The organism is Vibrio sp. Vb0304 (assembly GCF_033338995.1).
Taxonomy (GTDB): domain Bacteria; phylum Pseudomonadota; class Gammaproteobacteria; order Enterobacterales; family Vibrionaceae; genus Vibrio; species Vibrio alginolyticus.
This window is the reverse complement of record NZ_JAWOTT010000008.1, coordinates 115,343-168,909: the sequence shown is the minus strand read 5'-3', so window position 1 is coordinate 168,909 and position 53,567 is coordinate 115,343. Positions and strand designations below refer to the sequence as shown.

Genomic DNA, 53,567 nt, shown 5'->3' with positions numbered 1-53,567 from the left:
CGTTTCAACCACGCAATCAGCAACTTGGACAACATTAACGAGAACGTGAATGCGTCGAAGAGCCGTATCAAAGATACAGATTTCGCGAAAGAAACGACGGCAATGACCAAATCACAAATTCTATCGCAAGCGTCAAGCTCAATTCTAGCGCAAGCGAAACAAGCGCCTAACTCAGCGCTAAGTCTGCTAGGTTAATCAATTTAACAAAGCAAGAAACCAAAGCCAGGCTCATCCCTGGCTTTTTGCTTATTGGCTATAACGATTCAGATGTGTCCTGACAGTATGTTCGATAAGGCATTCATATCGATTAGATGATCTCTTTAAATTCCAATGTTTCTGCGATGGTGGCGCAGAGACACCTGAGTCAAGCAACTGCGCAAAATGTTGAGTCACAACGCAACCTAACTTCGGGGTTTCGAATCAACTCGGCGAGCGATGATGCGGCAGGTTTACAGATATCGAATACTCTCCATGTACAAACGAGAGGGCTTGATGTCGCCTTAAGAAATGCGCACGACGCTTTTTCTGTTGCTCAAACAGCGGAGGGAGCATTGCACGAAAGCAGTGACATATTGCAACGCTTACGCTCTCTGGGGCTTCAAGCAGCAAACGGCAGTTATGACTCAAGTGATCGGCAAAGTATTCAATATGAGGTCGTAGCGCTGCAAGATGAGCTTGATCGTGTCGCGATCACGACAACATTTGCGGATAAAAACCTGTTTGATGGATCTTACGGTTCACAAAGTTTCCATATTGGCGCGAACGCTAATTCAATCTCTTTGACGTTACGTAACATGCGTAGCCATATCCCAGAGATGGGAGGGCAGCATTATGTTGGTGATGCGGTCGATAAAGATTGGCGAGTCACTAAAGATAACCAAACCCTAAAAGTCGAATACCAAGACAGTAAAGGGCAAACCCAAACGGAATCCATTGGACTCAAATTGGGTGACCGTATAGAACAGGTCGCCACTTACATCAATGCTCAACAATCGATAGTGAATGCTTCAGTAACGGAAAACAACGAACTGCAATTCTTCGCTTCTACGATGAAGGCGCCAGAGGGTGTGGTTCTCGATGGGAGTTTAGCGGATGAGCTTGATGTGAGCGCTGGTCAATTAGTCACAATGGATGACATCGATATGTCGACGGCAGGTAAGGCGCAGCTTTCAATTGGGGTGATTGATGCAGCAATTAAGTATGTTGATTCGCACCGGAGTGAAATTGGCAGCTTTCAGAACCGTGTAAACGGCTCGATGGATAACTTAAATACTGTGAATCGGAGTGTTACAGAATCCAAGAGTCGAATAAGAGATACAGACTTCGCAAGAGAATCTACGGAAATGGTGCGTTCTCAAGTGCTCCAAGATGCGACAACTGCATTACTCGCTCAAGCGAAGCAAAGGCCGAGCTCAGCACTAGGCTTGCTCAGTTGAACGTGTTTCAGCGATGCACATCGCTCAGAAAAAAGTCAGATAATAAAAAACGCTGCCAATGGCAGCGTTTTTTTCGTGTTCGATTAAGTAAAAATTACTTAGTTACACGTAGAACTGGAGTTTCACCAACAGTTACAGAACCAGAAAGCTTGTTTAGCTCTTTGATTTCGTCCATGTTAGAGATAACAACTGGAGTTAGCGTTGACTTCGCTTTCTCTTCTAGAAGAGCTAGATCGAATTCAATTACAGTGTCGCCAGCTTTAACAGTTTGACCTTCTTCAGCGATACGCGTGAAGCCTTCGCCTTTTAGTTCAACTGTGTCGATACCGAAGTGAACGAAAAGCTCAACACCGTCGTCAGACTCGATAGAGAACGCGTGGTTAGTTTCGAAGATCTTACCGATAGTACCGTTTACAGGAGCTACCATTTTGTTGCCTGCTGGCTTGATAGCAATACCGTCACCAACGATTTTCTCAGCGAAAACAACATCTGGCACGTCTTCGATGTTTACAATCTCACCAGAAAGTGGCGCGATGATTTCGATAGCACCAGCGTCAGCGCTGTCATCAGATACAAGCTTCTTAAGTTTGTCAAACAGACCCATTGTGTCATGCTCCTAAGGTTTGGTTTTATTCTGTCGAATTATAGTATACCAATATAGCTCATTAGACGACTTTTTTCGCCGTCTAATGGCCATTAAGTATTGAATTACTTGGTACTACCGATTACTGAGCTTTCTCAGCAATAAACTTTTCTACCACGGCTTCGATTTCTTCTGCTGTCGGTAGAGAAAGGGCTTCTTCAGCCATTGCTTTCACTTCTGCGAAGTTAGAGTTACGAACTACTTTCTTCACTTTAGGGATAGAGATACCGCTCATTGAGAACTCGTCCAGACCCATACCTAGAAGTAGAAGTGTTGCACGCTCGTCACCTGCAAGTTCACCACACATACCAGTCCATTTACCTTCTGCGTGAGAAGCGTCGATAACTTGCTTGATCACAGTAAGTACAGCAGGTGATAGTGGGTTGTATAGGTGAGAAATCATCTCGTTACCACGGTCAACCGCTAGCGTGTACTGAGTTAGGTCGTTTGTACCGATAGAGAAGAAAGACACTTCCTTCGCTAAGTGGTGTGCGATCGCAGCAGCAGCAGGAGTTTCAACCATAACACCGATTTCGATGTTTTCGTCGAACGCGTGGCCTTCAGCGCGTAGCTCTTCTTTGTACTCTTCGATCGCTTTCTTAAGCTCACGGATTTCTTCGACAGAGATGATCATTGGGAACATGATACGCAGTTTGCCGTGTGCAGAAGCACGTAGGATGCCACGTAGCTGATCACGAAGGATTTCACGACGATCTAGACTGATACGTACAGCGCGCCAGCCTAGGAATGGGTTCATCTCTTTTGGAAGATCCATGTATGGGAGATCTTTATCGCCGCCGATATCCATAGTACGGATGATCACAGCTTGACCGTTCATTGCTTCCGCAACTTCTTTGTACGCTTGGTACTGTTCTTCTTCAGTTGGTAGCGCAGTACGGTCCATAAATAGGAATTCAGTACGGTACAGACCAACACCTTCACCGCCGTTACGAAGGATACCGTCACAGTCTTTCACTGTACCGATGTTACCGCAAACTTCTACACGGTGACCGTCAGTCGTTTCTGCGTGTAGGTCTTTCAGTTTCGCTAGCTCTTCTTTTTCAGCTAGGAATGCTGCTTTAACCGCTTTCGCTTCTTCTAGCTCAGCTTCTGATGGGTTAACAACAATCTTGTTGTTCATTGCGTCAAGAATCAGCATGTCGCCATTCTTAACTTTCTTCGTGATGTCGTTAGTACCAACGATAGCTGGAAGCTCAAGTGAGCGAGCCATGATTGAAGTGTGAGATGTACGACCGCCGATATCACAAGCAAAACCAAGCACGTAGTCTAGGTTGATTTGTGCAGTTTCAGATGGCGTTAGGTCGTAAGCAACAAGAATTACTTCTTCGTTGATATCGCTAAGCGAAACAATGTTGATGCCTAGTGCGTTCTTAACAAAACGAGAACCGATATCGCGGATGTCAGTTGCACGCTCTTTTAAGTATTCGTCGTCTAGAGACTCAAGAGCACATGCTTGCTCTTCGATCACTGAGTGGATAGCGTGATCAGCAGTCATCTTGTCGTTTTTGATAAGTGCTAGGATTTCCTCTTCTAGCTCTTCGTCTTCAAGAAGCATGATGTGACCTTCAAAGATCGCTTCTTTTTCTTCGCCAAACGTTTCAAGCGCTTTTTGCTTGATAGTTTCTAGCTGAGCTGCAGATTTGTTACGAGCGTCAAAGAAACGCTGAACTTCAGCTTCTACTTGATCGTCAGAAATAGTGTTTGTGTTTAGGACAATTTCATCTTCTTGAAGTAGTAGTGCTTTACCGATTGCAATACCAGGAGATGCTAGGATGCCTGAAATCATAGCCTTACCTTAAGTTTGGTCAACTTTATAAAACGGGAGAATAATGGGTGCGCTAACGAATAGTTTTAGCTTAGTTTTGAGCCTATTTCCAACGAAGCCATTTTGCTTTCACAAAATGGCTTCTGGAGTAGGAGACCGGATTAGTGTAGTTGGTCCATTAGAGCAACTAGGTGGTCAACTGCTTGCTGAGCTTGTGGGCCTTCAGCAGAAATAGTAACTTGAGTACCTTTTACTAGGCCTAGTGTTTGTAGTTTGAACAGGCTCTTAGCGCTAGCGCTTTTACCGTTAGAAGTCACAGTGATGTCTGCGTCGAATGCTTTCGCTTCTTTAACAAACTGTGCAGCTGGACGAGTGTGAAGGCCGTTTTCTGCTGTGATTTCTACTTGCTTCTCGTACATGTGATATACCCCAATAAATGTATTTTTTTGTTAGTTTGTGACCAGATTTTAGCTTAACTGCTTTACATCTTGTGCGCTAGCACGGGAAGAGTTCAAAGCGCGTCAGTTCTGATACTAGTCAAAAGTTTGGTAACTACGCAACTGTTTGCGTGCGTAATCACTTTGAAACCTTTTTGTGTTCTGCTTCTTTATTTTGAAGCTAGAAATAAAACACCCTGATATTACCAAAGGTAGGGCAGGGATCAACAAAAAAGCCCCTAAACGGGGCTTTTTTAAACTAAAAATTGATTTGAACACATATTATTGTTGGTTCTCTTTTTCGGTAAAGATACCTGCAAAGAGTGCTGTACTTAGGTAACGCTCACCGGAACTTGGCAAGACAGTTACAATTGTTTTTCCTTCAAATTCAGGTAGTTCCGCAAGTCGGTTCGCTGCAACAACCGCTGCGCCAGATGAGATACCAGCTAGGATACCTTCCTCTTCCATTAGGCGACGAGCCATCTCAATCGCTTCTTCTGAGGTAACTTGCTCAACACGGTCAATAATGTCTAAATCGAGGTTACCAGGGATGAAACCAGCACCGATACCTTGAATTTTGTGTGGGGCAGGTTGGATTTCTTCGCCAGCAAGTGCTTGTGCAATAACCGGAGACTCTGCTGGCTCAACTGCAACAGAAGTGATGGCTTTGCCTTTTTCACCTTTGATGTAACGGCTTGTACCTGTGATAGTACCGCCCGTACCAACACCAGCAACGAATACGTCGATTTCACCGTCTGTCGCTTCCCAAATCTCAGGGCCCGTAGTCTTTTCGTGGATTTCTGGGTTCGCTGGGTTGTCAAATTGTTGAAGAAGTAGGTACTTCTCAGGGTTGCTTGCTACGATTTCTTCTGCTTTAGCAATCGCCCCTTTCATGCCTTTCGCCGCTTCAGTCAGCTCAAGGTTCGCGCCTAGTGCTTTTAGTAGCTTACGGCGTTCTAGGCTCATTGATTCAGGCATGGTCAATGTTAGCTTGTAACCGCGAGCAGCCGCTACGAATGCTAGAGCAACACCTGTGTTACCACTGGTAGGTTCTACAAGCTCTACACCTGGCTTAAGAAGGCCCGCTTTCTCTGCTTCCCAAATCATGTTTGCACCGATACGGCACTTAACACTGAAGCTAGGGTTACGCGCTTCAATTTTCGCGAGAACTTTGCCTTTACTTACTTTGTTTAGACGAACGAGAGGTGTATTACCAATAGTAAGAGAGTTATCTTCGTAGATTTTGCTCATAGTGATGTTCCTTCATTACACGTTGTGTGAATATGGATAGAAGAATATGCGGTATGAAAAAAAGGGAAAAGGATTAAAAAGTTATATCTTATTAGGTTGGCCCAGAACTTGATAAAAGAAAAGGGAAAAGCTGGCGCTGATCCCTTTCCTTAATCTCTAATCGACTATCGTTGGTGCTTAAACTCCGCGACCCACATAGCGGTTGCACCACATATTGCTACAGGCATGACAATGAGGTTCAAAATTGGGATCGTCGTAAATACAGACACCAATACCCCAAAGCCATAGGCCTTACCTTGCTTTTGTTTCAATTTGTAACGCATGTCGTTAAATGGGATTTTGTGGTTATCAAACGGGTAGTCACAATATTGAATCGCGAGCATCCAGGCGGTAAAGATAAACCATAAAAATGGGCCTACTGTTTGTCCAAGGGCAGGGATGAGCAATAACAGGAATAGGCCTATTGCTTTAGGTAAAATGTAAAGGAGCTTTCTCCACTCACGAGCTAAAACGCGAGGAACATCTTTCAGGACGGCAGTGAAACCATCATCATTTACTTTTTGTCCCGTTAAGTACTCTTCCACTTTTTCAGCCAAGAGGCCATTGAATGGCGCGGCGATAAAGTTCGCGAGCGTGCTGAAAAAATAGGAGAAGGTAGCGAGTATCGTTAGAGCGAGTAAAGGCCAAAGAATGTAAGTTAACCAGGATAAAAACTCAGGCAGCTGCCCAATCCAGCCTTCTATCCATATATTAAGGTTTGAAAATAGATAGAAGATGGCACCACCTACAAGCAAGATATTTGCAAGTAGAGGTAAGATGACAAAGCGCCTGATTTTAGGGGCTAGTGCCAATTGTATCCCGTATAGAAAATAACCGAACCCGGTTCTCTGCTGATTGTTTTTCTTCATGTCTATTTTGGCTTCGTGTAAATGAAAACTCATTGTACCTGTGAGGACTTTTCTTTCAAAGCCCTGACAAATGACGTCTTGTTAAGTGGAATCGTGGCAAGAATCACAACAAAAAACGGAACTTCTTGCATTAAGTTGTTCTAAATCTACATATAGTTTTGGTAAAGTAAACGTATCATTCAGATTTATTGCACTTGGGTTGCTGCTCAAGGAACTGCGAGTAGTAAAAACAAGTATATTGAGAGTAAATAATGCAGGAATTGCGATTCGTACTCATTGTTGTTGGCGCATTAGCCATCGCGGCATTACTGTTTCATGGTTTATGGAGCAGTAAAAAAGAAGGCAAAGCAAAGTTTGGTAACAAGCCACTTGGTAAGCTGGATGTTGACCAAGAAGACAAAAATGATCTTGTTGAGAAAGAACGAGACTTCGCTCCCGCTCCTGAAGATGACTTTGAGATCATTCGCAAAGATCGCAAAGAACCAGATTTTGGGATGGCGAGTTCTTTCGACAACAAGTTTGAATCTGACCCGTTATTCGGTGGTCCATCTGAAGTCAAACAGACGCAGCAGGAGCCGGATGACATCCCTTCATTTGTTGCAGAAAAAGATAAAGAAGAGGACGTTGAGCCTGTTGTTCAAGCAACAGTAGCTGAAGAGCCATTCCAGCCTGCTGTGGAAGAAGAAGTTATTCCCGCCGCGTTTGATATTACGGAGAAAGAACAGCAAGTCGAAACGGTTAGTGAGCCTGTCGTTGCAGAGCCTAAGGAAGAGCCAAAGCCAGAACCTGAAATGCAAGTGATTGTATTGAATGTGCACTGTGCTGGTGAAGAGCCATTTGTTGGTACTGCTTTATTTGAAAGTATGCAACAAAACGGTCTAATTTATGGCGAGATGGATATTTTCCATCGTCATGTCGACTTGTCCGGTAACGGCAAAGTGCTGTTTAGCGTCGCTAATATGATGCACCCTGGTACGTTTGAACATGCTGATCCTGCTGAGTTTACAACGAAGGGTATTTCATTCTTCATGACATTGCCTTGTTATGGCGAGGCTGAACAGAACTTCAACTTAATGCTCCGAACTGCGCAGCAAATTGCTGATGACTTAGGTGGTAACGTACTTGATGACCAGCGCAACTTAATGACGCCAGATCGTTTAGCATCTTATCGACGTCAAATAGTTGAGTTTAATGCCGCTAACGCATAATCTTAACAGCAAATAATAATAGGGCTCCGGATGGAGCCCTTTTTCTTGGATTTCCCAACCTCACCGATTGAAAATACACGGGGCTTTACTATGTCTGAATCAGTACTTCAGCGACTAGAAGAACTAAAAGAGTCGTTGCATTACCACGCTGTGCGTTACTACGTGGAAGATAACCCAGAGATCCCTGATGCCGAGTACGACCGTTTAATGCGAGAGTTACTGGATATTGAAGCTGAGAACCCTGACTTAATAACCGTAGACTCGCCAAGCCAACGTGTCGGTGGGCAACCTCTCTCTGCGTTTAGCCAAGTGACACATGAAGTACCGATGCTTTCGCTTGATAACGCGTTTGATGATAGTGAACTCGATAGTTTCCACAAGCGCGCACAAGAGCGCGTGGGCAGCCAGAGTGTGAAAGAATACTGTTGTGAGCCTAAATTGGATGGACTCGCCGTAAGTTTGTTATATGAGAATGGCGTTTTAGTTCAGGCGGCCACTCGAGGCGATGGTACTACGGGTGAAAACATCACAGAGAATGTGCGTACGATTAAAGCTATTCCTTTAAAACTCAGAGGTAATGACTGGCCAAATCGTCTTGAAGTTCGTGGTGAAGTCTTTATGCCGAAAGCTGGGTTTGAAAAGCTCAATGAATTAGCAAGGAAGAAAGGCGAGAAAATCTTTGTTAATCCACGTAACGCTGCGGCAGGTAGCTTACGACAATTGGATTCACGTATTACGGCTTCTCGTCCGCTTAGCTTCTATGCATACAGTGTAGGCGTGGTGCAAGGTGCAGAATTGGCAGCAAGTCATTACGAACGCTTTTTGCAAATCAAATCTTGGGGACTGCCAATGTGTCCGGAAACTAAGCGAGTTGAAAGCTTGGCGGATGTAAAAGCTTACTACCAAGATATATTGCAGCGTCGTGATGCCCTCCCTTATGAGATCGATGGTGTCGTTATTAAAATTGACGATATTGCCGTGCAAGAGCGTCTGGGTTTTGTTGCTCGCGCTCCACGTTGGGCGATTGCCTACAAATTTCCAGCTCAGGAAGAAATGACGACACTGAATGAAGTGGAGTTCCAAGTCGGTCGCACTGGTGCGATTACACCTGTTGCTAAACTAGAGCCTGTATTTGTTGGTGGGGTAACGGTAAGTAATGCGACGCTTCATAACGCAGATGAGATAGAACGTCTGCAAGTCAAGATTGGTGATCACGTTGTGATCCGCCGTGCTGGCGATGTTATTCCGCAAGTCGTTTCTGTCATCAAAGAGCGCCGACCAGAAACAGCTCGAGATATTGTTTTCCCAACTCAGTGTCCTGTTTGTGGTTCGCATGTTGAGCGGATCGAAGGAGAAGCGGTAACACGTTGTATGGGGGGCTTAGTTTGCCAAGCCCAACGCAAACAAGCGCTAAAACACTTTGTTTCTCGTAAAGCGTTAGACGTTGACGGTTTAGGCGATAAAGTGATCGAGCAGCTTGTTGATCGTGAGATGGTGAAAACTCCTGCTGACTTATTTAAGTTATCAGCGGGGATTTTAACCGTACTAGATCGCATGGGGCCAAAGTCTGCGCAGAATATTGTGAATGCGTTAGAAAAATCCAAAGAAACAACTTTACCTCGGTTTTTGTATTCACTGGGGATCCGTGAAGTTGGCGAGGCAACCGCAGCAAACTTAGCAATGCACTTTAAAACGTTGGGAGCGATCCAAAATGCTACCGAAGAGCAGTTGATTGAAGTGCAAGACATCGGTGCTGTGGTTGCTCAACATATTACGACTTTCTTTAGTGAAGAACAGAACCAAGCGGTGGTTAAAGATTTGCTTGAACAAGGAATTCATTGGCCAGAGATTAATACTACTGAGCAGGTGGGGGAATTACCATTAGAAGGTAAAACAGTAGTATTAACGGGAACACTTTCTCAACTGGGGCGTACAGAAGCCAAAGAAGCCCTCCAAGCACTGGGGGCTAAAGTGACGGGTAGTGTTTCTAAGAAAACCGATATTTTGTTTGCTGGTGAAAATGCAGGTTCGAAGCTCGCAAAGGCACAAGAACTGGGTATCGAAATTAAAACAGAACAAGACTTACTCGAATTGATGAATTAAGTCTTCTCAAAAAAGCTAAAAAATAACTAAAAGCCCCGTATGGTAAGCATGCGGGGCTTTTTCTTGTCCATAATTAAGTGTTTTTTTATTGAGTAATTGATGCCTTTGTTCTTTTCAGTGATCAAGATCGAACCTTGGGTTATTGGTTTTTTTGGCTTTTTTAGTCTGCGAGTGACTTCAAGTTGATACTTTCAGGCTAAATTTAAATGTTTGATTTTAAATGATATTTTGTTGATTTGTGTTGGTGTTGTTAAAAATAAGATCTGGATCAATAAGTTATATGGAACTTTGGAGTGGCTCATATTTTTTTAGAAAAAAAATAAGTTCCATTTGGATGTTTTTAGCTGCGAAGTTAGTCTTAATCACGTGGATACACGGTGTGTATGCAGGAACTAAAAAAAGCCAAATTAGAAATAATGAGGTTTGATCAGGAATTTACTTCTCTCCTTCGGCGGCCAACTAAAGGTGAGATAGAAAAATACAGCTATATCCATTTTTAGGAGTTTTTCCATGGACAAATTTTTTAAGGTTTCAGCGTTAACCGCAGCAATGTTTGGTGTTGTTGCTGTCGCTCCAGCTACAGCGTCTACTGAAAGTGCAGCAGGTGGCGAGTACGTAGAGAAAGTGAACGAATTTATGCAAGACTCAAGTCTGAATGCATTATTCATAGTTGATACTCGTTCACGAACTCGTACAACAGGTAAGCCCGGCGGTGAAAATGGTGACCGTTGGAGTCGTCTAAACTACTCTTCTTACAACGCAATTTTAGACTTCACTTCTGGCTACCACGATGGTTGGGTGGGCGCAGATGTTGCGGCTTACTACTCTGGCGATCTTTACAACGATAGTCTTTACAATTCAAACGAAGGCTACCTATGTAACGAAATCTCAACTTGTAACAACCTAGACTGGGGTGCAGGTGATGGTCAGCAGCTTAAAGTTTACAAAGCAGCGCTGAAATTCAAAGCAAACGAAAACTTTAATGCTCGTTTCGGTATGTTACAGGCTGGTGGTAACGGTACAATCGGTAACGTTTGGAGCTTTGTACCTGGTACTTACCGTGGTTTCGAACTAAACGCTAAACTTGGTGATTTCAACCTAAGCTACTTTGGCGCAGACCAATTTACAGCACCTTGGCTGCTTCACGAAGATGATTACGCACCAGCGCTTTGGTCTGACACTTCATGGAGCTACCTACACTCTCTGGGCCTAAACGGTAACCTAACTGACAGCTTGTTTATGCAACTTGGTTTGGGTCAAGCTACTGGCGTTCAATATGCAAATGGTGTTGACTGGGGTGCAGGTCAAGTAACTAGCTACCACAACGAAACTGACAACACTTCTTACAAGGCTTACTTGAAGTACACTGTTAGTGACCGTACAACTCTAGCATTTGATTTCTACGGTGTTGACGATGATGTGAAATACGATGGTCTAGGTTTCCACACTGGTCTATCTTTGAATCAATCTTTCGGCAAGCTAGCTTGGATGTCTGAGTTGCGCTACACAGACACAGATAACCGTGCGGACTTCGTTCCTCGTACTATTCATACATATGGTATGAACAATGGTACTTGGTCTCAGTGGTGGGACGCGCTGTCTGACTGGAACAAAGCGGGTGAGCTAGCATGGTACAACCGTCTATCTTACAACCAAGGTAACGGCTGGAACTACTACCTAGGCTTTGGTTACGGTACTGGCGCTGACTCTGCAGCAAGCGGAGCATCAGGTGACTGGGATTACGAAAGCGAATACGCAGTTAACGCAACAGTATCTTACTCACTACAAAGTGGCGCGCTTAAAGGTTCTACCATTCGTTTACACGGTACAATCCTAGAACGTGATGAGTACGCAGGTGCTGGCGATGCGGATGAAACAGACTTACGTCTACAAGTTCTTATCCCTTACAGCTTCCACTAATACTTAATTAGATAATAAAAGGAGCCGCTAGGCTCCTTTTCTATTTCACTTCTCGGCCGTCGTATATTTTGCAATATAACGGTGGCAACATATGTACATTACCGTTTGGCAACTCACACTTTATCTCTGGGCCTAACGTACGACCACCGGATGCACCATTAGCATGAGTGGTTAACGGAATTATGGCAAAAGATATTACTAATAGACCAGATAAAAATCTCATAATAATCACCTTAATATAAACTTTAAATATCTACGTGCTTGTATAAACCGTGACTACGCAGAAAGGCAAGGTTGAATAGGGCTATTATATCAAACTAAGCTCTTACTTCTTTACTATTCCCATTCCCCACCTCTAAATCGACACATTTCACTTGGAATATTCGTAACGTCGCCACTTGGCATCTTACATTCGACTATAGGTCCCAAATTAGTTGTACCGCCGTTTCCGTTGTTGTAGGCAAAGGAAGAAAAAGAAAAAATACCGCACAACATTAGAAAGAGAAGCTTATTCATAGTACATCCTCTTACTTACCAAATAAAAAGCACTCAACTTAAATGCTTATGCGTTAAGTATGTATCCGAGGATAAAAAGATCAAAAAATAATTCAATAAAGTTTTATTTTTTAAAATAAATTTAGATCGATAATTTACCTAGATATATTTCTATCTTATTGATTGTCGTGTGTTGAATAATTAAATAATAGGAAATGGTAGGTAGGGTATTAATAATATTACTAATACTTATTTTTTTCTCGATTTTAATTAAGGTAATGAAATGAAAGCAGTTGTTTAGATTAAAGTAATGGAGCATGATTTGCCCCATTACTTTGGCATAAATTAATTAGAATCAGGCTCAATGATTAAAATAATACCTTCAACATCGGTGATTCTTACGCGGGTACCGGCTGGAAGTGCTTGATCCGATTGTGCGGACCATGTGGTATCGGCTACCTTGATGCGATTGAGCCCGACGGAAAAGTCTTCTTCAAGGATAAGAGTACGCCCAATTAACTGCTTGTACTTTTGGTTCAGATCTCTTTCTTGGTCTTCTTGCTTGTCTTTAGACCATTGTCGTCGCCACCAAAGCCAGGTGGTGATTAAGCTGAAGCTTGCAAAGCAAAGCCATTGCAATTGCCAGCTCATTGGCAAAACGGTCATGAGTGCTCCAACGATAAGTGCAGACATCCCGAGCCAGAGAAAATACCCTGCGGTACCAAGTAGCTCAACTGCTAAAAGAGCAAAGCCAAACGCTAGCCAATGCCAGAAAGAGATACCTTCCAACAAACTAAAAAAGTCCATAAATTATTCTTTATCTTGCTGTTTAAACATTTCTGCTATCCCTGCAACCGAGCCCATTAGTCCGGTTGCTTCTAATGGAAGCATAATGATTTTACCATTTTCGGCTTGACCAATGCTCTTGATCGCTTCGGTATAACCCTGTGCAATGAAGTAATTGACGGCTTGCATGTCACCTTTTGCAATGGCTTCGGAAACCATGTAAGTCGCTTTTGCTTCTGCTTGCGCGGCACGCTCACGTGCTTCTGCATGGAGAATAGCAGACTGCTTTTCGCCTTCAGCTTTTAATATCTCTGATTGTTTATGACCTTCGGCCTTTAATATCTCAGCTTGGCGAACCCCTTCTGCTTCAAGAATTTCCGCACGCTTATTACGCTCGGCTTTCATTTGCGCATTCATTGCAGCGGTCAGATCGGCTGGTGGCTGGACATCTTTAATCTCAATTCGTGTGACTTTTACGCCCCAAGGGTTTGTTGCTTGGTCAACAATCGCCAACAGCTTAGAGTTGATCATGTCGCGTTGGCTCAGCATTTCGTCCAGTTCCATTGAACCTAAAACGGTACGAATGTTCGTAAGGGTCAAGTTTCTAATAGCGTGTTCTAAGTCGTTGACTTCATAAGCCGCTTTTGCAGCATCGATCACTTGAACAAATCCGACAGCGTCAATAACCACGTTAGCGTTATCTTTTGAAATGACCTCTTGCGCAGGAATATCGAGAACGCGCTCCATCATGTTTACTTTTTGACCAACTTTATCAACGAATGGAATGATCAAGTTTAAACCCGGCTTTAATGTGTGGGTGTAGCGTCCGAAGCGTTCAACTGTCCAGTTGTTTCCTTGCGGAACCGTTTTAATGGCTGAAGATAAGATAACGACAGCAAGAACGACGAAAATACCGATGGTGATCAGTGAATCAATTGGCATGAGTTATTCCCTTAAGTGCATAATATTCGATCCATTTTTACCTATTTATAGACAATAGACAATTGAAGTTCTGAGACCTTTGAGAGGTTATTGGTTTTTTATATGACAAAGGCCGGAAACACCGGCCTTTGTCATTGCATGGTTTTACTCTCGCTATTTTGCGGGGTATTCAATCCAACTTGAACCATCAAGAGAAACATAATATTTCCCTTGTACTTCAATCACAGTAGAGCCTGAGTTCTGCGCGACAACTCGTGTTTCTGGTAGGTTCTCTGTCAATATTGAAGGGCTAAACGTCTTACTTTGATAAATGTTTTTATCCAGGATATTCGAAACGAGCTGCGACAATGCCAGATAGCTAGATGGCTCGCTTACGTGTTCGGTGTCGCCCTGACGCTGAATTCCTTCTCCGAAGATTTTAATTCCTACCGGTGTATGAATGATTGTCGGTGCAGGAATTTCTCGCATACCCGAAATTTGCATGCGGTCTCCTCGCATTCCACCACCATGTTCTGGTACCAAAGCGACAACGATGTTGCGTTTTGAGGACTCTAAGGTTTTAAAGAACGCGTGGAGATCATCAAGCAAATTCTTAAGGCGCATTTTGTAGCTAGCAATAGATGTGCTTGAATTCGCATTGATGATCCTGTTGCCATCATGTAGTGAAATTGAGTTGTAGAGTGCCACGACTTTGTCGTCACTACTGTTAAGTCTTTGCTGCCACCAGTTATCCAATACTTGCTTATCGCGGAAGATCGAAGAGCCATCAAAAGATTTTTGGTAAGGAGTTAAGTCTTCTTGAGACATAAGAGCCGCTTGTAAGTCGCCGTCTTTTTTGATCAATTCAAGGAAGCTATCAAAGACACCATTGTGGTTCATCAGTAAATTTTCTGTGAAGCCTAGCTCTTTCAAACTTTCGAACAAGTAGCACTGCTTTGATGGTGCTGGCTGGAACAGTTGACTGTGTTCCTGTTGACCACAATTGGCTCGTAACAGACGAATGACCGCAGGCCCGCTGTATGACGTTGCAGAGCTAAAGTTGTCGAACATGATGTCAAATTCTTTGAATAGAGGATGATCGGCCAGTCCTGCAATTTCGATGTCATCCCACGCTACCGAGCAAATACTCAAGAACAACAAATCGAAAGGAGCATCCATTGCGCTGTTGGTATCGAATGCCACACGTCGAGAAGCTTCTTTAGAAAAGAAATCTGCAGTTAACGTGTTGAAACTGGCATCATTAATTTCCGTTATTTGAGGTTGTTTGCTAGCAGTAACCTCGGTTGTCGGCTGTTGTTGAGCTACTTCTGCAGCCACTGTTGTCTGAGGTTCAGTCGTCATAGGAATACTTATATAGACCATCGCAATAACCACAAAGACTGAAACTCTAACGAACTTGCTCAAAATAAAGTACGCACCACACAAAGCGAGCAATCCGAGTATTGCTTGGAATGATAAAAATCGTCCCAAAAGCTCGACCAGATAACTCAATTCAAACTGCATTAACTGTCCCGCTTGAGCCCAAAGACGGTCTAGAGGAGGTAGGTAAGAATCGTAATGCAAGAGCCACGCTGCGGCGACAAATACAACGATATGACGTACCGCATTTAGGCTTTTCATCGAGATAGGAAGCAGGATGAAGATCAACAGCGCAAAGTTTTCTATTGGATGGAAATCGATGATTCCTTGAAAATAGAGCGCTGTTTTTGCGATAAAGTAAATATTCCACCAGCCCAATCCTATAGTAGAGGGGGTAGAGTCATGAGAATGCGATATCATTACTTAAGCTTCTTAGTATTAGTGGCTGATGTATCTAGCTCAAAATAGCGCGAGCGTTTTAAGTGCTTGTGGTAAAAGCGTCGGGTAGCGTTTACTAGGTCACGGATAAAGTATCCTAGGAGTAGGCCAATACCTGAGCTGATAATCACGGTCAGTAAAAAATCGTTAATATTCATGAACGCTCCTTGAGCTCGATGGTTTTTTTCACAGCAAACAAAGGAGGAACATCAGTAATGGAGTTAGTGGCGGTATGGAATATTTTCCTCTCTGTCGCCAGAGCTGAAACGTCGTCGGATATGACGGCTTCATCTTGAACGATGAATTTTAACTCTGTTTCGATATCTAATTGAGTATCAAACGTGTGAGTTGAATGAAATAAGTCTCTCACTGGGAACTCAAATATATTGTTGAGTGCAATATCAATATCGCTATGTCGAATAGCACTGAACAAGACATATAGAGCTTTGTTGCAGGCTGTCACAACGTCGCCATCTCTTCGAATATGGCAAAGACGTAAACATTCCTCTGCCGTCATACCTGGTAATAAGTTCAGCTTGATAAGCGCAAAGTTCACATTTGAGTGTGTTGAGTGGGAAATGACGTCAATACAGTATTGGCTAAAGTCCTGGTTTTGTAAGTAGCCTTTGCTACCAAACTTAAGGTCATACTTTAAGAGCGCCTCTAAACTGTCAGGAATTGGGCGTGTAAGCATCTGGCCTTGAATTGCTTCAACCTGAGTCATAAAGCGCATTGGGGGGATTTGCGCGTGAGAAATGAAGTTTGCCCCCGAGCGAAGTAAGAACTTTTCATCTGCATATCTCAGACATTGTTGGGTCTCCCTGACAATAATCTTTAGCTGACGGCCATACGCGGACCTTAAACGGTAGCAATCTAACGCGATCTGTTGAACTTCGCTTTGGTTATCACAGCTGAAAACAATAGTTGAAGAGCGAGGGTTGTCTAGCATCGCTATGAGTCCTTGATTGCTCTCTGCCACACGCATCCCTTTTGGGGCTTTCACGCTTTCTCTGAAAGCTCTTCTGCTGACATAGATTCTATCGCTATCCGATTTGTCTTCTGGCATGACATGAGATTGATGCGTTTCGTAAGACGTTGCTTTTAGTGTTTTATCTTTAGTTTTAGTGAGAATGTATTCGTGTTGGGTAATTACACCGTGTTTATTGGACCAAAAATCCACAAGATAGCAGTAGCGAGCGTCATCTAATGATGTCATGGTCGCCAAACCTGCAATGTGTCTATTATGAGAAATAAGAATGGGCTTTAATAGTGAAGTCGTCAGATGCCCATATATACAAACACTAATAGTGATTTTTTTATTATTTGCCAGCTCATTTAAGCTTTGTAGAAAGACACTTATAAAATCATCATTAGTTGATGATAGTAGCGAGTCTGGAACAACTAATAGACATGTAGAAAACTTCTTTATGTTCGTTTGGTGAATGTCTTTAGCAAGATTTATAGCTTTGGGTGTTTTTTTTGTGAATTTATGACTAAGAAAAAAACACTGTTCAAGGTGGGTTTTAGATAAGTCATTGAATTTCATTAAGGCTTCATCATTCAATGTGGACAAAAAAGTTTCTTTGTCTGTAAAGCTTGTAAGTGAAGTGTTGTCATTTTCCGGTAGTGTACTGAACAAATAATCAATAAGCATCTGTTTATGAGTAAATAAGTTTACATAAACAGAGTTTATCTCTCGTTCGTTTTTAATAGCAGATGATTCAGAGAGTGATGACATAAAGAGCCTTAAATCAATAACTTAATGTGTTTTGTGAAGCTCACAATCCGTTGTATGCTAATCGTTACAATTTTGATTTTCTTAGTGACAAGAAAATGACGCTAAGATATTAAACGAAATTGATCAGAAATTAAAATAGTTATAGCATGTGCTTCACATGATGTTTATGAGTTTAAAATCAATAGTCTCTAAGTCTATGATTCTCATTTAAAATATTTAAATTTCTTATGTGTATTAAATGGATGGTAACAATTCATTATTGTAATCCTTTTTTCTGAAGTTAAATATTATTTAGGCCTTTGTTATTTATATGGGCTATAAATAAACTTATTCACATTCATCATCGTTCTATAAATATGAGACGCATAGGTCGATGCGTCAATTTTTTAACAATGGAATTTATACTGAAAATGATAGTGGCGGGATTGCTGTTATCTCAGTTTAAGCTCCGTTACATTGTGAAAAATTCTATGACTGAGTCTGCAAAAGATATTAATTCGATCTACTCTTCTTATAACTTAACTCAATACACGTATATTGAAACAACAGAAAACGAGTCTTACGTACAAGTTAAAAATAAGTGGCAAGTCTTCAAAGCCAACGGTGCTCGTAATGTTCTATCTTTGGTACGTAATACGCAGAAAAATTCAGAAACGGAAGCGATATGAAGCGCCTTCTATTTGTTAGTTTAAAAGGCGGCTGTGGCTCAACGACCGTCGCTGCGAATTTGGCACAAGCGTTAGTTAAGATAAATAAACAGGTACTGGCCATTGAGGTGGTGCCTAATAGTTTACTGCAAGCTCATCTTGGCTTGCCGAGGGAAGAGCAAGGAGGCTGGGCGAAACAACTTCTTTTAGATAAGCCTTGGACCCAGGCTGGTTATGAAAGCCCACAAGGTGCACTTTTTTTACCGTTTGGCCATCTGAATTCTGAGCAGTTAAAAGCGTTTTTTAATGAGCGTTCTCACTATCTATCAATGCTAGGTGAAATGACGTTGCAAGTGAGCGAAAACCGTGGTGAGCAGTGGCTGCTTTTTCACGCCGACTTAGCAGAGCTTACTGATCCTGAAGTGCGATCTTTTGTCGACTCAATGGATATGATTGTGGTGGTGGTAACGGCAGACGCCCTGAGTTATCTCACTCTTCAATCTTGGCTACAACATGAAGAGCTATCGAGATTGCTTCGCTCTGATAAATTACGTTTTTTGGTGAATAAATATCAGCCAGAAACCGAAATTGGTCGTGATTTCATGTTGGTGCTGAAAAAGGAACTTAGCGAATCCTTGATTCCCGTTTCGATTCATCGAGATACGGCATTGCTTGAATGTGTGGCAAACCTGACGACCGTTCAACACTATTCGCCATCGAGCCAAGCCGCAAAAGATTTTCAGTCTTTTGCTTTTTGGTGTGTATCAGCGTTATCAAGCGCTCAGGACCAAAGCTAATTTATGCGAAGTCTTAATCTGATTTTCCAACGTTGGGTAGTGGACCAATTCAGACTGCAGAAGAACGCTTACGAGCAAGCCTGGAATTGTAAAACAAACTGGGTTGGTGAGTGTGCTTTGTCTTTTTGGTTTTCATTGAGTTTTGTATTTTTAAAGCCGGTTATTTCGGGTGTTCCCTCATGGAAACTGCCTTTGGTTTACTATCCAAACGTTAATTTTGCTGCGCCAAGATGGTTTGATCCTGTACGTTTTATTATCCAAAGCGTGTGGTTGCTTTGCTTCAGGCAAAACGTAAATGTAAATACAGCATGGTCCAAAAAAACCAGCAGCTTAGCGATGACTTTAGCCGAGCAAATTCGCAATGCGTTCTACTTGCCATTTGAATTGGTTGCAAAAGGCGTCCGCTGGTTAGAACAGACAGCGAACAACATCAAAGATCCACAAGTTCGAGAGCGTATTAAAGCAAGTAAGTCAGCGATGGCGTTGAACTACACCTTGTTGTTTTTCGTGGTGTTAATCGCTTTGCTTTGTTTTACGGTGCCATTTGGTTATCAGGCTCAGACTGTCTTTGTGCTGTTACTCTGGGCATTAGCGATGATGGTCCGTCGCATGCCGGGTCGTTTTCCTACCATGCTTTTGATCATCTTGTCGGTTACGGCCTCATGTCGATACTTGTGGTGGCGTTATTCGTCTACCCTGAACTGGGACGATCCTGTTGCTTTGTTTCTAGGGGGCGTTTTACTTCTAGCTGAGACGTATTCTTGGATTGTGCTGATGCTTGGCTATTTCCAAAATATCTGGCCATTGAATCGCAAACCAGTATCGATGCCACCGGATCAGTCAACTTGGCCAACCATTGACTTGATGATCCCTACTTACAACGAAGATCTCGATGTTGTGAAAGCGACGGTTTATGCCTCGTTAGGTGTCGATTGGCCGAAAGACAAACTTAACATCCACATTCTGGATGACGGCAAGCGTGATAGCTTCCGAGATTTCGCCAAAAGTGTAGGGGTGAACTACATCCGCCGCCCAACGAATGAACATGCGAAAGCCGGTAACATTAACTATGCGTTGAAGCAGACCAGCGGTGAGTTTGTTGCGATTTTTGACTGTGACCATATTCCTACACGAGCATTTTTTCAGCTCACAATGGGGATGTTCCTGAAAGATCCAAAGTTGGCGCTTATTCAGACGCCGCACCATTTTTTCTCACCGGATCCTTTTGAGCGTAACTTATCGAACTTTCGTAACGTGCCAAACGAAGGCAACTTGTTTTACGGCCTGATTCAAGATGGTAACGACTTATGGGATGCGACTTTCTTCTGTGGCTCGTGCGCTATTTTACGTCGAGAGCCTTTAGAGGAAGTCGGTGGTATTGCAGTCGAAACCGTGACGGAAGATGCGCACACGTCTCTGCGCATGCACCGTTTAGGCTATCGTTCTGCATATCTTAAGCAGCCGATTTCTGCTGGTTTGGCGACAGAAACATTGTCTGCACACGTTGGGCAACGCATTCGTTGGGCTCGCGGGATGGCGCAGATATTTAGGGTCGATAATCCATTGACTGGAAAGGGGCTTAAGCTCTCTCAACGGCTTTGTTACGTCAATGCCATGCTGCACTTTCTATCTGGTATCCCGAGGATTGTATTCCTGATCGCACCCTTGGCTTATTTGTTGCTGCATTCCTACGTGATTTATGCGCCAGCGCTGGCGATCATTTTGTACGTATTACCCCACATGATTCACGCCAGCATGACCAACTCTCGTATGCAGGGTGACTACCGTTATTCGTTTTGGGGTGAGGTATACGAAACCGTGCTTGCTTGGTATATCGCAAGGCCAACAACGGTGGCTTTGTTTGCGCCCCATAAAGGGACATTCAACGTAACGGCAAAAGGCGGTTTGGTTGAAAAGTCTCACTACGATTGGGTGATCTCTCGACCATATTTGGTTTTGGTTGCACTCAACATTTTGGGCTTCGCTGTAGGGATTTACCGAATGGGGTGGGGGCCTCAAAATGAAATCGGTACAGTTATCGTGAATCTCGTATGGACGATGTACAACCTGTTGATTTTAGGTGCTGCCGTTGCGGTTGCAGTAGAAGCTAAACAAGTGCGAAAAGATCACCGAGTAGAGGTGGCGATTCCTGTCGCGGTTAGGCTTAATTCTGGGCATTTAATACAAGCGCAGATGAAGGATTTCTCTTTGGGGGGCGTGCGCATAGAAATTGACGGGGTCGATGAACCAACCTGTGCTTACTTACTCGGTCAAACCTTAGAAGTGATCCTCAATCGAGGTGGCCAAGAATTCGTGTTCCCTATGACGGTTGCCTATGCTCATAAGGGGATATTTGGTTTACAACTCAACGAATTGTCTCATCAACAACAAATCCAATACGTCCAATGTACATTTGCACGTGCAGATACATGGGCGAAATGGCAACAAGGTTATCAATCAGATAAACCTCTATCGAGTATGCAGGCTGTACTGCAAGTCGGCTTTAATGGATACAAACGCTTGCTGCAACATTGTCCTAAGTTTGTTCAGGTCAGTGTGGATGCACTTTTATTTTGTATCGAATTTATTTGGTCACTAAGACCTCGTTATGTCCCAATCAGGACCTCAAGTCATGCTAAATAATAAAAAACTAACAGCGTTGACAACGGCTATCACTCTCATGTGTATGTCGTGCAGTCTCGCGGCACAAGAAGTAAGTCAGCAACAAGCAACGCCTTTGGCACAGCAAGATGCTGAAGATTCGACCGTGTTTAAGCGCGTCATCCCATTTAGTCAATTAGGTTACAGTGGTTCAATTGCTATCCAAGGTAGTGAGGCCAGTGCTTATATTGGTTTCGGTTCGCGACTCGATGAGGTGGTATCTAAAGCAACGTTGCACTTTGATATCACACCTTCGCCAGCGTTGCTCTCTTTGGTTTCTCACGTCAAAGTGTATTTGAACAACGAACTTATGGGAGTAGCGTCAATCGTCGATGGCCAGCAAGGCAAAAAGTTGAGCTTATCTATGCCGCTGGACACTCGTTACTTTAGTAATTACAACCAAATTCGCTTTGAGTTAATAGGGAATACTCAGAAAGACTGTGCTAACCCCAATGACTCGAGCATTTGGGCTGAGATTAGCCAAAGTAGTCGAATTGAGATGCTTGCTCAAAAGACAGTGCTGGAAAGTGACTTGAGTTTGTTACCGGCTCCTTTTTTTGATGTCCGTGATTTCAGCCAGTTAAATCTGCCTGTCGTGATGGGTAGCAAATACGATTTAGATGATGTCAAGGCTGCCGGTGTCTTGAGCTCTTACTTTGGTGCTCTTGCGGGTTGGCGTGGTGCTCAATTCCCTTTTAGTGTCGACACGTTACCTAAGCGCAACGCCATTGTCTTTGTTACCAATGACAACAAACCTGAGTTTCTGAGAGATTTTCCAGACACGGATGGCCCTCGTCTTCAAGTCATCACTCATCCAACAGACCCGTACGTGAAGCTTCTTCTAGTGATAGGCCGTGACAGTAAGGATCTTAACATTGCGGTGCAAGGTTTGGCGTTGGGAAACCAACTTCTTACTGGACCAATCGCGAAGATTAATGAAGTCAAACAAATCAAACCACGAGTCCCGTACGATGCGCCAAACTGGGTGAGTACGGCTCGTCCTGTTGCATTGTCTGAGTTAGTCGAACAAAAAAGCATGCTGCAAGTGGAAGGCCGAACGCCTCCACCAATCAACGTAAGTTTGCGTTTACCACCCGATCTCTTTACTTGGCAAAGCCGTGGTATACCGATGGATCTTAACTATCGTTATTCACCGCCTGCTGCGGATCATTCCGGCTCTCGTCTGACTTTGAGTATTAATGACCAATTCATTGAGGCGTTCAACCTAACCACAAAAGGTCAAGGTGGAGAATCTAACCGTATACGTGTTCCTTTGTTAGATGATGGCATTCTAAGTGGTGATACGTTTGTTCGCATTCCGGCTTTTAAGGTGGGTAGTCAAAACCGAATCGAGTTTGAGTTTGGTTTTGCGTCGGTGACTGATGGGCAATGTCAGGTGACGCAGCCAAGTAAGCAATACGCGGTCATTGATGGTGACTCTACGGTTGATTTTAGTGGTTTCCCTCACTACATCGAAATGCCAAATATGCGCGCTTTTGCTACTTCTGGCTTCCCTTACACACGCATGGCCGATTTGTCAGAAACTGCGATTGTTGTTCCAGAGAGAGCTCCAAAAGAAGTGTTGCAGACCTTCTTAAACGTCATGGGCTCGTTAGGAAGTGATTCTGGGTACCCAGGTATTCAGGTGCTTTTGACAGATAAATGGAATGCTGAGCAACTAAAAAATAAAGACATCCTGACGATTGGTGTTGTGGATGCACTAGAACAAGCCGCTAATAACCCTGACCAAGTTAACTTAGTGGTTAAAGAAGGTCAGAGACAAATTCGCCTGCCAAGCAAAAATGAAAAGCAGCTCGGAATGAACTGGATGAGTCCAAGTGATGCTCGTCAAGTGGCCGCGGATTATGTTTCTGTTGAGGCAGAAGGCTCTTTTGCTGCTATTTATGGTGCAGAATCGCCATTTACGAAAAAACGCAGCGTCATTTCTATTATGGCGGCTCACCCGTCAGATTTTGCGTCGGTTGATCGCGCGTTGGCTGACTCCGGTAAAGTGGAGCGCATGTTTGGCTCGGTAGTGACGTTGAGAAATAACGAAGTAGCAAGCTACAACGTGGGTTCGCACTACTATGTCGGTAAGCTTCCTGTGTGGCAGCTCGTTTGGTATCACTTCTCTAATCACCCAGTCATCGTTGCGTGCTTTGCCGCCTTGCTAGTGGTGATCGTAACCATTGTGCTTTGGCGCGTATTACGTCAAGTGGCGTCTAGACGTTTAGAAAAAACTGAGGAAGAGGAATAATGAAAAAACTCATCTCGTTCCTTATGTTGTTCGTGTCTCCTTACTTGTGGGCTAACACCTGCGAGTGGCCACAATGGGAAACATTTAAGTCGGTATACATGGAGCAAGGCCGAGTCGTTGATGGCAGTGACGAGCGTATGATTACAACCTCGGAAGGCCAATCTTACGCATTGTTTTTTGCCTTGGTTGCCAATGACCCTAAAACCTTCGATCAGGTTTTAAAATGGACTCAATCACATTTAGCTGATGGGGACTTGACGGCAAGGCTTCCCGCTTGGTTGTGGGGAAGAAAAGAAAATGGTCAGTTCGGAGTGTTGGATTCTAACCCAGCGTCAGATTCTGATTTGTGGATAGCTTACTCCCTTGTTGAGGCGGGGAGATTATGGAATAACTACTACTATCAGACCCTTGGACATCTGATCGCGAGTCGTATTTTACGTGAAGAAACCGTCAACATAGCGGGAGTTGGAACGGTATTGTTGCCAGCTCCAACGGGCTTTGATGCCGACGGCCAGTACCGTGTGAATCCGAGTTATGTTCCGTTACAACTGATTGCTCGTATGCAGTCGCTGTACCCGCAATACAACTGGGACTCAATGTATAAGGCAAGTGTTCACATGCTAGAGAAAACGATGCCAGCTGGCTTTAGCCCAGACTGGGCAGTATTGAGAAATGGTCGTTATAGCTCAGATGTGGTTACAGGGCCGATGGGCAGTTACAACGCCATCCGCACTTATCTTTGGGCGGGTATGCTAAATGACCAAGTTTCAGAAAAAGCAGTATTAGTACAAAAAATGCAGCCGTTTGTCGCGGCAACCAAAGCCCTTGGTGCGCCAGCGAGAGAAGTAAATACTGAAACGGGTAAATATACCCAAGCAGGAAGCGCAGGTTTTTCTGCTGCGGCTCTTCCGTTACTCGCGGCTTCTGGTGAATCTACGCTGTTGGAGACGCAGTTTCGTCGTGCTCAAAATGAACTTGTGGTGGACAAAAACGATCATTATTACGACAACGTATTAAGTCTATTTGGGCTTGGTTGGCATGAAGAACGTTACCGTTTTGGTGTGCAAGGTGAATTGCTTCCTGTATGGAGCGAGAGATGTCAGTAACAGGACGCGTGTTATGGTGGATTCCACTGGTTGCTTTGGCGGCTGGTGGCGTCGGCACTGTGCATGCAGAAAGCTTTAGCTCAACACCTCTGACAAAGTCGCAGCTCGCACAGGTCTACAAGCCTATCGAGCTGGTTCAATTTTCCACATCATTAGCACGAGTTGACTCGGTTGAGTGGTTGGTTGAGCAGCTAAAACTGACGGATGCGATTGGCCGAGATGATATTGTCGAGAGTACTCTGGAGAGGCTGTTCGCGATTGAAGAAAGCAATCCAACGGGGCTTTTCTATCAAGCGAATATGTATCTGAAACGTAAGCAGCCAGAATTAGCAAAACCGGTATTTGAGCGCTTAATCAGACAGGCGCCTCATTCGACTCAAGCGAAAAACTTGTCATCGATTATGGCTATTCAGGGAGAGAAAAGAGCGGATTATCAGCGCGCTCAGTTGCTTGCAAAATCTGGTCGTTACGATGAAGCGATTCAAGCTTACAAAGCCCTTTTCCCAAATGGAATGCCATCACCAGCGTTACAACTTGAATTCCTACAGTTGCAAAGTAATTTGCCTGGCAGTTGGAGCTCGGTAAAACAGGGACTGGAACGTTTAAATGCAAATTATCCTAGTGTTCCGTCTTTTCAACTCGCGTTAGCCAACCACATTCGCAAAGAGAATCCTGCTGATCCATGGATTCTCGATACCTATAAAAAGTTAGCGCTTGCTCCTTCGGTTGGAACAAATGCGGCAACGTCGTGGTTGCGTGCATTGGATCAATTGCCTATTTCAGATCAAGTTGTTCAGCAATATGCCATCTTAGCTAGCTACTACCCGTCTGACATGGAGATTCAAAGAGCGAATCAAAGCGCGAAAGATCGCTGGAAAAAGGAAAAGGAACTACGCAAAGACCCCACTTATCTCGCCAAGCTCAAAGGGTTAGCGTTGCTCGAGGAAGATAAAACCGACCAAGCAGAAGCTCAGCTGCGTTATGCGTTGACGACTCGTCCGCAAGATCCTGAATTGCTTGGTGCTATGGGTAAGGTTTATCTACGTAGAGGGCAGCAACAAAAAGCGCTCGGATACTTTAAACAGGCTCAGCACTTAGATCATAATCCTGACTCGGCCTCAAAATGGGCAGCGCTAATCGAGACTTCTCAATATTGGGCGTATCTTGATCAAGGTGATGCCTTGGTCGAAAAAGGCCAGTTTAAGCAAGCAGAAAGCGCTTATCAAAAAGCGATTCAAGTAGATAAATCCCAACCTTATGCTTATTCATCATTAGGCTCTTTGTATCTGGTACAAGAAAATTATGCCGCGGCAGAGAAGGTTTTCAAACAAGCTTTGCAACTGGATAGCAGCAATAGCTCCGCATTGCGTGGTCGCTTAGATGTTCGTATTCAGCAGCAAGATTGGTCTGGCGCGGAAGCACTCGCGCGCAGTTACTCAGCCCCACAGCAGAAAGTGGTCGCTGAAAAAATAGCGAGCATCAAGTCGGAAGTTATTTTGACTCGTCTGCGGATCGCAATCGCTCAAAATGATCAGGCAACGATGAAAGCGTCCGTAGAGGAATTGATTGCGCTACAGCCAACCTCCCCATGGTTAAGGCTTGATATTGCTGACGTGGTTCATTCAATGGGCGACAAAGTACGCGCGGATACGCTGATGTCCGATTGGGCTACATCTAGTAATGACTCTGAAATGAAATTTGCTTACGCGCTTTATCTCGCGCAGGACTTCAACGTGAATGAGGCCATCGCTGAGCTAGAGAATATCGCACAACATGACATGACAGACGCAATGCTGCGCAATTTAACCCGCTTGAAGCTTGATGCTCAGTTGAGAGACATTCAAACGCGTTACTTAGCTTCTCCCGAATCAGTAATGGCGACATTACGTGCGCTAGAGTCGGATTATCAAGGTCAAATTCAACCGCTCGCTCGTCTAGTGAGTGCGTGGTTAGACATTGATGAAGTTAAGGAAGCTGAGAGGATTTTCCAAAACATTTCGCTTTCAGAAGATTGGTCAACCGATGACAAACTGGCTTACGGCAGCATGATGGTAAGCTTGAATCACTTTGAAGATTTTGATCGTTGGTACGCGGACTTAGCATTAAATTCCGCAACACAAGATTTAAGTGCTTCGGAAGCATTACAGCTTGATGAACTCAAAACCCGTCGACTGTTGAGTCAAGCGGATCTGATGCTGGTTAATCAACAGCCTAAGCTTGCGTTGGATTTGTATGAACAAGTTTCTTTAAAGCCTGAGCCATTTAAAACTCAAGCAGAAATTGGCATGTTGCAAGCTAGTGCTTTGACTGGATATGAAGCGACGTATCACGACATGCACCTCATTTTGAATAAAAAGCGCGATAGCTTAACTGCGGCACAGTTGATGACAGTGGCCGCGGTGTTTAATCAACAAGGCTATCGAAATGACGCTAATGCGCTAAATCAGTTGTTGGATGCGATGCCTGATGCTGACGCATTAGCATTTCGCAATAGCATGTCTATAGCAATGGAAAATCAACAGTGGGCGTTAGCTGAAACACGCGCCTATCAAGCCTTAAATCGTGACCGAATGGATAAAAATCGTGAACCTGAAGAGGCGAAAAAAGAACCCCTAAGCTTACGTGAGCTATATGATACTGCTGACGACTACTGGTTGACTCGTAACGTCAAATCGGACATCGATAAACTGCATGATCGGAGTGATGGGCATGTCATGATTGGCTGGGATTACAGTGCACGAGATGGCCGTAATACTTCGAATCAAGTGCCCATAGAAGCCCGAATCCCGATAGAGAGCTGGGATGGGCACCTGTTGCTAAAAGCCGATTATGTTTCTATCGATTCAGGTCAGTTGGACTATTATGAAAAAACCACCGATTCTGACAGCACTTCGTTCCAAAATGACGCATCAGGTATGGCATTTGGAGTGGGCTGGCAGGCTGAAGATTGGTTGGTCGATATCGGCACGACACCAATTGGTTTCGACCATACCACATGGGTTGGTGGTGTGCGCATCAATGGGGACCTGGGTGAGTTCGGTTGGACGGCAGAAGCTTCGCGTCGCCCAGAGACCAGTAGCGCGCTTTCTTATGCTGGAATGTCTGTCCCTAGCGGCACGACTGACCCTCAAGGGACTAAATGGGGCGGAGTTGCTCGTACTGGTGTGAAGTTGAGCTCAAGTTGGGACATTGGTGGCCCTTACGGTTTTTGGAGTAGCTTGCAGTATCATGTTTTGACTGGTGAAAAGGTTGAGGACAACACTCGTTTAGGCGTGCTAGGTGGAGCGTACTACAAGTTAATTGCAACGGATGACCAGCGTTTAAGTATAGGTACGAACTTAATGTACCTTGATTACGACAAAAATCTGGGTGAGTACACGCTAGGTCACGGTGGCTACTACAGCCCGCAAAGTTACTTCTCGGTGTCTTTACCTATCAACTTTTATGGCCGATACAACAGTTCTTGGTCATATCAATTGAGTGCATCCGTCTCTAACTCTTGGACTAAGGAAGACGCGCCATACTTATCGACAGTAGCGGAGTCAGACAAAGGTGGTGGTTTTGGTACGTCGTTGCAAGCGGCGGTGGAAAAGCGAGTCAGCAAACGTTGGTATCTTGGTGCGTTAGTCGATGTACAACGTTCTGAGTTTTATACACCAAACCATTTCATGCTTTATGCCAAGTACACCTTTAATGATCGTTGGCAACCAATAGAGTATCCGCCAGCAGCACCAACGTTGTATAGCGACTTCTAACAAAAAACAAAGGCCGGAAATCCCGGCCTTTGTTGTCTTATTCCTAGAAGAATGCGGCGCTTAGTACAAAATTGAGTAAAGCTGGCGACGATATTTGCTTGCTAATGCGTTACCTTGACCTAGCGCACTGAGAATATCCATAAAAGTCTTCTTCACGTCACCGTCTTGGGCGCCCAAGTCTTTTTTAAGAATATTCCACAGCAGTTCCAACGCTTCTTCATCCCGACCAACTTGGTTGTATTGTACCGCCAATTCACAAGCGAGTTCGAAGTTTGCCATGTCTGCTGCGTATGCTTGTTCTAGTCGCTGTAACTCAGGGCTATCTGCAGCCTGCAAATGTAGCTCGAGCTTGGCTATTAGGCTCTTGTAGTAGTTATCTTGATACTCGAGAGGGATAGCGTTCAGTAGTTCTTGGGCAATATCAAATTGTTTGGTTTCTAGCAAACAATCAGCCATCGCGAGTTTCACATCACCACGCTCTTGCAGCTCTGGCGGCAAAGTGTGGATGATGCTCAAAGCCTGAGCATGCTCACCTTGCTGAAGAAGTTCACTGACTTGTTTTAATAGTTGTTCATCTGGGCTTGGCAAATGCTTTTGTAGCATGGTAGCAATGGCATCAATTGGCTGGGGGCCTCCCAGACCATCGACGGCTTGACCATTTATAAACAGCGCGATAGTTGGCAATACTTGCACGCCAAATTGAGACGCTAAAGCGGGCTGATCTTCACAATTTAGTAGAGCAAGCGTAAATGCACCGTTGTACTGTTGAGCAAGAGATTGCAACTCAGGGAGTATCTGTGCGCTTTCTGGCTGAGCGTTGGCCCAAAAGTGGATCAAAACGGGCGTGTTCATTGATCCTTCAAGCGTTTCGCGAAAGTTCTGTTCTGTTATCTCAACGATAAATGGGGATTGCATCAGAGTATCCTTGCCTTGTGTCTTGTCGTTGATATTAGATATGGAGTTGATTTAGGTGAAATTCAAGCGACATTCACCATCAATAATGAATCATTCTATTTTGAGAAAACGTGAGGTAATAGAGTGAGGTTATTGCTGCTCAGGTGTTAGATAAAAAGAAAACGCTGCCGAAGCAGCGCAATTCTAATGCTATTTGTTAGTGCGGTATCAAAATAGGATGAACATGGTCAACACTACACCCACACTAAGCCAGTTAAGCTGATTTAATGTCATTGTTGCCTCGCAGTAGTATAAACATTGCTACAAAACGTAATGGGTGGCGATACCAAATCTAAGCAACTCAATCACTTTGGGCGAAAGAATCCCCGCTGAATTGCGTAGAAATTGATTCGTTTAGTTGAGGTTTTTTTAACCTACATGTTCATAATGACATCACATTGTTACGGTGAAATTACATTTCGACAAAACTTTTTTATGCAGCCTGTCGCAAAATTTTATCAAGTACACGGGTTGGTAATAGTCTTTTCAGGACTGCGAATAATTTAGTCGGTGTAGTAATTCGATAACGAATTTTCGGTGAAACGCTAGTTAATGCATGAAGAACTGGTGCGATGCAAGACTCTGCAGGCAAAACAAATCGATTATTAGACTTGTCGTTGTTGAGTCGCTCTCTTTGTCCTTCATAAGCATGACGATGGGGGCTAGATTCAATATCAACCCACTTCTCAAAGGCTCGTAATGCATTGTTTCTAAATTGAGTTTCGATCGGTCCTGGTTCTATCAATGCCACTTTGATATTCGTATCCGCAAGCTCTAGCCTGAGCGTATCTGTCCAGCCTTCTAAGGCAAATTTTGATGCATTATAGGCACCACGGTATTTCATTGCGGCAAAACCAAGAACAGAGCTGTTTTGTATGATGCGTCCTTCGCCTTGCTGGCGCATATGGGGAAGCACTTCTCTGACCAACTGGTGCCAACCAAAAAAGTTGGTCTGAAATTGATCTTGAAGAGCCTCGGTGGGTAAGTCTTCCAGTGCTCCGGGCTGACCATAGGCACCATTATTGAACACTGCGTAAAGCTTACCTTCTGCTAACTCTAGCGCTTGCTTCACGCCCGAAGAAATGCTTTCTGGGCTATTTAGGTCTAGATTGATGCAGGTTAGCCCTTCATTAATTAGGCGCTGGACATCTTGTTCTTTCCTACAAGATGCAATGACATTAAATCCCTTGTTTTGTAGGGCGTGAGCGCACACGTAACCGATGCCGGTTGAACAACCCGTAATAAGAATCGACTTTTTCATAATTTAATTTAAGACTCAGAAACCTTGATTAGAGCCATCATTCATCAGCTCCGGTCATGAAGCAAGTGCTTGAGTGCTGGCTCTATTCTGGAGTAGCTAAATTTAAAGCCCAGTTCGGTGAGTTTTTTGGGTTTGGCTCTCATGCTATCAAACAATAAGCAGGAAGATTCTCCCATTAGGAGTTCCATCGCCCATTTAGGCGTGAACAAGATATGCGGACGTTTTAGCGTTTTAGCTAGTGTGCCGCTGAATATACGATTAGTCACAGGATGGGGGGCGCACATATTGAATGCACCGTGGGCATGTGGTGTTTCAAGCAAGTACATGATGGCGCGGACCATATCTAGGATGTGAATCCAAGGCATGTACTGATTACCGTTCCCAAGTGGGCCGCCTACGCCAAGCTTGTAAGGTAATAGCATTTTTGCCAACGCACCACCATTAAGGCCGAGTACCACGCCAGTTCTCAGTAGACAAACCCGTGTTTGTTCCGACTCTGCGCGCTTGGCTATTTGCTCCCACTTTGCACAAACCTCGTGAGGAAAGTCATCGCTATTAACATGTAAGCACTCATCAAACGGATGGTCTTGTTGATCACCATAGTAGCCAACTGCCGAGCCACTAATAAAAACAGAGGGAGGTTCGGTACTTGCGTGGATCAGCTCAACAATTTGCTCGGTAATTTTCCAACGACTTTTGCAGATTTTTTCTTTTTGCTCGCTGGTCCACCTTTTATCCGCAATAGGCTCACCTGCAAGATTAATGACGGCATCAACGTGATTGAGATCGGCGAACGACTCGAGCGAGTCAAGGTATTCGATATTACCCAGATCAGCATGCTGTAGGCGTTGTTTTGCTCGCTCTGGAGAGCGTGTAAGTAGCATAACCTGGTGAGTTGATAGCAGCTTGAGCAACTCCGAGCCAATAAACCCAGTGCCACCTGTGAGTAATATCTTCATGTTATCTCTTTGAATGTACACGTATTAGAACATTATAGTCGTTTTGTGCTTAGCTTGATCATCTCAACACCATTATTTCTGGGATAGTGACAAGCTGGCAGAGATACTATTAACTTCACATATTATAAAATATGTAACTAAATGTTATAGATGGCGCTGGTGCATTCACGGTAGAAGAGTGAAATCTATGCCAGACTAGAAGTTATCGCTCATTGGAACGAGCGTAATCAGTTTGCACAATCAAGGAGGATAGGCATGGAAGCATTCGTTGCGCTTTTTCGAGCGCTCCTCAATAGTGCTCGTGACTTATTACCCATCATCATTGTTATCACTTTTTTCCAATTAGTCGTTTTGCAAGAGCCGCTGCCCAACCTGGTCTCCATTCTTTTTGGCTTGTTGCTTGTCGTTTTAGGATTAACCTTTTTTATCTTTGGCCTAGAACTTGGTCTTTTTCCTATCGGAGAGAGTATGGCTCAAGCCTTTGCAAAAAAAGGCAGCGTGTTTTGGTTATTAGTCTTTGCGTTTTGTTTGGGGTTTGGCACCACGATAGCTGAACCTGCATTGACCGCGGTAGCGGAAGAAGCCTCAGAAGTTGCGGCAGAGGGCGGAATGATCGCTAACTCAGAGCAGTCCATGCAGGATTACGGAGAAGGACTTCGAGTAACAGTAGCTCTCTCAGTGGGGATAGCCATCGTTATCGGCGTTTTGCGTATCTTAAAAGGGTGGCCGATTCATTACATGATCATTGGTGGCTATGTAGGCGTTGTAATACTGACGTGGTTTGCACCTGAAGCCATTATTGGTGTTGCTTACGATTCCGGAGGTGTAACCACGTCCACCATAACAGTACCTCTGGTCACTGCACTGGGCGTCGGTTTAGCGTCTTCTATTAAAGGGCGTAACCCTATGGTGGATGGCTTTGGTTTAATCGCTTTTGCCTCGCTGTTACCGATGATGTTTGTGATGGTTTACGGAATGGTCGTAACATGATTTCAATTGATCATTTCCTAGACACTTTATTATCGACCGTTCGAGACGTCGTTCCCATCGCCAGCATTATTTTTGGTTTTCAGTTAGCGGTGTTAAGGCGTCCTGTTAGCAACCTTAAGAAAGTTTTGCTTGGGTTCGTTTATGTGATTTTCGGGCTAGCTCTTTTTTTACTTGGATTAGAAATGGCGTTGTTTCCACTTGGGGAGACGATGGCTGTGCAATTAACGGCGCCGGAGTTTTTACAAGAGTTCAAAGTATCTGTAGGGAAAGCCTTAATGTGGGTCGACTATTATTGGGTTTACACCTTCGCCTTTTTTATAGGCTTTAGTACCACGATTGCAGAGCCTTCTTTAATCGCTGTAGCGATAAAAGCAAACCAAGTCTCTGGAGGCAGTATCAGTATTAACGGCTTGCGCGTAGCCGTTGCGTTTGGGGTGGCAATTGGTATTGCATTAGGGAGTTACCGGATTGTCGTGGGCGATCCCATTCATTATTACATCATCGCGGGTTACATCGTCGTTGTGATTCAAACGTTTTACGCTCCCAAGCTTATTGTTCCACTCGCCTACGATTCTGGAGGCGTAACAACTTCTACTGTCACTGTCCCACTTGTAACTGCATTAGGGTTAGGGCTTGCTTCGACCGTCCCTGGAAGAAACCCAATGATTGATGGCTTTGGCTTGATCGCGTTTGCCAGTCTATTCCCTATGATCTCTGTGATGGGCTATGCGCAAATAACCCAGTGGCTGAATAAAAACGTCTCGGAGGAAGAAGAAAATGCGCTTTAAATTGATACTTGCGTTTGTTGAAGACAGCAAAACAGACAAGGTGTTGGACGCTGCACGCGATGCTGGTGCGACCGGTGCAACAGTGATTAACAATGCTCGCGGGCAAGGTTTAAATCAAAAGCGAACGTTTTTTGGTTTAACGCTAGAAGTGCAAAAAGATGTGCTGCTGTTTGTGGTCGAGGAACATCTCTCTCGACACATATTAGAAACCATTAATGAGGTTGGTGAATTTGACAGAGAGTCGGGACAGGGGATTGCTATTCAGATCGATATTGAAGATGCAGTCGGTGTCGCGCATCAAGTCGAGACATTGACCAAAGTAGTCGAGGATGAATTATGAGTGATCAAACGATAATTAGAGTTCGAGATGTTATGGCGGCAACGTATGTAATGGTTGATGGACTGATGACCGTATACGAAGGCATAACGCTAGCGAAAAAATACCAAGTCAAAGCGCTGGTGGTGAAAAAGCGAGATGATAATGATGAATATGGCATCGTGTTGATGAATGATATCGCCAAAAAGGTGCTGGCGAATAATCGTTCTCCTCAGCGCACAAATATTTATGAAATCATGACCAAGCCCGCTTTGTGTGTCGAACCAGATATGAACGTAAAATATTGTGCACGTTTGTTTGAGCGATTTGGCATAAGTAGAGCGCCGGTCATTGAAAGTGGCGAGGTCATTGGGATGGTGAGTTATAACAATATTGTCATCAACGGTATGGTGCGAGAAGAAGTGTAATAGGTTGATATAAATGAAAAATCAACGAATTTTTTCTCAAGTCAGCGACTGTTACAAAGAACTAAAATATTTAATATATGTTAGGTTGCATATGTGTTAATTCACCATTATTCTTTGCGCCCTAAGCCTAATGTCGAGGAATCTGTATCATGCCTTTAGTCTCTTGCCCCGTGTGTGAGAAACAAATCTCAAAACGCGCTCATGCATGTCCAGGATGCGGAGAGCCCGATCCGCTGCACCATCTAGCCAAATCAAAATTTATGTCGATGGTGTTTTGGATACTGGTGTTGGTTGGAACAGCGTATGCAGCATGGTTCTATGTTTTGCCTATGGTCATTGAATCATTGCGCTATCAGTAGTATTCAAACCGTCGTAGGTTGAGCTGCTAAAAAAATGCCGTAGAATGACCTCATACTTTTTGAGGAGACAATGTCGTGAAACTATTTTTTGCCTCAGACCTGCATGGCTCTTTGCCGGCAACTAAAGAAACCATTGAGCTATTTCTGGCCTCTGGTGCGCACCACCTGATTTTGCTAGGAGATACGCTAAACCATGGGCCGCGAAACCCTATTCCGGAAGGCTACAACCCTCCACAGGTAGCAGACTTATTGAACCAATACAGTGATCAAATTATTTCTGTACGTGGCAACTGTGATAGTGAAGTGGACCAAATGCTATTGAAGTTTCCAATGATGATGGATTACTCATGGGTGCTACTTGAATCTGGCAAGAGAATCTTTTTGACTCATGGTCACTTGTACAACTCTGAAAAACGGCCGCCACTGCGCGAAGGTGATATCATCGCCCACGGTCATACACATGTTCCCGTCGCAGAGATGCAAGACGGAGCCATTATATTCAACCCAGGCTCGATGACATTCCCACGTAATGGCTTACCGAGAAGCTTTGGTACTCTAGAAGACAATAAGCTAACGGTAAAAACGCCAGAAGGCGAAGTATTAGCACAAACCATGATTTAACGGTTTTACTAAGTAAAAAAATAGGGAGCGAATTGCTCCCTATTTTGTGTCTGAATGTCCTAAATCGCGTTCTGGGTCGATAATGTCTCTAACGCGCTGTTTTAGCACCTTGGCTTCAGGAAAGCCGCTGTCTTTTTTCCGTTCCCAAATTTGTTGGCCATTACAGAAAATTTCGAAGCGACCACCTGTGTCTGGGTGTAAGCTGATTGTTTCTATTTCTTCGCTAAAAGTATGCAGTAATTCTTGCGATAGCCAAGTTGAACGCAACATCCAGTTGCACTGGCGGCAGTAATAAATATCAATGATTGCTTTATCCATGAAACTTTCCTTTTAATCTTTTTAAACCAGCAACTTGATGCCCACGGCAAACGTGAGAATTTCGAATGCAACTTTAATCACTCTGTTACTGTATCGAGTCGCGGCCCATGCGCCTAAACTGCCGCCTAGAAATGAGCTTAACAATAAAACAGGCAGCCAAGCCCAGTGAATAGGGGCCCCTGCCTTTACGACGGCAATGCCTCCAATGCCATTCCAAAACAGGCCGACACAAATCATGGTGTAAGCAACGGCTTGTTTGTAGTCGTAACCAAACCAGCGCACCAAAAATAGTGTCACGAGCAAACCAGAACCTGCGGTAAGAGATCCGTTGATAATGCCGATAAACAGTAAGCCAATTCCACCAATAACCCAACCAATAGGATGACGGTTGCGTATTACTTCAGCTTGGCCTAGCGATGTCTTAAATCGCGAGTAGATACCTAGCGCTAGGATCATCGTACCGAGCATCTTTTCCGCGATACCATCAGGGATCTGTACAATTAAGTTAGCCCCTAAAATCACGCCAATACTACCGGACAAGATAAGGTAGAGCGCGATTTTCCATTTAATAGTGCCTGATCTTAAATGCGTGCTTGCTGCGCCTAAGCCTAAAGCGACCGAAGCCACTTTATGTGTGCCTAGCGCAACGGAGAACGGCAAGCCGAGAAAGATGAGTAAAGGGAATTGAAGCAAGCCTGCTCCGCCACCAGAAAGTGAAGCCAGCGTGTTGGCGATTAGTGAACCGAAAAAGAGAGTAGTGGTATCTAGCCAATCCATAAGTAAAACAAAGGGGGCGTCTTGCCCCCTTATCATCCAATCAAAATTAGTTTTTAAACAGTACCGAAGAACCGTGGTTCAAGCTAGTGAGCAATAGTGTTTTTTCGTTCACGACGTCAATACGACGACTTTGCTCCGCATCTAGCTTAAAAATTTGAGTAATCAAACGTAGCTGTGCTTCGGAAAAGTCTTTTGATTGAGAAGATGAAATATCTTTAAACTCCGAAGGCGAGACCAACAAATAGTTGTCACTTACTTCCCAGCGGCCTTTTTCCGAGATATTTATCGTTGATTCTGCGGTTGAACCTTGAGCGAATAGTTTTATATTTGCTACGCGAATATAGTCACCATTAGGGAGATATTTCACGTTTGATTCAACATTAACTCGGCGTAGTGGGCCGACAGTATCGTCAGGCAAGCTGTCTGTAATGACTGTCACCATGGTCGACTGCCATTCGTTTGCTGTGAGGAGCTGCTCCACTTTTAGGTCACTTCCCCAATACAACCAACTACTGAAAAGAACGGATACGGCCAAAACCGCAGATGCTAATTTAATCTTCATATTGGCCTCCTTTATTTGCAGATGTCTGTTGGATCGTTTTGACCTGCGAAAATACGCAGTGTTACGTTCTCGTAAGAGTGGTTACTGTCATGAATGTAGTTCAGAATCAGCTGGTTATTTTGTCCACCAGTGGCAATCACTTCAACTGGCAACGAGTCTTCTGCATGGTGCTTCACGTAGCGCTCAATGCATTGCTCTATTGAAGGCAACCAGTTGTTGATTTGAGGGTGATTTACAGGTGTCATCACTGGTACATTTTGATACTCACCAATCTGACGGAATTGGGATTCCGCAGGGTTCGTGAATAACAATACGCAAACAGGAAGCAGCAGAGACAAAAAGATAATGACACGCGGTAGCCAGTTAATCGTGTTAGATGCTGGCTTCGGCTGAGTTTTAGTCGGCTCTACTTGAGGCTCAAGATCAGCAGTAGTATCGGTCACTATCTCTGTTGGTGGTGTATCGCTCGCTTCTAACTCCACTGCTGGCGCTTCGTGTTCAGAAGCGGTTTCTTCAACGTCAGTGTTAGAGTCAGTAGAAAATGGGCTCAAGCGTTCCACTGAACAAATGAGTTGGTAGCCACGTTTAGGTACCGTTTTAACAAACTCTGGAGATTTTGTTGAATCCTTCAACATCTTACGCAGAGTAGAAATCGCTTGAGTCAGGCTTGAGTCATCCACCTCAAAACCTTGCTCACGCCAAACAAACTCGTGAAGCTCGTTACGGGTTAAAACTTCGTTTGGTCTCTCTGCCAACATCAGAAGTATACGGCTTTCGTTGCTTCCTAATCGTACAACGTCGTTGCCGTTTTGTTGGTCAGCGAGCGAATTACTATTTGGATCAAAGGTGAACCTTTGAGCAAGTAGAAATTTGGTGCCAATGTTAGTCATTTAGTTCTTCTTAGATGGATGATGTTGTAATTATGGTGATTTATGTCACAAAATTACCGGGGCGCTTGGAGTGCGCACGACATTTTAGATGCTTTTAGACGGGTAGGATAATTAAAATTTTCTAAAAAAACACCGTTTTTAGCAATATTGACCTTGAATTTACATTTGTCAGCCACATGTTAAATGACATCTCGGTAAGGTGATTTCAAGGGGAAAGTCACAAACTTGTCCCTATGAAAAAGCCAATTAGTTTAGATGTTATGGAGCACACATGAGCGAAACCGTATCTCAAAATAAAGAAACTCGTGGTTTTCAATCAGAAGTAAAACAACTACTGCATTTAATGATCCATTCTCTTTATTCAAATAAAGAGATCTTTTTGCGCGAGCTGATCTCTAACGCATCAGATGCATCAGACAAACTGCGCTTTCAGGCGTTATCTAACCCAGATCTATACGAAGGTAATGCAGATCTTTGCGTGAAACTGTCGTTTGATGAAAGCGCAAATACCTTAACCATTTCTGATAACGGTATCGGTATGAGCCGTGATGATGTGATTGAGCACTTAGGAACAATCGCAAAATCTGGAACAGCCGAGTTTTTCTCAAAGCTATCTGAAGAGCAGAGCAAAGACTCTCAGCTTATTGGTCAGTTTGGTGTTGGTTTCTACTCGGCATTTATCGTTGCTGACGCCGTTACCGTGCGCACTCGCGCTGCGGGTCTAGCCGCTGATGAAGCGGTACAATGGCACTCAGCGGGTGAAGGTGAGTACACCATCGAAAACATTACCAAAGAGTCACGTGGTACCGACATCATTCTTCATATGCGTGAAGAGGGTAAAGAGTTTTTGAATGAGTGGCGTCTACGTGACGTTATCAGTAAGTACTCTGATCACATCGGCATTCCTGTTTCAATCCAAACTGTCGTTCGTGATGACGAAGGCAAGGAAACAGATGAGAAAAAGTGGGAGCAAATCAACAAAGCCCAGGCACTGTGGACGCGTAACAAATCTGATATTTCAGAAGAAGAGTATCAAGAGTTCTACAAGCACGTATCACATGACTTTGCCGATCCCTTGGTCTGGAGTCATAACCGTGTAGAAGGTAAAAACGACTACACGAGCTTACTATACATCCCATCGAAAGCACCTTGGGATATGATGAACCGCGACCACAAATCAGGCTTGAAACTGTACGTACAGCGCGTATTCATTATGGACGATGCAGAGCAATTTATGCCGTCATACTTACGCTTCGTACGTGGTTTAATAGACTCAAACGATTTACCGCTAAACGTATCGCGTGAGATCTTACAAGACAATAAAGTGACTCAGTCTCTACGTAATGCTTGTACTAAGCGCGTGCTAACGATGCTTGAACGTATGGCCAAGAATGACGAAGAGAAATACCAATCATTCTGGAAAGAGTTTGGTCTTGTGATGAAAGAGGGCCCTGCGGAGGACTTTGCAAACAAAGAGAAAGTTGCAGGTTTATTGCGCTTTGCCTCAACTGAAGTGGACTCTTCTGAGCAAACTGTGGGCTTGGCGTCTTACGTTGAGCGCATGAAAGAAGGTCAAGATAAGATCTACTACTTGACGGCAGACAGCTATGCAGCTGCGAAAAACAGCCCTCACTTAGAACAGTTCAAAGCGAAAGGCATTGAAGTTATCTTGATGTACGACCGCATTGATGAGTGGCTGATGAACTACTTAACTGAGTTTGATGGTAAACAGTTCCAGTCAATCACTAAAGCTGGGCTTGATCTAAGTCAGTTTGAAGATGAAGCAGAAAAAGAGAAGCAAAAAGAAACCGAAGAAGAGTTTAAGTCGGTTGTAGAGCGCACGAAGTCTTACCTAGGCGATCGTGTGAAAGAAGTTCGTACCACCTTCAAACTCGCATCTACGCCTGCTGTTGTGGTAACGGACGATTACGAAATGGGTACTCAAATGGCGAAGCTTCTTGCGGCAGCTGGTCAAGCTGTGCCGGAAGTGAAATACATCTTTGAGCTAAACCCTGAGCACAAATTGGTTAAGCGTATGGCTGACGAAGCCGATGAAGAAGCGTTTGGTCGCTGGGTTGAAGTTCTGCTTGGTCAGGCAATGCTAGCGGAGCGAGGCTCTATTGAGGATCCAACAGAGTTCTTAGGAGCCGTTAATCAACTTTTGACTAAGGTGTAATAACCTCTGCAAATCAAAAAGCTCGCATTTCGCGAGCTTTTTGTTTGTTGTCGCAAAATTTTGCATCTCAAGTGCTGAGTTAATAATCAATAGGGCGTGAAAGAGGGTACTGTTAACATTCTTTAGTCTTAATACACTCTTTGCTCAGAGAACCTGTGATAGAATCTGCGACTTGAATGTGAGTAATAAGGCGTGTATTTTTGCTCGCCTATATACGTTATACCGAAACTTATCGTTGCAGGTGCTTCTCAGGTTTGATGTCTAAGAGGTCAGCTATTGTGAGCTTCGGTATAAATCTTAAATATTAAAGAGGATAAATCATGCGCATCATTCTTCTAGGTGCTCCAGGTGCAGGTAAAGGCACACAAGCAAACTTCATCATGGAAAAATACGGTATTCCACAAATCTCTACTGGTGATATGCTTCGTGCTGCTATCAAAGCAGGTACAGAGCTTGGTAAACAAGCTAAAGCTGTTATTGACGCTGGTCAGCTAGTTTCTGATGAAATCATCCTTGGTCTTATCAAAGAGCGCATCGCTCAAGAAGACTGTGCAAACGGTTTCCTACTAGATGGTTTCCCACGTACTATCCCTCAAGCTGACGGCCTAAAAGAAATGGGCGTAGACGTAGACTACGTTATCGAATTTGACGTTGCAGACGATGTAATTGTTGAGCGTATGGCTGGTCGTCGTGCTCACCTTCCTTCTGGTCGTACTTACCACGTGGTTTACAACCCGCCTAAAGTGGAAGGTAAAGATGATGTAACTGGTGAAGATCTTGTTGTTCGTGATGACGACAAAGAAGAAACAGTACGTGCTCGTCTAGGTGTTTACCACGAGCAAACTGCGCCGCTAATCAACTACTACGGCAAAGAAGCTGAAGCAGGCAAGACTAAGTACCTTAAGTTTGATGGTACTAAGCAAGTAGCTGAAGTTAGTGCGGATATCGAGAAAGCACTATCTTAATTTGCTGAAGTCAAAAATTTAATATTTTGATATATTGAAAGCGGCCCAAGTGGTCGCTTTTTTTAGTTTACTCGTAAACATATATCTAATTAACTTCAGCTCGGCTATTCGTTACTTCGAGGTTACTTAAATATATGAACCAAGCCGTTTACCATGAATAGGATGTTATGAAAGAGAATAATAAACAGGGTGTACTCCTAGTTAACCTGGGAACTCCTGACGCACCAACCGCTCCTGCCGTAAAGCGCTTTTTAAGTCAGTTTCTTCATGATCACCGAGTGGTAGACATGACTCGATGGCTTTGGTGTCCACTATTGCACGGCGTTATCCTTCCTATCCGAGCTCCTAAAGTTGCCAAACTCTATCAATCAGTATGGATGGAAGAGGGCTCGCCGTTGATGGTGTACTCTAAACGCCAAACGGAAAAGTTGGCACAAAAGCTTGATATACCTGTAGAGCTTGGTATGACGTATGGTAACCCAAGTTTGCAATCAGGCTTTGAAGCCCTATTGGCGCAAGGCGTTGATGAAGTCATTGTTTTACCGTTGTATCCGCAATACTCGGGCACAACAACGGCAGCGGTTTCTGACGGAATCACTAAAGCATTTAAGAACCTGCCTGTGATGCCAGGCTTTAGCTTTATTCGTGATTATTACAATCACCCGAAATATATTGAAGCGTTAGCGCATTCAGTTCGTGAACATTGGCAAAAGAATGGTCAGGGAGATTACCTGCTGTGTTCTTATCATGGTATTCCAAAACGTTATGCTGACAATGGTGATGTTTACCCACAGCATTGTGAAGAGACGACTCGCTTGCTTGGGAAAGCGTTAGGTTTAAGCGAACAACAAATTGGCATGACGTATCAGTCCCGATTTGGGAGAGAAGAGTGGCTTCAACCTTATACCGATAAGACCCTAGAGGCACTTCCTGCAAAGGGTGTGAAAAATATTAATGTTGTGACCCCTGCATTTTCTTCAGATTGTTTAGAGACGTTGGAAGAGATCTCGGAAGAGTGTAAAGAGATTTTCCTTGAAGCAGGTGGTGAAAACTTTACCTACATCCCTTGTTTGAACGATAGTGAACTTCATATCGAGATGATGGTTGAGTTAGTTCAATCTAAACTTTAGATACAAAAAAGGGTCGCAATAGCGACCCTTTCTACGTTTAGTTGAGCGATCAAGCAACTTGTACTTGCTGCTCTTCTACTTGCTCTGCCGTGCTGTGCGTATTTTCAGCGCCATGCATCCAGCGAACGAGTGTATAAGAGAATAGGAGCAAAATTACGCCACTTACGGTTGCGCTGACCGCAATACCACTAAAGATAGCCATAGCGCCTAACTCGCCTACGTGAGAACCCACATAGCCCGCAACATAGTTAGCAATCGCATTACAGCCAAACCATGCACCCATCATAAGTGAAGCTAAGCGAAGCGGTGCTAATTTAGTCACCAATGAAAGACCAATTGGAGATAAACACAGCTCGCCTAATGTGTGGAAGAAGAAAGCGCCGACCAACCATAACATCGATGTTTTTACTGTTGTATCTCCACCTTGTTCTAGCACTGCGCCAACCATACAAAGGAAACCAATCGCTAAGAAAAATAGTGCCATTGCAAATTTCACTGGCGAAGTGGGTTCACGTTTACCCAATTTTACCCAAAGGACAGCCAGAACTGGCGCTAGAGTAATAATGAAAAATGGGTTTAGTGATTGGAACCACGCAGCAGGAACTTCAAAACCACCAATCATGCGATCAGTATATTGTTGAGTGTAGATGTTCATCAGGCCACCTGCTTGTTCAAAGCCTGCCCAGAAGACAATAGTGAATAAGCTCATGACCAGAATTACTTTTAGTCGATTCACTTCTTCTTTGGTGAGTGGCTGCTTCGTGGTGGCGTTTTTGTTATTTAGATCTCGTTTCGCCGCTGGTTCGCGGCCAATATCACCAAGCCATGATTGAGCCAGTACCATTTGCATCACTAGGCTAACCAGCATACCCACACCAGCGGCAACAAAGCCAGCTTTCCAACCGTAAGAGGTTGTCACAGAGCCAGAAACGACGCCGGCAAGTAATGCACCTAAGTTGATACCCATATAAAAGATAGTGAATGCGCCGTCACGACGGTTGTCACCTTCTTGATAAAGGTCGCCAACCATGGTTGAGATATTTGGCTTAAAGAGACCGTTACCAGTGATAAGTAGGCCAAGACCTAAATAGAAACTGTGTAGCGAACCAATACCTAAAGCATCAGCAGGAAGTGCAAGAGTAAACTGGCCGATGGCCATTAACGCGCCACCAAGCAAAATTGAGCGACGTTGACCTAAATAGTTATCTGCTAGGTAACCACCGATAAGAGGCGTGATATACACAAGCCCTGTGTATATGCCGTATAGGTCTAATGCGTCTTTGGTTGACCAGCCAAGGCCGCCATTCATTGTTGTATCAGTAAGGTAAAGCACGAGAATGGCACGCATTGCGTAGTAAGAAAAGCGTTCCCACAGTTCTGTACCGAACAATAAGAACAGGCCACGTGGATGACCAAAATATTGATGTTGGTTTGACATAAGCTCTTCTAATAATAGTTATTACATTTTTTAACGACTTCTACGTATACAATGCAATTCAACGAGTGACAAATAATAAAATTTTGCCATTCAACTATTTTTGTTTGTTAAGTGGCTGTTTTTGATTAGATTTGCAGATTATATGATGGTGTATTGGTTGTGTCACAAACTTAATTTCCATTTTTGCCTATGGACTTCTTTATCGTAAGTTGCTGAAAAATGTCGTTAATGCGAGCGATGTATAATCATACTTTTATAGATAAACTGAATATCAATGACTCAACTTTGGCTTAATGCTAGGATAAAAACAAAATAGAATTGGCTAGTAAAAAGATGAAACGTTGGTATCTACTTTATTGTAAACGTGGGGAGCAGGTTAGGGCGAAACAACACCTTGAAAACCAAGGTGTAGAATGCTTTTATCCAACTGTAGAAGTTGAGAAGATTTTGCGCGGTAAAAGACAAAAAGTCGAGGAACCGCTGTTTCCTTGTTACGTATTCGCTTACTTTGATTATGAGCAAGGGCCAAACTTCACCTCAGTCCGCTCTACTCGAGGTGTTGTTGACTTTGTGCGTTTTGGTGCTCAACCGAAAGAAGTTCAAGGTGACTTGGTCTTCGAATTGATGCAGCTAGAAAAGTGTTGTAATGACAATACCGTTTCTGAATGCATGCCAAAACCAGGCGATCAAATTAGAGTTAAAAGCGGTCAATTTGCGGGCATAGATGCCATCTTCCAAGAACAAGATGGTGAGAAACGCTCAATTATGCTAGTTCAGATGATCACCAAGCGTGTGCCTGTCAGCATAGACAATAGTGATTTAGATTTAAAATAGCCTAATTCCATCAAACATAAAAAGAGGTGCAAAAGCACCTCTTTTTGATCGTATCTAATTTTTTGTCTGTTTTAAAAGGGTTGGACGAACCAACCCTTATCTTTATCGTAGAGAATTAGTATGAGTCGTTGTGAACGGTCTGTACTGCACGACCTGATGGGTCAACACAGTTTTGGAACGATTCATCCCATTCAATCGCCTTCGCTGAAGAACACGCTACTGAAGGGCCTCCTGGTACACACTCTGCTGCTGATGGAAGTGGGAATAACTCTTCAAAGATTTCACGGTACACGTAGCCTTCTTTTGTCGTTGGCGTGTTGTATGGGAATCGATATTGAGCTGTTTCCATCTGCTGGTCTGTCACTTTCTGTTCTGCTACTTCTTTCAGCGTATCGATCCAGCTGTAGCCAACGCCATCAGAGAACTGCTCTTTTTGACGCCATGCGATCGATTCTGGCAGGTAGTGCTCGAAGCACTCACGAAGGATGTGTTTCTCCATTTTACCGTTGCCACACATCTTGTCTGCTGGGTTCAAGCGCATTGCTACATCAATGAACTCTTTATCTAGGAAAGGTACGCGTCCTTCAACTCCCCATGCTGCCAGCGACTTGTTAGCACGAGCACAGTCGAACATGTTCAGAGCAAGCAGTTTACGCACAGTCTCCTCGTGGAACTCTTTCGCGTTTGGCGCTTTGTGGAAGTAAAGGTAGCCACCAAAGATTTCGTCAGCGCCCTCACCAGACAATACCATCTTGATACCCATCGCTTTGATCTTACGACCCATTAAGAACATAGGTGTTGATGCGCGGATAGTCGTCACGTCATACGTTTCAATGTGGTAAATCACGTCACGAATCGCGTCCAAACCTTCTTGAATCGTGTACGTCATTTCGTGGTGAACGGTACCAATTTGGTCGGCAACTTCGCGAGCTGCTTTCAGGTCAGGCGCGCCTTCTAGGCCAACAGCAAAAGAGTGCAGTTGAGGCCACCAAGCTTCAGACTTTTCATCATCTTCAATACGCATCGCTGCAAAGCGTTTTGCTACCGCAGATGTAATAGAAGAATCTAGACCACCTGAAAGAAGCACACCGTAAGGCACGTCAGTCATTAGTTGGCGTTTAACAGCCGCTTCTAGCGCTTCCGTCAATTCTTCTTTGCTAGTGCTGTTACCTTGTACTGCTGCGTACTCGTTCCAGTCACGAACATAGTAACGTGTTGGCTGAGTATCTTTAGAGCTGTAGTAGCTACCAGGAGGGAATTCACTTACTGTTTTACATACTGGAACAAGAGCCTTCATCTCTGATGCCACATAGTAGTTACCATGTTCATCGTGACCTTGATAAAGAGGGATAATACCAATATGGTCACGGCCGACTAAATACTCATCTTTTTCTTCGTCGTAGAGCACAAAAGCGAAAATACCGTTTAGTTCTTCAAGGAGATCTGCACCCATATCTTGGTAAAGTGCAAGAATGACTTCACAGTCTGAATCGGTTTGAAATTCGTACTTTCCTTCGTAACGAGCACGAATTTCTTTATGGTTGTAGATTTCACCATTGACGGCAAGGATGAGCTTCTTATCAGGGCTGTATAGCGGCTGTGCACCACTATTTAGACCAACAATCGCCAAGCGCTCGTGCGCTAAAATAGCACGCTCTGAAGAGTAAATCCCAGACCAGTCTGGGCCACGGTGACGAAGTTTTTTCGACATCTCTAATGCGATAGGGCGCAATGCGGCTGCATCGCTTTTAATGTCTAAAATGCCAAATACTGAACACATACTACATCCTTACTAAACTAAACAATTTCTAATCGGTATGGTTTAAATTTGCCATTACTAATAAAAAAAGCAACGTTTTGTGATTAAAAAAATGATAAAAGGCCTTGTTGTATGGAAAATATTTAACTCAACCGTTGTTTTGGTGAATGAGATCAAGGTTTGGTATAAAAACTATACAAAAAAGGCTTTCTATCAATAGAAAGCCTTTCAAAAAATATCAGTGCTGTTGCTTATTTAATTGGTGTGAATTTAGGCTGAAGTTGTTTACAGACGTGTCGAGCAAAACCGCTACCAGCTTCACTATATATATTGAATGCTGCGTCAACGCCATTTTCAAGTAAGCCTTGCAATTGATCTGGGTATTCGGCGATAGCGGCAATTTGCCCCTTATATTTTCTGCGTTTAAGCTGCTCAAGTGCTGTTTGGTTACCTTGATGATGTGGCATTGCAAGCAGAACCAGTTTTACATGACCTGTATCTAAAATTCGCTCCCAGAAATCCGGGTCGGTGGCATCACCAGAAATCACATTTCTTCCTTCTGAACGATGATGATGTGCAGCGTCTTCACGAATTTCTATACCCAATGAAATTTTGCCATAGCGTGAGCGTAGCTCATCATAAGCGCCCGTTCCAATACGCCCCATACCTAAGATCAATACTTGGGCATGACCTGGGTTGATGAGTTGGTCGCGTTGATTGAGCTTTTCTACCGCTGTCTCTTGCAGCCACTTACCTGAATGTTGATAAATTTTATGGCTAAGGCGGTTAAGTGGCGCGGAAATTACAAAGGATACCGACACCGCAACCGCAATCGCAGCAAGCATATCACTTGGCATCCAGCCCATTTTATAGGCCAACCCTGCAACAATAAGACCAAACTCACTGTAGTTAAATAGTGATAAAGAGGCGAGCAAAGAGGTACGTACTCGAAACTTAAAATGATTAATAGTGACGAAGTACAAGAGTCCTTTGATTGGTAGCAGTAAGATAAATAGCAGGGCGAGAACGACGCCATTCACGCTCAATGAGGCGGATAAACCAATGTTTAAAAAGAAGCAGACTAAAAAGAGCTCCTTCATATTGAATAATGACTTGGATAGTTCTGAGGCTTTTGGGTGACCTGCGAGTAGCATGCCTAAAATTAGCGCGCCCAAGTCTGGTTTCATCCCGACCAACTCGAATAGCCCAGCACCGACAACAAGCGCGAAGAAAATACCGAATAGCACCAGCATTTCGCCGTGGCCAACTTTATCGAGCAGCTTATAGAATAGGGGACGAAGGAAAGGCAGTGCGAACAAACCGATGGCATACCATTCTGGGACTTTTCCGGTTGAAGCAGTCAGGAATACTACGGCAAAAATATCTTGCATAACCAAGATACCGATCGCGAGTGTGCCGTAGGTCGCGTTCATTTCGCCTTTTTCTTGCAATGCTTTTACGGCAAAAACGGTACTAGAGAACGATAGTGCAAAAGCTAAAAGCAGGATTTGGCTGCCGTCCATACTGGCTAGCGAAGTCAAGCCCAGTAGTTTTAAGCCGGATAACGCTAGGGCAAAAAAAGCGGTAGAGAGTATGTTGTGGGCGGTTGCCCCTCCCCATATTTCTTTGGACAGCAGGGTTTTTACATCGAGTTTGAGTCCAATAGTAAACAGAAGAAGAGTAACACCAAGATCTGCGAGAGTGACAATAACGTCATTGCTTTGGTAACCAAATGCATGCAAGCCAAATCCAGCTAGTAGAAAACCAACGAGGGGAGGGAGGCTGCATTTAAGCGCAATAAAACCAGCTAAAAAAGCGGCTGTAATTAGAATAATTTCCATACTGTTGAGCTGTATTCCTGATATACAAAAACGGGCTGTGAAAACACAGCCCGAGATTGTAACTCAATTGGTTGTATAAACTTAGTCTTCCAGTAACTTTTGTAACAAAACTCCGTTTAGCATAGCGCGTTTAATCATCGCAAATGCGCCCATCGTTGGCTGCTTATCAATGTGAGAAGCCACGATAGGGAGGTCGTTATGGAAAGTTTTAAGAGATTGATTCTCTACGTTGCGTTGAATTGCAGGGAAAACAATATCTTGTGCTGCAGTAATATCGCCAGCAATTACAATTTTCTGTGGATTAAATAAGTTAACCGTAATCGCAATCGCTTTACCTAGCTGGTTGCCCACTCGCACTAAACTCTGTTTCGCAAGTTCATCACCATTCATTGCGTGCTGACATACCGCTTCAATTGTGATGTTTTCAAGGTCGGTTAAGCTTGATTCGTATCCTTGAGTAATCAGTTGCTTCACTCGTTGAATAATCGCTGGGTTTGCAGCTACGGTTTCTAAACAGCCAAAGTTTCCACATTGGCATTGCTCACCAAGCGGGTCAATTTGGATATGACCAATTTCACCGACGTTGCGGTTAAAACCAAGAAAAACCTGGCCGTTAACGATAATACCTGCGCCAGTACCGCGGTGGACGCTAACCAAAATAGAATCCTGGCAGTCTTGGCTTGCTCCAAAGTAGTGCTCAGCCAACGCCATGCCACGTACGTCGTTGCCAACAAAGCATGCTGTATTAAACTTCTCTCCAACAATTTCACCGAGAGCAAGATTATCGATATCGGTATTAGGCATGTATTCGACCACGCCAGTTGTTGGGTTAACAAGGCCCGGTAAAGTGATGCCGATAGCGATGAGTTGATCAATTTTGTCTTCGCAACGGTTTACGAAATCTTTTAATAAATCGATAAGTCCTGCGATTAAGTCTGCTTGGTTAGTGTAGTGCAGTTCATGCTGATCTTCTGCCAGCGCGGTACCACCTAAATCGTATAAACTGAACTGTACGTAATCTCGACCTAAGCGAACGGCAATCGAATGAAAAGGTTTGACTTCAGTAGTCAAAGAGATCGCACGACGACCACCAGTTGAAGCTTGTTGGGCGACCTCCTTAATAAGGCCGCGCTCTAAAAGTTGGCGGGTTATTTTGGTAACACTAGCAGGCGCGAGCTGACTCACGTCCGCGACTTGAATACGGGAGATAGGACCTTGCTGATCAATCAGCCTATATACCGCAGCGCTGTTAAGCTGTTTTACTAAATCTACATTACCAATCTGTCCGCCATTCATGCTTAATTTTGCTCGTATTGTCCGTTAACAACCGTCGCTTTTACTTTAAAGTCACGATCGAAAATAGTCAGGTTTGCAACCATCCCTTTTCGAACTCGGCCAAGGCGATCCTCAACACCAATTGCTGTTGCTGGGTATAACGTGGCCATTCGTAGAGCTTCGTCTAAAGCGATCCCCGCGTGCTCAACTGAATTCTGAACTGCTTCAATCATTGTCAAAGCTGAGCCGCCTAGCGTGCCATTTTCATCAACACACTTACCATCTCGGTAATATACTTTCTTACCGACAAAAATAAAGTGATCAATGTTAGCACCTGCTGGAGCTGTGGCATCCGTCACCAAAACAAGCTTTTCACCTTTGATTTTATGAGCAATTCGGATGTTTGCGTAGTCGACGTGAAAACCATCAGCAATAATGCCAGCATATACGTCAGGAGTATCGTAAATTGCACCAACAACTCCTGGTTCACGACCAACCATTGGTGTCATTGCATTAAAGAGGTGTGTAGCAAAAGTAATGCCTGCTTCAAAGCTTTTACGTGCTTCGGCGTAGGTTGCATTTGTGTGGCCAATTGAAACTACGATGCCAGCAGCCTTTAATCGCGCAATATGCTCTGGGTCGTTATGCTCAGGTGCTAGTGTTACTTTCGCTACGATATCGGCGTTTGTGCAGATAAGGTCGATCATGCTTTCGTCTGATGGGCGAATAAAATCTACGTTATGGATGCCTTTTTTCGCGACGTTAAGGTAAGGACCTTCGAGGTGTAAACCAAGCGATTGATTTTGATACTTGTTGTGGTACTCACGAGCTGCGGCAATTGCAGTTCGCATATCTTCATCAGATGACGTAATGAGTGTTGGCAGGAAGCTAGTACAGCCAGATTTGAGGTTTGCCTGGTGCATGATTTGCATGGTTTCAGGGGTAATTGCATCGTTTAGCATTACACCGCCACAACCGTTCAACTGCAGATCGATAAAGCCTGGACTTAGATTAGCGCCTGCAAGGTCTTTTAGTTCGATGCTTTGAGGTAGCTCAGAAACCGGCACAATAGATTGAATAAGATCGTTTTCGATGATGACCGCATGATCGGTAAGAACATCACTACCGGTATAAATTTTACAGTTACTTAGCGCGTACATAGTCAGCTAGTCCTTATAGATGAGAATTCAATTTCTATATCGTTATCTAAGTAGAGACTGCTTCAGTCATATGGGTACTTAGTTTGTATCACTGAATTAGATAACGAGTCACATACAGCAAGTCGCGTTTTATCGATGTTATTGTCATAGTAACTAACTGAAAAGTAATAATTGTATGGTTTTTTATGATTCTTTTTCAGAGCAAAGTTACAGTGATTTACCCGCCTAGATACCAAAATAACACTGATTCTGCCTTGCATAAAGTGCGAGAATATTATCTTTAAAACGCCATTTTTTCGTATAATAAAATAAGTTTTATGATCTCGCTAGCAAAAACCTTCCGAAAGGGCAAATTGTGGTGATTATGATCACAAACGGTGAGCTTTTAATTTGCGGAGCAAAATTAATATCATAAACTTAGGATGACTAAATTGGACGGCTGAAATAAGTCATTCAACATAACATCTAATCCTATAGGGGGAACTTAAGGTGAACATTCTCGGATACTTCCAGAAGGTGGGTAAGGCGCTTATGGTGCCGGTTGCCACACTTCCTGCAGCAGCAATACTCATGGGTATTGGCTACTGGATCGACCCAAATGGCTGGGGCGCAAACAGTGCACTTGCTGCATTTCTTATTAAAGCTGGTGCAGCGATCATTGACAACATGTCAGTATTGTTCGCTGTTGGTGTTGCTTACGGAATGTCTAAAGACAAAGATGGCGCCGCTGCACTTTCAGGCTTCGTGGGCTTCTTAGTTGTCACAACGCTTTTGGCCCCTGGTGCAGTATCACAAATTCAAGGCATTGACCCAAGTGAAGTACCTGCTGCATTTGGTAAAATCAATAACCAGTTCGTAGGTATCTTGGTTGGTATTGTTTCTGCTGAGTTGTACAACCGTTTTTCTCACGTAGAGCTGCACAAAGCACTGGCGTTTTTCTCTGGTAAGCGTCTTGTACCTATCCTAACGTCTTTTGCTGGTATCGTTATTGCGTTCATCCTGATGTACGTTTGGCCATCAGTTTACGGCGGTCTGGTCAGTTTTGGAGAAAGCATTCAAGGTATGGGTGAAGCAGGTGCAGGTGTTTATGCATTCTTCAACCGTCTTCTAATTCCTGTTGGTCTGCACCATGCACTAAACTCAGTGTTCTGGTTTGATGTTGCTGGTATTAATGACATTCCAAACTTCCTTGGCGGTGCGAAATCATTAGCTGAAGGCACGGCAACGGTAGGTGTTACAGGGATGTACCAAGCGGGCTTCTTCCCAATCATGATGTTTGGTTTACCAGGCGCTGCTCTAGCGATGTACCATACTGCGAAATCAAAGAATAAAGAGAAAGTGGCATCTATCATGATTGCGGCTGCGTTTGCTTCATTCTTTACAGGTGTAACAGAACCACTTGAATTTGCATTCATGTTCCTTGCTCCAGGACTGTACGTTCTTCACGCAGCGCTGACTGGTCTATCAGTTTATATCGCGGCATCAATGCAGTGGATTGCAGGTTTCGGTTTCTCTGCTGGTTTAGTCGACTTAGTATTGTCGACTCGTAACCCGCTAGCGGTAAACTGGTACATGCTCATTGTACAAGGTCTTGGTTTCTTTGCGGTTTACTACTTCGTGTTCCGTACCGTGATTGTTAAGTTTGGCCTTAAAACACCGGGACGTGAAGATGATGAAGAAGCTTCATCTAACGTGGCTGGATCAAGCAATTCTTCAGAGCTTGCTCGTCAGTACTTGAAAGCACTTGGCGGTCATGACAACCTAAGTTCTATCGATGCCTGTATTACTCGTTTGCGCCTTTCTGTGAAAGATATGAGCGTTATCAATGAGAAAACTCTGAAAGATCTTGGAGCTATGGGAGTTGTGAAGCTAGGTACAAACAACCTACAAGTTATCCTTGGTCCACTAGCAGAGATTGTTGCTGGTGAGATGAAGAATGTATCTAAAGATGAAGACTTAAGTGGTGTTCAGTTACCAGCTTAACTGTTTAATAGTGGTGCGATTGTTTGTTATTGGTATTGCAAACAATTGATACTACAACATCGCAAAAGGCCTCCGCAGGAGGCCTTTTTTCGTTTAGGCCCTTTGAATCTGCTTTGCTTTCACGCCAACTCAATAAATATTGTCGTTTTAGAGCGAGTTCTTGTTGTCTAATTGCTTAGAATTGTGGATCATTAGGAACAATGTACTCTGTGAAACCATACTTGGATACAGGGTTCCGTTTTCTCTGACAATACTAATATTTTTGAGGTGCTATAGATGAGTGAAGCTGATGCTCGTCCATCAAACTTTATTCGCCAGATCATTGATAAAGATCTAGCGGATGGTAAACACACTAGCGTGCATACTCGATTCCCGCCGGAGCCAAATGGCTACCTGCATATCGGTCATGCTAAGTCTATCTGTTTGAACTTCGGTATTGCTCAGGACTACCAGGGTCAATGTAATCTGCGTTTCGACGATACAAACCCTGAAAAAGAAGACATCGAATACGTTGAGTCTATCAAGAAAGATGTAAACTGGTTGGGCTTTGAGTGGAGTGGTGAAGTATGTTACTCATCAAACTACTTCGATAAGCTTTACGAATATGCAATTGAATTGATTAACAAAGGCTTAGCGTACGTAGATGAGCTAAGTCCAGAGCAAATTCGTGAATACCGCGGCACACTAAAGGCGCCAGGTAAACCAAGTCCATACCGTGACCGTTCTGTTGAAGAGAACTTGGCGTTGTTTGAAAAAATGCGCGCTGGTGAATTTGAAGAAGGTAAAGCGTGTCTTCGTGCTAAAATCGACATGGGTTCTTCATTCATGGTCATGCGCGATCCAGTTTTATACCGTGTGCGTTTTGCTACGCACCACCAAACTGGTGATAAGTGGTGCATTTACCCAATGTACGACTTTACGCACTGTATTTCTGATGCATTAGAAGGCATTACGCACTCTATTTGTACGCTTGAATTCATGGATAACCGTCGTCTGTACGATTGGGTTCTAGACAACATCACGATCGAAAGCCGTCCACATCAATACGAGTTCAGTCGTTTAAACCTTGAATACACAGTGATGTCTAAGCGTAAGCTTAACCAGCTAGTT

Annotated in this window: 46 protein-coding genes (1 of these 46 cut by a window edge); 23 read left to right on the top strand and 23 right to left on the bottom strand. The window is 43.9% G+C overall.

Going from position 1 to position 53,567, the window contains the following annotated elements; genetic code table 11:
- Positions 1-195, top strand: a 195-nt coding sequence (locus R7P35_RS12770; protein WP_031855108.1) for a flagellin, incomplete at its 5' end; no start/stop codon positions are given.
- Positions 196-311: 116 nt separating this feature from the next.
- The gene (locus R7P35_RS12765) at positions 312-1,436 is read left to right on the top strand and encodes a flagellin (RefSeq protein ID WP_025767004.1); all 1,125 of its coding nucleotides are present in this window, start codon (positions 312-314) and stop codon (positions 1,434-1,436) included.
- A gap of 94 nt (positions 1,437-1,530) precedes the next feature.
- Here R7P35_RS12765 and crr read toward each other — a convergent pair whose 3' ends face one another.
- The 5 genes from crr to cysZ all read right to left on the bottom strand — a co-directional run bounded on the left by crr (position 1,531) and on the right by cysZ (position 6,461).
- Entirely contained in the window at positions 1,531-2,040 is a 510-nt protein-coding gene (gene crr / locus R7P35_RS12760) for a PTS glucose transporter subunit IIA (RefSeq protein WP_005382041.1), read from the bottom strand.
- Between the two features lie 121 nt (positions 2,041-2,161).
- The gene (gene ptsI, locus R7P35_RS12755) at positions 2,162-3,886 is read right to left on the bottom strand and encodes a phosphoenolpyruvate-protein phosphotransferase PtsI (protein ID WP_005389298.1); all 1,725 of its coding nucleotides are present in this window, start codon (positions 3,884-3,886) and stop codon (positions 2,162-2,164) included.
- 140 nt (positions 3,887-4,026) lie between these two features.
- Entirely contained in the window at positions 4,027-4,284 is a 258-nt protein-coding gene (locus R7P35_RS12750) for an HPr family phosphocarrier protein (protein WP_005382043.1), read from the bottom strand.
- A gap of 300 nt (positions 4,285-4,584) precedes the next feature.
- Positions 4,585-5,553 carry a cysteine synthase A gene (cysK, locus tag R7P35_RS12745; RefSeq protein WP_005382045.1) on the bottom strand — a complete coding sequence of 323 codons (969 nt, stop codon included), beginning with the start codon at positions 5,551-5,553 and terminating at the stop codon, positions 4,585-4,587.
- A gap of 164 nt (positions 5,554-5,717) precedes the next feature.
- Positions 5,718-6,461: a sulfate transporter CysZ gene (cysZ, locus tag R7P35_RS12740; protein ID WP_025767003.1), complete on the bottom strand. Its 744-nt coding sequence runs from the start codon at positions 6,459-6,461 to the stop codon at positions 5,718-5,720.
- A 251-nt stretch (positions 6,462-6,712) separates the two neighbouring features.
- Between cysZ and zipA the strand changes: the two genes are divergently transcribed.
- From zipA to R7P35_RS12725, 3 genes are all read left to right on the top strand, one after another.
- Positions 6,713-7,669, top strand: a complete 957-nt coding sequence (zipA, locus tag R7P35_RS12735; protein ID WP_017819969.1) for a cell division protein ZipA — start codon at positions 6,713-6,715, stop codon at positions 7,667-7,669.
- 90 nt (positions 7,670-7,759) lie between these two features.
- A complete protein-coding gene (ligA, locus tag R7P35_RS12730; RefSeq protein WP_017819968.1) occupies positions 7,760-9,772 on the top strand; it encodes an NAD-dependent DNA ligase LigA in 2,013 nt (670 codons plus the stop codon).
- Positions 9,773-10,282: 510 nt separating this feature from the next.
- On the top strand, positions 10,283-11,692 hold the full coding sequence (locus R7P35_RS12725) for a hypothetical protein (protein WP_005382055.1): 1,410 nt from the start codon (positions 10,283-10,285) through the stop codon (positions 11,690-11,692).
- Between the two features lie 40 nt (positions 11,693-11,732).
- On the opposite strand, the gene R7P35_RS12720 is transcribed toward R7P35_RS12725, so the two are convergent.
- The 6 genes from R7P35_RS12720 to bcsE all read right to left on the bottom strand — a co-directional run bounded on the left by R7P35_RS12720 (position 11,733) and on the right by bcsE (position 17,450).
- The gene (locus R7P35_RS12720; RefSeq protein ID WP_021707681.1) at positions 11,733-11,915 is read right to left on the bottom strand and encodes a hypothetical protein; all 183 of its coding nucleotides are present in this window, start codon (positions 11,913-11,915) and stop codon (positions 11,733-11,735) included.
- Positions 11,916-12,532: 617 nt separating this feature from the next.
- On the bottom strand, positions 12,533-12,994 hold the full coding sequence (locus R7P35_RS12715) for an NfeD family protein (protein WP_017634826.1): 462 nt from the start codon (positions 12,992-12,994) through the stop codon (positions 12,533-12,535).
- A gap of 3 nt (positions 12,995-12,997) precedes the next feature.
- Positions 12,998-13,915 carry an SPFH domain-containing protein gene (locus R7P35_RS12710; protein ID WP_005382060.1) on the bottom strand — a complete coding sequence of 306 codons (918 nt, stop codon included), beginning with the start codon at positions 13,913-13,915 and terminating at the stop codon, positions 12,998-13,000.
- Positions 13,916-14,068: 153 nt separating this feature from the next.
- The gene (bcsG, locus tag R7P35_RS12705; protein WP_025767002.1) at positions 14,069-15,694 is read right to left on the bottom strand and encodes a cellulose biosynthesis protein BcsG; all 1,626 of its coding nucleotides are present in this window, start codon (positions 15,692-15,694) and stop codon (positions 14,069-14,071) included.
- On the bottom strand, positions 15,694-15,870 hold the full coding sequence (locus R7P35_RS12700; protein ID WP_017819966.1) for a hypothetical protein: 177 nt from the start codon (positions 15,868-15,870) through the stop codon (positions 15,694-15,696). Before R7P35_RS12700 ends, bcsG begins: the two co-directional genes overlap by 1 nt.
- On the bottom strand, positions 15,867-17,450 hold the full coding sequence (gene bcsE / locus R7P35_RS12695) for a cellulose biosynthesis protein BcsE (protein ID WP_053303303.1): 1,584 nt from the start codon (positions 17,448-17,450) through the stop codon (positions 15,867-15,869). The genes R7P35_RS12700 and bcsE overlap by 4 nt, the downstream gene beginning before the upstream one ends.
- Before the next feature lie 470 nt (positions 17,451-17,920).
- Here bcsE and R7P35_RS12690 point away from each other — a divergent pair, with 470 nt between their 5' ends.
- Genes R7P35_RS12690 through R7P35_RS12665 form a run of 6 tightly spaced genes read left to right on the top strand, consistent with a single transcriptional unit; the run spans position 17,921 to position 28,673 of the window.
- A complete protein-coding gene (locus R7P35_RS12690) occupies positions 17,921-18,118 on the top strand; it encodes a hypothetical protein (protein ID WP_021034149.1) in 198 nt (65 codons plus the stop codon).
- Positions 18,115-18,894: a cellulose biosynthesis protein BcsQ gene (gene bcsQ / locus R7P35_RS12685; RefSeq protein ID WP_005382068.1), complete on the top strand. Its 780-nt coding sequence runs from the start codon at positions 18,115-18,117 to the stop codon at positions 18,892-18,894. The genes R7P35_RS12690 and bcsQ overlap by 4 nt, the downstream gene beginning before the upstream one ends.
- Positions 18,895-18,897: 3 nt before the next feature.
- A complete protein-coding gene (gene bcsA, locus R7P35_RS12680; RefSeq protein ID WP_205460852.1) occupies positions 18,898-21,537 on the top strand; it encodes a UDP-forming cellulose synthase catalytic subunit in 2,640 nt (879 codons plus the stop codon).
- Positions 21,527-23,812, top strand: coding sequence for a cellulose biosynthesis cyclic di-GMP-binding regulatory protein BcsB (gene bcsB, locus R7P35_RS12675; protein ID WP_132936490.1), 2,286 nt, complete (start codon positions 21,527-21,529; stop codon positions 23,810-23,812). The genes bcsA and bcsB overlap by 11 nt, the downstream gene beginning before the upstream one ends.
- Positions 23,812-24,918, top strand: coding sequence for a cellulose synthase complex periplasmic endoglucanase BcsZ (bcsZ, locus tag R7P35_RS12670; protein ID WP_238974756.1), 1,107 nt, complete (start codon positions 23,812-23,814; stop codon positions 24,916-24,918). The genes bcsB and bcsZ overlap by 1 nt, the downstream gene beginning before the upstream one ends.
- Entirely contained in the window at positions 24,909-28,673 is a 3,765-nt protein-coding gene (locus tag R7P35_RS12665; protein WP_318092176.1) for a cellulose synthase subunit BcsC-related outer membrane protein, read from the top strand. Before bcsZ ends, R7P35_RS12665 begins: the two co-directional genes overlap by 10 nt.
- 60 nt (positions 28,674-28,733) lie before the next feature.
- Here the strand turns inward: R7P35_RS12665 and R7P35_RS12660 are convergent, their stop codons facing one another.
- From R7P35_RS12660 to R7P35_RS12650, 3 genes are all read right to left on the bottom strand, one after another.
- The gene (locus R7P35_RS12660) at positions 28,734-29,588 is read right to left on the bottom strand and encodes a co-chaperone YbbN (RefSeq protein ID WP_005388628.1); all 855 of its coding nucleotides are present in this window, start codon (positions 29,586-29,588) and stop codon (positions 28,734-28,736) included.
- 472 nt (positions 29,589-30,060) lie between these two features.
- Positions 30,061-30,888 carry an SDR family oxidoreductase gene (locus R7P35_RS12655; RefSeq protein ID WP_025766996.1) on the bottom strand — a complete coding sequence of 276 codons (828 nt, stop codon included), beginning with the start codon at positions 30,886-30,888 and terminating at the stop codon, positions 30,061-30,063.
- Between the two features lie 44 nt (positions 30,889-30,932).
- The gene (locus R7P35_RS12650) at positions 30,933-31,847 is read right to left on the bottom strand and encodes a TIGR01777 family oxidoreductase (RefSeq protein ID WP_005382076.1); all 915 of its coding nucleotides are present in this window, start codon (positions 31,845-31,847) and stop codon (positions 30,933-30,935) included.
- 255 nt (positions 31,848-32,102) lie between these two features.
- Between R7P35_RS12650 and R7P35_RS12645 the strand changes: the two genes are divergently transcribed.
- From R7P35_RS12645 to yfcE, 6 genes are all read left to right on the top strand, one after another.
- Positions 32,103-32,837, top strand: coding sequence for a DUF1538 domain-containing protein (locus tag R7P35_RS12645; RefSeq protein WP_005382077.1), 735 nt, complete (start codon positions 32,103-32,105; stop codon positions 32,835-32,837).
- Positions 32,834-33,625: a DUF1538 domain-containing protein gene (locus R7P35_RS12640; RefSeq protein WP_005382078.1), complete on the top strand. Its 792-nt coding sequence runs from the start codon at positions 32,834-32,836 to the stop codon at positions 33,623-33,625. Before R7P35_RS12645 ends, R7P35_RS12640 begins: the two co-directional genes overlap by 4 nt.
- Positions 33,615-33,965 carry a P-II family nitrogen regulator gene (locus tag R7P35_RS12635; protein WP_005382084.1) on the top strand — a complete coding sequence of 117 codons (351 nt, stop codon included), beginning with the start codon at positions 33,615-33,617 and terminating at the stop codon, positions 33,963-33,965. Before R7P35_RS12640 ends, R7P35_RS12635 begins: the two co-directional genes overlap by 11 nt.
- Positions 33,962-34,369: a CBS domain-containing protein gene (locus R7P35_RS12630; protein WP_005382085.1), complete on the top strand. Its 408-nt coding sequence runs from the start codon at positions 33,962-33,964 to the stop codon at positions 34,367-34,369. The genes R7P35_RS12635 and R7P35_RS12630 overlap by 4 nt, the downstream gene beginning before the upstream one ends.
- Before the next feature lie 149 nt (positions 34,370-34,518).
- Positions 34,519-34,728, top strand: a complete 210-nt coding sequence (locus R7P35_RS12625) for a hypothetical protein (RefSeq protein WP_005382086.1) — start codon at positions 34,519-34,521, stop codon at positions 34,726-34,728.
- Positions 34,729-34,803: 75 nt separating this feature from the next.
- Entirely contained in the window at positions 34,804-35,349 is a 546-nt protein-coding gene (gene yfcE, locus R7P35_RS12620; RefSeq protein ID WP_017634822.1) for a phosphodiesterase, read from the top strand.
- A 39-nt stretch (positions 35,350-35,388) separates the two neighbouring features.
- On the opposite strand, the gene R7P35_RS12615 is transcribed toward yfcE, so the two are convergent.
- The 4 genes from R7P35_RS12615 to R7P35_RS12600 are packed head-to-tail and all read right to left on the bottom strand — an operon-like array spanning position 35,389 to position 37,896.
- Entirely contained in the window at positions 35,389-35,667 is a 279-nt protein-coding gene (locus R7P35_RS12615; protein WP_005382088.1) for a SelT/SelW/SelH family protein, read from the bottom strand.
- A 21-nt stretch (positions 35,668-35,688) separates the two neighbouring features.
- Positions 35,689-36,444: a sulfite exporter TauE/SafE family protein gene (locus R7P35_RS12610; protein ID WP_182039206.1), complete on the bottom strand. Its 756-nt coding sequence runs from the start codon at positions 36,442-36,444 to the stop codon at positions 35,689-35,691.
- 46 nt (positions 36,445-36,490) lie between these two features.
- Positions 36,491-37,006, bottom strand: a complete 516-nt coding sequence (toxS, locus tag R7P35_RS12605) for a transmembrane regulator ToxS (protein ID WP_005382091.1) — start codon at positions 37,004-37,006, stop codon at positions 36,491-36,493.
- Between the two features lie 11 nt (positions 37,007-37,017).
- A complete protein-coding gene (locus tag R7P35_RS12600; RefSeq protein WP_017819958.1) occupies positions 37,018-37,896 on the bottom strand; it encodes a transcriptional regulator in 879 nt (292 codons plus the stop codon).
- A 271-nt stretch (positions 37,897-38,167) separates the two neighbouring features.
- Here R7P35_RS12600 and htpG point away from each other — a divergent pair, with 271 nt between their 5' ends.
- From htpG to hemH, 3 genes are all read left to right on the top strand, one after another.
- Positions 38,168-40,072 carry a molecular chaperone HtpG gene (gene htpG / locus R7P35_RS12595; RefSeq protein ID WP_053303298.1) on the top strand — a complete coding sequence of 635 codons (1,905 nt, stop codon included), beginning with the start codon at positions 38,168-38,170 and terminating at the stop codon, positions 40,070-40,072.
- A 320-nt stretch (positions 40,073-40,392) separates the two neighbouring features.
- On the top strand, positions 40,393-41,037 hold the full coding sequence (adk, locus tag R7P35_RS12590; RefSeq protein ID WP_005382094.1) for an adenylate kinase: 645 nt from the start codon (positions 40,393-40,395) through the stop codon (positions 41,035-41,037).
- Between the two features lie 167 nt (positions 41,038-41,204).
- Positions 41,205-42,167: a ferrochelatase gene (gene hemH, locus R7P35_RS12585; RefSeq protein WP_064353706.1), complete on the top strand. Its 963-nt coding sequence runs from the start codon at positions 41,205-41,207 to the stop codon at positions 42,165-42,167.
- 49 nt (positions 42,168-42,216) lie between these two features.
- On the opposite strand, the gene R7P35_RS12580 is transcribed toward hemH, so the two are convergent.
- The gene (locus R7P35_RS12580; RefSeq protein WP_318092173.1) at positions 42,217-43,605 is read right to left on the bottom strand and encodes a peptide MFS transporter; all 1,389 of its coding nucleotides are present in this window, start codon (positions 43,603-43,605) and stop codon (positions 42,217-42,219) included.
- 333 nt (positions 43,606-43,938) lie between these two features.
- Here R7P35_RS12580 and rfaH point away from each other — a divergent pair, with 333 nt between their 5' ends.
- Entirely contained in the window at positions 43,939-44,439 is a 501-nt protein-coding gene (gene rfaH / locus R7P35_RS12575; protein ID WP_005382098.1) for a transcription/translation regulatory transformer protein RfaH, read from the top strand.
- A 115-nt stretch (positions 44,440-44,554) separates the two neighbouring features.
- Here the strand turns inward: rfaH and asnB are convergent, their stop codons facing one another.
- The 4 genes from asnB to nagA all read right to left on the bottom strand — a co-directional run bounded on the left by asnB (position 44,555) and on the right by nagA (position 50,474).
- Complete coding sequence (asnB, locus tag R7P35_RS12570; RefSeq protein WP_005382100.1) at positions 44,555-46,219, bottom strand: asparagine synthase B; 1,665 nt, start codon at positions 46,217-46,219, stop codon at positions 44,555-44,557.
- A 230-nt stretch (positions 46,220-46,449) separates the two neighbouring features.
- A complete protein-coding gene (locus R7P35_RS12565) occupies positions 46,450-48,039 on the bottom strand; it encodes a cation:proton antiporter family protein (RefSeq protein WP_025766989.1) in 1,590 nt (529 codons plus the stop codon).
- Positions 48,040-48,120: 81 nt separating this feature from the next.
- Positions 48,121-49,335 carry a DNA-binding transcriptional regulator NagC gene (nagC, locus tag R7P35_RS12560; protein WP_025766988.1) on the bottom strand — a complete coding sequence of 405 codons (1,215 nt, stop codon included), beginning with the start codon at positions 49,333-49,335 and terminating at the stop codon, positions 48,121-48,123.
- A gap of 2 nt (positions 49,336-49,337) precedes the next feature.
- Complete coding sequence (nagA, locus tag R7P35_RS12555; RefSeq protein ID WP_025766987.1) at positions 49,338-50,474, bottom strand: N-acetylglucosamine-6-phosphate deacetylase; 1,137 nt, start codon at positions 50,472-50,474, stop codon at positions 49,338-49,340.
- Between the two features lie 489 nt (positions 50,475-50,963).
- On the opposite strand from nagA, the gene nagE reads away from it, so the two are divergent.
- Together nagE and glnS are read left to right on the top strand one after the other, a co-directional pair.
- The gene (gene nagE, locus R7P35_RS12550) at positions 50,964-52,457 is read left to right on the top strand and encodes an N-acetylglucosamine-specific PTS transporter subunit IIBC (RefSeq protein WP_005384985.1); all 1,494 of its coding nucleotides are present in this window, start codon (positions 50,964-50,966) and stop codon (positions 52,455-52,457) included.
- Positions 52,458-52,733: 276 nt separating this feature from the next.
- Positions 52,734-53,567: the beginning of a glutamine--tRNA ligase gene (gene glnS, locus R7P35_RS12545; protein ID WP_005382124.1), read on the top strand. 837 nt of this gene lie beyond the right edge of the window; only the first 834 of its 1,671 coding nucleotides appear in the window; it begins with the start codon at positions 52,734-52,736; its stop codon lies beyond the right edge, outside the window.

Coding starts and splice junctions, on each gene's coding strand:
- R7P35_RS12630 (WP_005382085.1), top strand. CDS start 33,962: ATGAGTGATCAAACGATAATTAGAGTTCGAGATGTTATGGCGGCAACG.
- R7P35_RS12725 (WP_005382055.1), top strand. CDS start 10,283: ATGGACAAATTTTTTAAGGTTTCAGCGTTAACCGCAGCAATGTTTGGT.
- asnB (WP_005382100.1), bottom strand. CDS start 46,219: ATGTGTTCAGTATTTGGCATTTTAGACATTAAAAGCGATGCAGCCGCA.
- nagA (WP_025766987.1), bottom strand. CDS start 50,474: ATGTACGCGCTAAGTAACTGTAAAATTTATACCGGTAGTGATGTTCTT.
- R7P35_RS12615 (WP_005382088.1), bottom strand. CDS start 35,667: ATGGATAAAGCAATCATTGATATTTATTACTGCCGCCAGTGCAACTGG.
- nagC (WP_025766988.1), bottom strand. CDS start 49,335: ATGAATGGCGGACAGATTGGTAATGTAGATTTAGTAAAACAGCTTAAC.
- bcsA (WP_205460852.1), top strand. CDS start 18,898: ATGCGAAGTCTTAATCTGATTTTCCAACGTTGGGTAGTGGACCAATTC.
- R7P35_RS12660 (WP_005388628.1), bottom strand. CDS start 29,588: ATGCAATCCCCATTTATCGTTGAGATAACAGAACAGAACTTTCGCGAA.
- R7P35_RS12690 (WP_021034149.1), top strand. CDS start 17,921: ATGACTGAGTCTGCAAAAGATATTAATTCGATCTACTCTTCTTATAAC.
- cysZ (WP_025767003.1), bottom strand. CDS start 6,461: ATGAAGAAAAACAATCAGCAGAGAACCGGGTTCGGTTATTTTCTATAC.
- crr (WP_005382041.1), bottom strand. CDS start 2,040: ATGGGTCTGTTTGACAAACTTAAGAAGCTTGTATCTGATGACAGCGCT.
- bcsQ (WP_005382068.1), top strand. CDS start 18,115: ATGAAGCGCCTTCTATTTGTTAGTTTAAAAGGCGGCTGTGGCTCAACG.
- zipA (WP_017819969.1), top strand. CDS start 6,713: ATGCAGGAATTGCGATTCGTACTCATTGTTGTTGGCGCATTAGCCATC.
- R7P35_RS12710 (WP_005382060.1), bottom strand. CDS start 13,915: ATGCCAATTGATTCACTGATCACCATCGGTATTTTCGTCGTTCTTGCT.
- R7P35_RS12580 (WP_318092173.1), bottom strand. CDS start 43,605: ATGTCAAACCAACATCAATATTTTGGTCATCCACGTGGCCTGTTCTTA.
- R7P35_RS12765 (WP_025767004.1), top strand. CDS start 312: ATGATCTCTTTAAATTCCAATGTTTCTGCGATGGTGGCGCAGAGACAC.
- hemH (WP_064353706.1), top strand. CDS start 41,205: ATGAAAGAGAATAATAAACAGGGTGTACTCCTAGTTAACCTGGGAACT.
- bcsE (WP_053303303.1), bottom strand. CDS start 17,450: ATGTCATCACTCTCTGAATCATCTGCTATTAAAAACGAACGAGAGATA.
- bcsZ (WP_238974756.1), top strand. CDS start 23,812: ATGAAAAAACTCATCTCGTTCCTTATGTTGTTCGTGTCTCCTTACTTG.
- R7P35_RS12665 (WP_318092176.1), top strand. CDS start 24,909: ATGTCAGTAACAGGACGCGTGTTATGGTGGATTCCACTGGTTGCTTTG.
- R7P35_RS12700 (WP_017819966.1), bottom strand. CDS start 15,870: ATGAATATTAACGATTTTTTACTGACCGTGATTATCAGCTCAGGTATT.
- bcsG (WP_025767002.1), bottom strand. CDS start 15,694: ATGATATCGCATTCTCATGACTCTACCCCCTCTACTATAGGATTGGGC.
- bcsB (WP_132936490.1), top strand. CDS start 21,527: ATGCTAAATAATAAAAAACTAACAGCGTTGACAACGGCTATCACTCTC.
- R7P35_RS12640 (WP_005382078.1), top strand. CDS start 32,834: ATGATTTCAATTGATCATTTCCTAGACACTTTATTATCGACCGTTCGA.
- toxS (WP_005382091.1), bottom strand. CDS start 37,006: ATGAAGATTAAATTAGCATCTGCGGTTTTGGCCGTATCCGTTCTTTTC.
- R7P35_RS12645 (WP_005382077.1), top strand. CDS start 32,103: ATGGAAGCATTCGTTGCGCTTTTTCGAGCGCTCCTCAATAGTGCTCGT.
- htpG (WP_053303298.1), top strand. CDS start 38,168: ATGAGCGAAACCGTATCTCAAAATAAAGAAACTCGTGGTTTTCAATCA.
- R7P35_RS12625 (WP_005382086.1), top strand. CDS start 34,519: ATGCCTTTAGTCTCTTGCCCCGTGTGTGAGAAACAAATCTCAAAACGC.
- ptsI (WP_005389298.1), bottom strand. CDS start 3,886: ATGATTTCAGGCATCCTAGCATCTCCTGGTATTGCAATCGGTAAAGCA.
- rfaH (WP_005382098.1), top strand. CDS start 43,939: ATGAAACGTTGGTATCTACTTTATTGTAAACGTGGGGAGCAGGTTAGG.
- R7P35_RS12650 (WP_005382076.1), bottom strand. CDS start 31,847: ATGAAGATATTACTCACAGGTGGCACTGGGTTTATTGGCTCGGAGTTG.
- R7P35_RS12655 (WP_025766996.1), bottom strand. CDS start 30,888: ATGAAAAAGTCGATTCTTATTACGGGTTGTTCAACCGGCATCGGTTAC.
- R7P35_RS12610 (WP_182039206.1), bottom strand. CDS start 36,444: ATGGATTGGCTAGATACCACTACTCTCTTTTTCGGTTCACTAATCGCC.
- R7P35_RS12720 (WP_021707681.1), bottom strand. CDS start 11,915: ATGAGATTTTTATCTGGTCTATTAGTAATATCTTTTGCCATAATTCCG.
- ligA (WP_017819968.1), top strand. CDS start 7,760: ATGTCTGAATCAGTACTTCAGCGACTAGAAGAACTAAAAGAGTCGTTG.
- R7P35_RS12565 (WP_025766989.1), bottom strand. CDS start 48,039: ATGGAAATTATTCTAATTACAGCCGCTTTTTTAGCTGGTTTTATTGCG.
- R7P35_RS12715 (WP_017634826.1), bottom strand. CDS start 12,994: ATGGACTTTTTTAGTTTGTTGGAAGGTATCTCTTTCTGGCATTGGCTA.
- adk (WP_005382094.1), top strand. CDS start 40,393: ATGCGCATCATTCTTCTAGGTGCTCCAGGTGCAGGTAAAGGCACACAA.
- R7P35_RS12750 (WP_005382043.1), bottom strand. CDS start 4,284: ATGTACGAGAAGCAAGTAGAAATCACAGCAGAAAACGGCCTTCACACT.
- R7P35_RS12635 (WP_005382084.1), top strand. CDS start 33,615: ATGCGCTTTAAATTGATACTTGCGTTTGTTGAAGACAGCAAAACAGAC.
- R7P35_RS12600 (WP_017819958.1), bottom strand. CDS start 37,896: ATGACTAACATTGGCACCAAATTTCTACTTGCTCAAAGGTTCACCTTT.
- cysK (WP_005382045.1), bottom strand. CDS start 5,553: ATGAGCAAAATCTACGAAGATAACTCTCTTACTATTGGTAATACACCT.